This window comes from Streptococcus mitis (assembly GCF_001579045.1).
Taxonomy (GTDB): Bacteria; Bacillota; Bacilli; order Lactobacillales; family Streptococcaceae; genus Streptococcus; species Streptococcus mitis_D.
The window spans coordinates 111,059-164,871 of the sequence record NZ_KQ970264.1 but is presented as its reverse complement, the minus strand read 5'-3'; the positions used below and the strand labels follow the sequence as shown (position 1 = coordinate 164,871).

General features: G+C 41.1%; 65 protein-coding genes, 1 tRNA gene, 1 riboswitch and 1 other annotated feature (2 of these 68 running past the window's edge). Of the genes, 46 read left to right on the top strand and 20 right to left on the bottom strand.

The window, feature by feature from the left end; translation table 11 throughout:
• The 3 genes from SMIDD28_RS09270 to SMIDD28_RS09260 all read right to left on the bottom strand — a co-directional run.
• Positions 1–23: the 5' end (the start) of a xanthine phosphoribosyltransferase gene (locus SMIDD28_RS09270; RefSeq protein WP_061425714.1), read on the bottom strand. Its footprint begins 559 nt before the window's first position; 23 of the gene's 582 nt are visible here — the first part of the coding sequence; the start codon lies at positions 21–23; its stop codon lies off the left edge, out of view.
• Positions 24–152: 129 nt separating this feature from the next.
• A riboswitch (purine riboswitch) is annotated at positions 153–248 on the bottom strand.
• 232 nt (positions 249–480) lie between these two features.
• Positions 481–867 carry a bleomycin resistance protein gene (locus SMIDD28_RS09265; protein WP_061425713.1) on the bottom strand — a complete coding sequence of 129 codons (387 nt, stop codon included), beginning with the start codon at positions 865–867 and terminating at the stop codon, positions 481–483.
• Positions 868–878: 11 nt separating this feature from the next.
• Positions 879–1,706, bottom strand: a complete 828-nt coding sequence (locus SMIDD28_RS09260) for an exodeoxyribonuclease III (RefSeq protein WP_061425712.1) — start codon at positions 1,704–1,706, stop codon at positions 879–881.
• Between the two features lie 218 nt (positions 1,707–1,924).
• On the opposite strand from SMIDD28_RS09260, the gene SMIDD28_RS09255 reads away from it, so the two are divergent.
• The 16 genes from SMIDD28_RS09255 (at position 1,925) to trpA (ending at position 17,742) form a co-directional block, all read left to right on the top strand.
• Positions 1,925–2,824, top strand: a complete 900-nt coding sequence (locus SMIDD28_RS09255) for a CPBP family intramembrane glutamic endopeptidase (RefSeq protein ID WP_061425711.1) — start codon at positions 1,925–1,927, stop codon at positions 2,822–2,824.
• The gene (locus SMIDD28_RS09250) at positions 2,808–3,095 is read left to right on the top strand and encodes an autorepressor SdpR family transcription factor (protein ID WP_000006512.1); all 288 of its coding nucleotides are present in this window, start codon (positions 2,808–2,810) and stop codon (positions 3,093–3,095) included. The genes SMIDD28_RS09255 and SMIDD28_RS09250 overlap by 17 nt, the downstream gene beginning before the upstream one ends.
• A complete protein-coding gene (locus tag SMIDD28_RS09245; RefSeq protein WP_081103283.1) occupies positions 3,076–3,717 on the top strand; it encodes an SdpI family protein in 642 nt (213 codons plus the stop codon). Before SMIDD28_RS09250 ends, SMIDD28_RS09245 begins: the two co-directional genes overlap by 20 nt.
• Before the next feature lie 127 nt (positions 3,718–3,844).
• Entirely contained in the window at positions 3,845–4,300 is a 456-nt protein-coding gene (locus SMIDD28_RS09240) for a DUF3290 family protein (protein ID WP_061425710.1), read from the top strand.
• Complete coding sequence (locus SMIDD28_RS09235; RefSeq protein ID WP_000174448.1) at positions 4,297–4,932, top strand: DUF421 domain-containing protein; 636 nt, start codon at positions 4,297–4,299, stop codon at positions 4,930–4,932. Before SMIDD28_RS09240 ends, SMIDD28_RS09235 begins: the two co-directional genes overlap by 4 nt.
• 54 nt (positions 4,933–4,986) lie before the next feature.
• Positions 4,987–6,732 (top strand): ABC transporter ATP-binding protein, encoded by a 1,746-nt coding sequence (locus SMIDD28_RS09230; protein ID WP_061425709.1) that lies wholly within the window; start codon positions 4,987–4,989, stop codon positions 6,730–6,732.
• Positions 6,722–8,464 carry an ABC transporter ATP-binding protein gene (locus SMIDD28_RS09225; RefSeq protein ID WP_061425708.1) on the top strand — a complete coding sequence of 581 codons (1,743 nt, stop codon included), beginning with the start codon at positions 6,722–6,724 and terminating at the stop codon, positions 8,462–8,464. The genes SMIDD28_RS09230 and SMIDD28_RS09225 overlap by 11 nt, the downstream gene beginning before the upstream one ends.
• A 130-nt stretch (positions 8,465–8,594) precedes the next feature.
• Entirely contained in the window at positions 8,595–9,287 is a 693-nt protein-coding gene (locus SMIDD28_RS09220) for a sugar transferase (RefSeq protein WP_061425707.1), read from the top strand.
• Positions 9,288–9,329: 42 nt separating this feature from the next.
• A complete protein-coding gene (locus SMIDD28_RS09215; protein ID WP_061425706.1) occupies positions 9,330–10,559 on the top strand; it encodes a DegT/DnrJ/EryC1/StrS family aminotransferase in 1,230 nt (409 codons plus the stop codon).
• A 617-nt stretch (positions 10,560–11,176) separates the two neighbouring features.
• Positions 11,177–11,408, top strand: a binding site (T-box leader).
• Between the two features lie 71 nt (positions 11,409–11,479).
• Positions 11,480–12,841 (top strand): anthranilate synthase component I, encoded by a 1,362-nt coding sequence (gene trpE / locus SMIDD28_RS09205; RefSeq protein ID WP_061425705.1) that lies wholly within the window; start codon positions 11,480–11,482, stop codon positions 12,839–12,841.
• Complete coding sequence (locus tag SMIDD28_RS09200) at positions 12,838–13,404, top strand: aminodeoxychorismate/anthranilate synthase component II (RefSeq protein WP_061425704.1); 567 nt, start codon at positions 12,838–12,840, stop codon at positions 13,402–13,404. Before trpE ends, SMIDD28_RS09200 begins: the two co-directional genes overlap by 4 nt.
• A 10-nt stretch (positions 13,405–13,414) precedes the next feature.
• A complete protein-coding gene (gene trpD / locus SMIDD28_RS09195; RefSeq protein ID WP_061425703.1) occupies positions 13,415–14,419 on the top strand; it encodes an anthranilate phosphoribosyltransferase in 1,005 nt (334 codons plus the stop codon).
• Positions 14,416–15,186 (top strand): indole-3-glycerol phosphate synthase TrpC, encoded by a 771-nt coding sequence (gene trpC / locus SMIDD28_RS09190; protein WP_061425702.1) that lies wholly within the window; start codon positions 14,416–14,418, stop codon positions 15,184–15,186. The genes trpD and trpC overlap by 4 nt, the downstream gene beginning before the upstream one ends.
• Entirely contained in the window at positions 15,173–15,772 is a 600-nt protein-coding gene (locus SMIDD28_RS09185) for a phosphoribosylanthranilate isomerase (protein WP_061425701.1), read from the top strand. Before trpC ends, SMIDD28_RS09185 begins: the two co-directional genes overlap by 14 nt.
• Positions 15,750–16,973 carry a tryptophan synthase subunit beta gene (trpB, locus tag SMIDD28_RS09180; protein WP_000331265.1) on the top strand — a complete coding sequence of 408 codons (1,224 nt, stop codon included), beginning with the start codon at positions 15,750–15,752 and terminating at the stop codon, positions 16,971–16,973. Before SMIDD28_RS09185 ends, trpB begins: the two co-directional genes overlap by 23 nt.
• Positions 16,966–17,742 (top strand): tryptophan synthase subunit alpha, encoded by a 777-nt coding sequence (gene trpA / locus SMIDD28_RS09175; RefSeq protein WP_061425700.1) that lies wholly within the window; start codon positions 16,966–16,968, stop codon positions 17,740–17,742. The genes trpB and trpA overlap by 8 nt, the downstream gene beginning before the upstream one ends.
• A 189-nt stretch (positions 17,743–17,931) precedes the next feature.
• Here the strand turns inward: trpA and SMIDD28_RS09165 are convergent, their stop codons facing one another.
• Positions 17,932–19,110, bottom strand: coding sequence for an ROK family transcriptional regulator (locus SMIDD28_RS09165; protein ID WP_061425698.1), 1,179 nt, complete (start codon positions 19,108–19,110; stop codon positions 17,932–17,934).
• A gap of 264 nt (positions 19,111–19,374) precedes the next feature.
• Between SMIDD28_RS09165 and SMIDD28_RS09160 the strand changes: the two genes are divergently transcribed.
• Genes SMIDD28_RS09160 through SMIDD28_RS09145 form a run of 4 tightly spaced genes read left to right on the top strand, consistent with a single transcriptional unit; the run spans position 19,375 to position 22,309 of the window.
• The gene (locus SMIDD28_RS09160; RefSeq protein ID WP_061425697.1) at positions 19,375–20,271 is read left to right on the top strand and encodes a DUF7916 family protein; all 897 of its coding nucleotides are present in this window, start codon (positions 19,375–19,377) and stop codon (positions 20,269–20,271) included.
• Positions 20,272–20,292: 21 nt separating this feature from the next.
• Positions 20,293–20,610 (top strand): PTS sugar transporter subunit IIB, encoded by a 318-nt coding sequence (locus SMIDD28_RS09155; protein ID WP_061371400.1) that lies wholly within the window; start codon positions 20,293–20,295, stop codon positions 20,608–20,610.
• 16 nt (positions 20,611–20,626) lie between these two features.
• Positions 20,627–20,944 (top strand): PTS lactose/cellobiose transporter subunit IIA, encoded by a 318-nt coding sequence (locus tag SMIDD28_RS09150; RefSeq protein ID WP_061425696.1) that lies wholly within the window; start codon positions 20,627–20,629, stop codon positions 20,942–20,944.
• Positions 20,945–20,953: 9 nt separating this feature from the next.
• Complete coding sequence (locus SMIDD28_RS09145; protein ID WP_061425695.1) at positions 20,954–22,309, top strand: PTS sugar transporter subunit IIC; 1,356 nt, start codon at positions 20,954–20,956, stop codon at positions 22,307–22,309.
• A 205-nt stretch (positions 22,310–22,514) separates the two neighbouring features.
• Here the strand turns inward: SMIDD28_RS09145 and SMIDD28_RS09140 are convergent, their stop codons facing one another.
• Positions 22,515–23,177, bottom strand: coding sequence for a prepilin peptidase (locus SMIDD28_RS09140; RefSeq protein WP_061425694.1), 663 nt, complete (start codon positions 23,175–23,177; stop codon positions 22,515–22,517).
• A gap of 69 nt (positions 23,178–23,246) precedes the next feature.
• Here SMIDD28_RS09140 and SMIDD28_RS09135 point away from each other — a divergent pair, with 69 nt between their 5' ends.
• Positions 23,247–23,702 (top strand): GNAT family N-acetyltransferase, encoded by a 456-nt coding sequence (locus tag SMIDD28_RS09135; protein ID WP_061425693.1) that lies wholly within the window; start codon positions 23,247–23,249, stop codon positions 23,700–23,702.
• A 163-nt stretch (positions 23,703–23,865) separates the two neighbouring features.
• On the opposite strand, the gene SMIDD28_RS09130 is transcribed toward SMIDD28_RS09135, so the two are convergent.
• Positions 23,866–23,938, bottom strand: a tRNA-Lys gene (locus tag SMIDD28_RS09130).
• Between the two features lie 264 nt (positions 23,939–24,202).
• The gene (locus SMIDD28_RS09125) at positions 24,203–25,474 is read right to left on the bottom strand and encodes a replication-associated recombination protein A (RefSeq protein ID WP_061425692.1); all 1,272 of its coding nucleotides are present in this window, start codon (positions 25,472–25,474) and stop codon (positions 24,203–24,205) included.
• A gap of 307 nt (positions 25,475–25,781) precedes the next feature.
• Between SMIDD28_RS09125 and SMIDD28_RS09120 the strand changes: the two genes are divergently transcribed.
• The 12 genes from SMIDD28_RS09120 (at position 25,782) to SMIDD28_RS09065 (ending at position 34,477) form a co-directional block, all read left to right on the top strand.
• Positions 25,782–26,006: a hypothetical protein gene (locus tag SMIDD28_RS09120; RefSeq protein WP_061425691.1), complete on the top strand. Its 225-nt coding sequence runs from the start codon at positions 25,782–25,784 to the stop codon at positions 26,004–26,006.
• Positions 25,996–26,244 (top strand): hypothetical protein, encoded by a 249-nt coding sequence (locus SMIDD28_RS09115; RefSeq protein WP_196756375.1) that lies wholly within the window; start codon positions 25,996–25,998, stop codon positions 26,242–26,244. Before SMIDD28_RS09120 ends, SMIDD28_RS09115 begins: the two co-directional genes overlap by 11 nt.
• Before the next feature lie 137 nt (positions 26,245–26,381).
• A complete protein-coding gene (locus SMIDD28_RS09110) occupies positions 26,382–26,561 on the top strand; it encodes a type II toxin-antitoxin system HicA family toxin (protein WP_061425690.1) in 180 nt (59 codons plus the stop codon).
• A gap of 36 nt (positions 26,562–26,597) precedes the next feature.
• Positions 26,598–27,050: a type II toxin-antitoxin system HicB family antitoxin gene (locus tag SMIDD28_RS09105; protein ID WP_061425689.1), complete on the top strand. Its 453-nt coding sequence runs from the start codon at positions 26,598–26,600 to the stop codon at positions 27,048–27,050.
• 292 nt (positions 27,051–27,342) lie between these two features.
• On the top strand, positions 27,343–27,813 hold the full coding sequence (locus SMIDD28_RS09100) for a DUF3013 family protein (protein WP_061425688.1): 471 nt from the start codon (positions 27,343–27,345) through the stop codon (positions 27,811–27,813).
• Positions 27,814–27,831: 18 nt separating this feature from the next.
• Positions 27,832–28,899 (top strand): M50 family metallopeptidase, encoded by a 1,068-nt coding sequence (locus SMIDD28_RS09095; RefSeq protein WP_061425687.1) that lies wholly within the window; start codon positions 27,832–27,834, stop codon positions 28,897–28,899.
• Position 28,900: 1 nt separating this feature from the next.
• Positions 28,901–29,329 (top strand): NUDIX hydrolase, encoded by a 429-nt coding sequence (locus SMIDD28_RS09090; protein ID WP_061425686.1) that lies wholly within the window; start codon positions 28,901–28,903, stop codon positions 29,327–29,329.
• Entirely contained in the window at positions 29,326–29,799 is a 474-nt protein-coding gene (locus SMIDD28_RS09085; protein WP_061425685.1) for a GNAT family N-acetyltransferase, read from the top strand. Before SMIDD28_RS09090 ends, SMIDD28_RS09085 begins: the two co-directional genes overlap by 4 nt.
• 137 nt (positions 29,800–29,936) lie before the next feature.
• Positions 29,937–30,887 (top strand): 50S ribosomal protein L11 methyltransferase, encoded by a 951-nt coding sequence (gene prmA / locus SMIDD28_RS09080; protein ID WP_061425684.1) that lies wholly within the window; start codon positions 29,937–29,939, stop codon positions 30,885–30,887.
• Between the two features lies 1 nt (position 30,888).
• Positions 30,889–31,632, top strand: coding sequence for a 16S rRNA (uracil(1498)-N(3))-methyltransferase (locus SMIDD28_RS09075; protein WP_061425683.1), 744 nt, complete (start codon positions 30,889–30,891; stop codon positions 31,630–31,632).
• Positions 31,633–31,642: 10 nt separating this feature from the next.
• Complete coding sequence (pepF, locus tag SMIDD28_RS09070) at positions 31,643–33,439, top strand: oligoendopeptidase F (protein WP_061425682.1); 1,797 nt, start codon at positions 31,643–31,645, stop codon at positions 33,437–33,439.
• Positions 33,440–33,685: 246 nt separating this feature from the next.
• Entirely contained in the window at positions 33,686–34,477 is a 792-nt protein-coding gene (locus tag SMIDD28_RS09065; protein ID WP_061425681.1) for a DUF2785 domain-containing protein, read from the top strand.
• Positions 34,478–34,579: 102 nt separating this feature from the next.
• On the opposite strand, the gene SMIDD28_RS09060 is transcribed toward SMIDD28_RS09065, so the two are convergent.
• Complete coding sequence (locus tag SMIDD28_RS09060) at positions 34,580–35,344, bottom strand: (S)-acetoin forming diacetyl reductase (RefSeq protein WP_000048147.1); 765 nt, start codon at positions 35,342–35,344, stop codon at positions 34,580–34,582.
• Between the two features lie 254 nt (positions 35,345–35,598).
• On the opposite strand from SMIDD28_RS09060, the gene SMIDD28_RS09055 reads away from it, so the two are divergent.
• Positions 35,599–36,267: an MIP/aquaporin family protein gene (locus tag SMIDD28_RS09055; RefSeq protein ID WP_061425680.1), complete on the top strand. Its 669-nt coding sequence runs from the start codon at positions 35,599–35,601 to the stop codon at positions 36,265–36,267.
• Positions 36,268–36,333: 66 nt separating this feature from the next.
• A complete protein-coding gene (locus SMIDD28_RS12325) occupies positions 36,334–36,594 on the top strand; it encodes a hypothetical protein (RefSeq protein ID WP_081103278.1) in 261 nt (86 codons plus the stop codon).
• Here SMIDD28_RS12325 and queF read toward each other — a convergent pair.
• The 7 genes from queF to SMIDD28_RS09020 all read right to left on the bottom strand — a co-directional run bounded on the left by queF (position 36,521) and on the right by SMIDD28_RS09020 (position 40,069).
• Positions 36,521–37,012 (bottom strand): preQ(1) synthase, encoded by a 492-nt coding sequence (queF, locus tag SMIDD28_RS09050; protein ID WP_061425679.1) that lies wholly within the window; start codon positions 37,010–37,012, stop codon positions 36,521–36,523. The two genes, SMIDD28_RS12325 and queF, sit on opposite strands and share 74 nt — an antisense overlap.
• Before the next feature lie 18 nt (positions 37,013–37,030).
• On the bottom strand, positions 37,031–37,747 hold the full coding sequence (gene queE / locus SMIDD28_RS09045; protein WP_061425678.1) for a 7-carboxy-7-deazaguanine synthase QueE: 717 nt from the start codon (positions 37,745–37,747) through the stop codon (positions 37,031–37,033).
• Positions 37,740–38,183 carry a 6-carboxytetrahydropterin synthase QueD gene (queD, locus tag SMIDD28_RS09040; protein ID WP_061425677.1) on the bottom strand — a complete coding sequence of 148 codons (444 nt, stop codon included), beginning with the start codon at positions 38,181–38,183 and terminating at the stop codon, positions 37,740–37,742. The genes queE and queD overlap by 8 nt, the downstream gene beginning before the upstream one ends.
• On the bottom strand, positions 38,183–38,836 hold the full coding sequence (queC, locus tag SMIDD28_RS09035) for a 7-cyano-7-deazaguanine synthase QueC (RefSeq protein WP_061425676.1): 654 nt from the start codon (positions 38,834–38,836) through the stop codon (positions 38,183–38,185). The genes queD and queC overlap by 1 nt, the downstream gene beginning before the upstream one ends.
• Positions 38,837–39,037: 201 nt before the next feature.
• Positions 39,038–39,352: a thioredoxin gene (gene trxA, locus SMIDD28_RS09030; RefSeq protein ID WP_001029581.1), complete on the bottom strand. Its 315-nt coding sequence runs from the start codon at positions 39,350–39,352 to the stop codon at positions 39,038–39,040.
• Between the two features lie 15 nt (positions 39,353–39,367).
• The gene (locus tag SMIDD28_RS09025) at positions 39,368–39,589 is read right to left on the bottom strand and encodes a DUF4649 family protein (protein WP_061425675.1); all 222 of its coding nucleotides are present in this window, start codon (positions 39,587–39,589) and stop codon (positions 39,368–39,370) included.
• A gap of 99 nt (positions 39,590–39,688) precedes the next feature.
• Entirely contained in the window at positions 39,689–40,069 is a 381-nt protein-coding gene (locus SMIDD28_RS09020) for a MarR family winged helix-turn-helix transcriptional regulator (protein WP_061425674.1), read from the bottom strand.
• 281 nt (positions 40,070–40,350) lie between these two features.
• Between SMIDD28_RS09020 and SMIDD28_RS09015 the strand changes: the two genes are divergently transcribed.
• The 4 genes from SMIDD28_RS09015 (at position 40,351) to SMIDD28_RS09000 (ending at position 44,651) form a co-directional block, all read left to right on the top strand.
• Positions 40,351–40,725 carry a CidA/LrgA family protein gene (locus tag SMIDD28_RS09015; protein ID WP_000781325.1) on the top strand — a complete coding sequence of 125 codons (375 nt, stop codon included), beginning with the start codon at positions 40,351–40,353 and terminating at the stop codon, positions 40,723–40,725.
• Positions 40,722–41,417 (top strand): LrgB family protein, encoded by a 696-nt coding sequence (locus SMIDD28_RS09010; protein WP_061425673.1) that lies wholly within the window; start codon positions 40,722–40,724, stop codon positions 41,415–41,417. The genes SMIDD28_RS09015 and SMIDD28_RS09010 overlap by 4 nt, the downstream gene beginning before the upstream one ends.
• Before the next feature lie 628 nt (positions 41,418–42,045).
• Entirely contained in the window at positions 42,046–43,194 is a 1,149-nt protein-coding gene (locus SMIDD28_RS09005; protein ID WP_231075180.1) for a radical SAM/SPASM domain-containing protein, read from the top strand.
• A complete protein-coding gene (locus tag SMIDD28_RS09000; protein ID WP_061425672.1) occupies positions 43,191–44,651 on the top strand; it encodes an ABC transporter ATP-binding protein in 1,461 nt (486 codons plus the stop codon). The genes SMIDD28_RS09005 and SMIDD28_RS09000 overlap by 4 nt, the downstream gene beginning before the upstream one ends.
• 54 nt (positions 44,652–44,705) lie before the next feature.
• Here the strand turns inward: SMIDD28_RS09000 and SMIDD28_RS12450 are convergent, their stop codons facing one another.
• The 5 genes from SMIDD28_RS12450 to SMIDD28_RS08980 form a co-directional block, all read right to left on the bottom strand.
• Positions 44,706–44,828 carry a hypothetical protein gene (locus tag SMIDD28_RS12450; protein ID WP_269139760.1) on the bottom strand — a complete coding sequence of 41 codons (123 nt, stop codon included), beginning with the start codon at positions 44,826–44,828 and terminating at the stop codon, positions 44,706–44,708.
• Positions 44,829–44,888: 60 nt separating this feature from the next.
• Positions 44,889–46,436 carry a streptosactin export ABC transporter GggC gene (locus SMIDD28_RS08995; protein ID WP_061425671.1) on the bottom strand — a complete coding sequence of 516 codons (1,548 nt, stop codon included), beginning with the start codon at positions 46,434–46,436 and terminating at the stop codon, positions 44,889–44,891.
• 137 nt (positions 46,437–46,573) lie between these two features.
• A complete protein-coding gene (locus tag SMIDD28_RS08990) occupies positions 46,574–47,341 on the bottom strand; it encodes a hypothetical protein (protein ID WP_061425670.1) in 768 nt (255 codons plus the stop codon).
• A 16-nt stretch (positions 47,342–47,357) separates the two neighbouring features.
• Positions 47,358–48,053 (bottom strand): ABC transporter ATP-binding protein, encoded by a 696-nt coding sequence (locus SMIDD28_RS08985; protein WP_061425669.1) that lies wholly within the window; start codon positions 48,051–48,053, stop codon positions 47,358–47,360.
• Between the two features lie 4 nt (positions 48,054–48,057).
• The gene (locus SMIDD28_RS08980; RefSeq protein WP_061425668.1) at positions 48,058–48,423 is read right to left on the bottom strand and encodes a GntR family transcriptional regulator; all 366 of its coding nucleotides are present in this window, start codon (positions 48,421–48,423) and stop codon (positions 48,058–48,060) included.
• A gap of 139 nt (positions 48,424–48,562) precedes the next feature.
• On the opposite strand from SMIDD28_RS08980, the gene nrdR reads away from it, so the two are divergent.
• From nrdR to SMIDD28_RS08945, 7 genes are all read left to right on the top strand, one after another.
• Entirely contained in the window at positions 48,563–49,036 is a 474-nt protein-coding gene (gene nrdR / locus SMIDD28_RS08975; RefSeq protein ID WP_001203672.1) for a transcriptional regulator NrdR, read from the top strand.
• Positions 49,037–50,206, top strand: a complete 1,170-nt coding sequence (locus tag SMIDD28_RS08970) for a DnaD domain protein (protein ID WP_061425667.1) — start codon at positions 49,037–49,039, stop codon at positions 50,204–50,206.
• Positions 50,207–51,103, top strand: coding sequence for a primosomal protein DnaI (dnaI, locus tag SMIDD28_RS08965; RefSeq protein ID WP_061425666.1), 897 nt, complete (start codon positions 50,207–50,209; stop codon positions 51,101–51,103).
• On the top strand, positions 51,100–51,813 hold the full coding sequence (locus SMIDD28_RS08960; RefSeq protein WP_061425665.1) for an NADPH-dependent oxidoreductase: 714 nt from the start codon (positions 51,100–51,102) through the stop codon (positions 51,811–51,813). Before dnaI ends, SMIDD28_RS08960 begins: the two co-directional genes overlap by 4 nt.
• Before the next feature lie 13 nt (positions 51,814–51,826).
• Entirely contained in the window at positions 51,827–53,137 is a 1,311-nt protein-coding gene (gene der, locus SMIDD28_RS08955) for a ribosome biogenesis GTPase Der (RefSeq protein ID WP_001207696.1), read from the top strand.
• A gap of 83 nt (positions 53,138–53,220) precedes the next feature.
• A complete protein-coding gene (locus tag SMIDD28_RS08950; RefSeq protein WP_061425664.1) occupies positions 53,221–53,556 on the top strand; it encodes a hypothetical protein in 336 nt (111 codons plus the stop codon).
• Positions 53,557–53,589: 33 nt separating this feature from the next.
• Positions 53,590–53,813, top strand: the 5' portion of a protein-coding gene (locus SMIDD28_RS08945; RefSeq protein WP_061425663.1) for a hypothetical protein. Its footprint extends 64 nt past the window's final position; only the first 224 of its 288 coding nucleotides appear in the window; the start codon lies at positions 53,590–53,592; its stop codon lies beyond the right edge, outside the window.

The window sequence follows — 53,813 nt, the reverse complement described above, 5'->3', positions numbered from 1 at the left end:
ATGCGCTCTTCTAATAATTTCATAAGACCTCCTAAAGTCTAAAAGCCAATCCTTTTGCTTGTTTCAGATTTCTATCTAATAAAACTGATAGAAAAAGGACCTACTTAATCTCTAAGTAAGTCCCCAAAATAGGCATGGCAAAAACGACCATACCCCACTTCTGACTTACTTATTGTTAGGTGTTACGGCACCTTGTAGAAACATCGTGCCAATTCACGACATAAACAAGTAAAATGATATTTAATTTAAAATAGGCTTGTGCCAATGTTTTTATTTTACACTAAATAACTTTAGAAATCAACTGTTTTGTTAGTGTTTTGATTTAAAAAACGAACGAATATAATAAAAATGGGCAAAAAATCAGTTATTGGCTAACATTTAGAAGATTTTTCCATCATAAAAGGCATATCATCAAGTTTTTTCAAGACCTGACAATATGCCTTTTTCTGATTTTAAAGACTTTACCCAGTCTTTATTATTCTACTCGCTAAATCTTAAAAAATAGCCATCTGGATCCAAAACTGCAAATTCATGTGGATAGATATAGTGATCCTCAACACGAAACTTTCTTTTGGTTAAGGGACGATAAATAGGATAGTTTGCCTCCATCACTTTTTGATAGAGTTTTGGAACATCCTTTATGCCAAAGGAGAGATTGACTCCACGACCAAATGGGTAGGTCAGTTCAGCTAGTTGGTCCTTTGACCCCTCCTCTAGCATTAGCTGGCAATCTTCAAGAGAAAGGAAGAGAAAGTTTTCTTCCGGGCGCTCATATTCAATCCTAAAACCGAGTAAATCACAGTAGAAGGAACGAGACTGCTCTATATTCGATACGAGAAACTCGGGAATGACCGCATTGTAGTCCATATAGAAACTCCTTACAGGTCAATTTCCAAGACAATCGGTGTGTGGTCTTGGCGAGCACCTGAGTCAATCATATCAGATTTAGTGACCTTGTCAGCGATGCGGTTACTTGTGAGCCAGTAGTCGATTCTCCAGCCTGTATTGTTGATTTTAGAAGTCTTACTGCGTTGTGCCCACCAAGTGTAGCGTTCTGGAACATCGCCGTGAATGTGGCGGAAGGTATCCGTAAATCCAGTTGCTAAAAGGTTGGTAAATCCAGCACGTTCCTCGTCGGTAAATCCTGGTGAACGGCGGTTGCTGCCAGGATTTGCAAGGTCGATTTCATTGTGGGCTACGTTGTAGTCACCAGTTGCAAGGACTGGTTTTTCTTTGTCTAGTTCAGCCAAGTACTCAGCATATTTGACATCCCAGACTTGACGTTCTTCCAAGCGTTTGAGGCCGTCGCCAGCGTTTGGAGTGTAAACTTGGGTAACGAAAAAATCATCAAATTCTAGAGTGATGATACGACCTTCCAAGTCCATGGTAGAAGGGGCACCGATTTCTGGGAAAGTGACAGTGGGTGTGAGTTCTTTCTTATAGAGGAACATGGTTCCAGCATAGCCTTTACGGGCAGGCTCTTGGGAAGAACGCCACGTGTTTTCATAACCTGGAAAGAGTTCTTCTAAAATTTCCAAGTGTTTCTTTGTAGGCCCTTTGGCAGAAAGCTTGGTTTCTTGGATAGCAATGATATCAGCATTTTCAGCGACCAAGGTTTGTAGGACTTCTTGGGACAATTTGGCACGAGCTGAGTCACTAGTTAGGGCAGCATTGAGGGAATCAATATTCCATGAGATAAGTTTCATAAAGTTACCTTTTTCATTCAGATTATAGATTTTATTATACCAAAAAAAGGTCTATTTCCCCAACGTATGGTTTGAAAATTACTCTTTAGACTTTATCCTTAGAAAATAAAAATTCCCTAAACTATTTAGAAAAAAATCTAAATAGGTCTTGTGTTTAGAATAGAAAGGTGTATAATGTTATTTAGAAAAACATCTAAATAGAAAGTGAAGTTACATATATGTCAAATAAGAAAACAATCCTTCTTTTTGTGGTCTTGGCTTATGCCCCTGCTTGGATAATATGGTTGACACTATGGCTAAGTGGTGTTGGTCTAAATTCTCCATGGAGTCAGCTTGCTAGTATTGTAGCCATGTGGATGCCTGCGCTTGCAGTCTTTCTCTTAGGGAAAATAACGAATCAACCTAGTGGAATCAAATCTAAATTAGCCGTGAATTTCAAGAGGAACTGGCGCTTTTACTTACTAGCTATCTGGTTACCAGCAGTTATCAGTTTTTTAGGAGCAGGACTTTATTTTCTTGTATTCCCTAGCAATTTCAGCCTTGGTTTTGAATCTATTCAAACTATTTTACAAGAAAAAGGTGTCTCTCAATCAGCCATTCCCTTATCTTCCTTGGTCTTGATTCAAATCCTAGCTAGTTTGACCTACGCTCCTTTTCTTAATAGTTTCTTTACATTGGGAGAGGAAATTGGTTGGCGTGGCTATCTTTACCCAGCTCTAAGAGGACGCTTTTCAAGAGTCCAGACTCATGTCTTGCTTGGTCTCATTTGGAGTCTTTGGCATCTACCAATCAATTTGCAAGGCTATAATTATGGCCTTACTTATTTTGCTTATCCCGTTTTGGGAGTTGTTGCTATGTTTCTATTTTGTTTTAGCCTAGGAATATTGTTAAGCTGGTTGTTGGAAAAGACAGATTCTATCTGGGCTTCTGCCCTATTTCATGGGGCAATCAATGCAACTGCAGGTCTTGGTTTACTCTTTCAATTACCAGGAGAAAAAGTTTCAAGCCTCTTGATTTTAGGTCCATCACCGACAGGAATGCTATCAGTTCTACCTTGCTTATTCCTAGCCCTACTAATATTACAAAGGGAAAGGAGTCATTATGAGTTTTGCAAATAGTTTTAAAGCCTTATCTCATCCAGTTAGAAGAGAGATTTTAAATTTACTCAAAGCAGGTAGATTATCTGCAGGAGAAATTGCCAGTTATTTCGAGTTGACAGGTGCAACGATTTCACACCATCTCACGATTTTGAGAGCAGCGGATTTGATTCATGAAATGAAAGAAAAAAACTTTATTTATTATGAGTTAAATACATCGGTTTTAGAGGATATAATGGTTTGGTTAGCAGATCTGAAAGGAGATCATTTTGATGAAGATAAAAATCAATAAGAAATTGGTATTATTTACGAGCATTCTCATCCTACTACCTTCCATTGTAGGTTGTGTTTTCTGGAATCAATTACCAGAGGAGATACCCACTCATTTTAATCTACTGGGTCAAGCAGATGGCTACAATCATAAAGTGTTTGCTATCTTTGGATTGCCGGCTCTCATGCTTTTGATGCATTGGGTGCTTCTATTTTTAATGGTTAAGGATCCTAAATCTAGCAATATCAGTTCAAAAATACAAATTTTAATTTACTGGATTATTCCTTTTGTATCTTGTCTATCAATGATTTCTATATACGGAGAATCTTTGGGTTATTCCATGATGAGTGGGCTACTAGCTCAGATTTTTATGGGAGTCGTGATGATCGTAATTGGAAATTATCTACCAAAAACACACCGAAATTATATAATCGGTATTCGACTACCGTGGACCTTGGAGAATGATGGAAACTGGAGAAAAACGCATCGCCTAGCTGGAAAAATTTGGGTATTAGGAGGATTGTTATTGTTTCTAAATTCCTTTGTGCAACTATATGTTTACTGGGTATTCTTCTTGACACTTTTCTTTGTAGTGATAATTCCTAGTGTCTATTCTTATCAATTATCAAAATTAGAATCTTGAAACAGGTATTTGAGTCATTAGTTAGAGAAGTTGGTCTGATAAGTCTATTTCCCCAACGTATGGTTTGAAAAATCACCCTCTTTTGTTTATAATGTAAGAATGATTTTATGAAAGGGAGTGAAAATAAATGAAATTTTACTCATATGACTATGTGCTTAGCCAAATCAGTCAACAAAATGGAATTATGATTGGCTTTGGGATTGTGCTCCTAGCTATCACAGGATTTTTTACCTTTAAGGCCTATCGAGATAAAAAGGGGACTAAGTTTCGGGAATTGGTCATGATTTTGGCCTTGACCTTAGTGGCCATGCTTTTGGTGACAATTTCAAAATACCAGACCAATCAAGCCTCTAACAATCAATTTCAAACCTCCCTTCATTTCATAGAGGTTGTTTCCAAAGACTTGGGAGTGGATAAATCAGAAGTTTACGTCAATACTTCAGCTGCCACTGATGGAGCGCTTGTCAAGGTAGGTTCAAATGTCTATCGTGCTATGAACGGGAGCCAACCAGACAAGTATCTTTTAGAGAAAATAGAATTGCATCAAACAGACGCTATTGAATTGGTGGAGGTAAACAAATGACACTCAACTATATGGAAATTTTAATCAAACTGGCCTTGGGTCTTTTCTCGCTGGTTTTCGTGATCAATGTGACAGGAAAGGGGAACCTAGCACCTAACTCTGCGACAGATCAAATTCAGAACTATGTTCTCGGTGGTATCATCGGCGGGGTAATTTACAATAGTTCTATCAGCATTCTCCAGTATGCAGTGATTTTGATGATGTGGACGATTTTGGTTTTGACCCTCAAGTGGCTTAATAACAATGTTCGTTTTGTGAAACGCTTGATTGATGGGAAACCAACTCTCCTCATCAAAAATGGGCAGATTGACCCAGAAGCCTGTCGTTCAGTTGGCTTGTCTGCAGCGGATGTAGCCCTCAAACTTCGTAGCCAAGGGATTTTCCAGATGAAGCAAGTTAAACGAGCTGTGCAAGAACAAAATGGCCAACTCATCGTGGTCCAAATGGGAGATGAAAATCCCAAGTATCCAGTTGTGACTGACGGTGTGATCCAAGTCGATGTCTTGGAATCGATTGGTCGTAGCGAAGAGTGGCTGCTTGATAATCTCAGCAAACAAGGGCATGACAATGTAGCCAATATCTTTATCGCTGAGTATGACAAGGGTGCCGTTACAGTCGTAACCTATGAATAAGAAAAACCTGGGGTTTTGGCCTCAGGTTTCCATTTGCAATCAGAAAGGGATTTTATGTCCATTATTCAAAAACTTTGGTGGTTTTTCAAGTTAGAAAAACGCCGTTATCTAGTCGGGATTGTGGCCCTGGTCTTGGTTTCCGTCCTCAATCTTATTCCCCCTATGGTCATGGGGCGGGTCATTGATGCTATCACATCGGGGCAATTAACCCAGCAGGACCTTCTTCTTGACCTATTTTACTTGCTACTTGCGGCCTTTGGAATGTACTATCTGCGCTATGTTTGGCGTATGTATATCCTCGGTACTTCCTACCGTTTGGGACAGATTATGCGGTCTCGCTTGTTTGAGCATTTCACAAAAATGTCTCCAGCCTTTTATCAAACCTATCGGACGGGGGACCTGATGGCGCATGCCACCAACGATATCAATGCCTTGACTCGTCTAGCAGGTGGCGGTGTTATGTCTGCGGTGGATGCCTCTATCACGGCTTTAGTGACCTTGCTGACCATGCTCTTTAGCATTTCCTGGCAGATGACTCTAGTTGCAATTTTGCCCCTGCCTTTCATGGCTTATGCGACCAGTCGTCTAGGGAGAAAGACTCATAAAGCCTTTGGCGAATCCCAAGCTGCCTTTTCCGAACTTAATAACAAGGTACAGGAGTCCGTATCAGGTATCAAAGTGACCAAATCTTTCGGTTACCAGGCGGACGAGTTGAAGTCTTTCCAGGCAGTCAATGAATTGACCTTCCAAAAGAACCTCCAAACCATGAAATACGATAGCCTCTTTGACCCTATGGTTCTCTTATTTGTTGGTTCCTCCTATGTTTTAACCCTCTTGGTCGGTTCCTTGATGGTTCAGAAAGGACAAATCACGGTTGGGAATCTGGTCACCTTTATTAGCTACTTGGATATGCTGGTTTGGCCTCTTATGGCCATCGGTTTCCTCTTTAATATTACCCAGCGAGGGAAGGTTTCTTACCAGCGGATTGAGGAACTTTTGTCTCAGAAATCACCTGTACAAGACCCTGACTTTCCTTTAGATGGCATTGAAAACGGACGCTTGCAGTACGATATTGATAGCTTTGCCTTTGAAAATGAGGAAACACTGACAAATGTTCACTTTAGTTTGGGAAAAGGGCAAACACTGGGCTTAGTCGGGCAGACAGGCTCTGGTAAAACGTCCTTGCTCAAGCTCCTCTTGCGTGAATATGATGTGGATAGGGGAGCCATTTATCTAAACGGTCACGATATTCGTGACTATCGTCTGACAGACCTTCGCAGTCTTATGGGCTATGTCCCTCAGGACCAGTTCCTCTTTGCGACTTCTATCTTAGACAATATTCGCTTTGGGAATCCTGATTTAACACTTTCAGCAGTCGAGGAAGCGACGAAGCTAGCCCAAGTTTACCAAGACATTGTAGCCATGCCTCAGGGATTTGAGACGTTGATTGGTGAAAAGGGAGTCAGTCTTTCTGGTGGTCAAAAGCAGCGTCTGGCCATGAGTCGAGCTATGATTTTAGACCCTGATATCTTGATTTTAGATGATTCCTTGTCGGCCGTGGATGCCAAGACAGAGTATGCCATCATCGACAACCTTAAGGAGACGCGAAAGGACAAGACAACCATTATCACTGCCCATCGCCTGAGTGCAGTTGTCCATGCAGATTTGATTTTAGTCCTGCAAAATGGTCAAATTATCGAACGGGGTACGCACGAAGACTTGATAGCCTTGGAAGGCTGGTATGCCCAAACCTACCAGTCTCAGCAGCTGGAAATGAAGGGAGAAGAAGATGCAGAATAAGAAAGAACAATGGACTGTATTGAAGCGCTTGATGTCCTATCTCAAGTCTTATGGACTCCTGACTTTTTTGGCACTCAGTTTTCTACTAGCGACGACGGTCATCAAAAGTGTCATTCCCCTTGTGGCTTCCCACTTTATTGACCAGTATCTGAGCAATCTCAACCAACTCGCCGTGACCGTTTTGCTGGCCTACTATGGCCTTTATATCCTGCAAACTGTAGTTCAGTATGTCGGCAATCTTCTCTTTGCGCGGGTATCCTACAGCATCGTTAGAGATATTCGTCGAGATGCCTTTGCCAATATGGAAAAACTGGGCATGTCTTATTTTGACAAGACGCCAGCAGGCTCTATCGTCTCTCGTTTGACAAATGACACCGAGACTATCAGTGATATGTTTTCAGGGATTTTATCTAGCTTTATCTCAGCAGTTTTCATCTTTCTGACAACTCTTTATACCATGTTGGTGTTGGATTTTCGTTTGACAGCATTAGTATTGCTCTTTCTCCCCTTGATTTTCCTTTTGGTCAATCTCTATCGGAAAAAATCAGTGAAAATCATTGAGAAAACCAGAAGTCTCTTGTCAGATATCAATAGTAAGCTGGCAGAGAATATCGAGGGCATCAGGATTATTCAGGCCTTTAATCAAGAGAAGCGTCTACAGTCAGAGTTTGATGAAATCAACCAAGAACACTTGGTCTATGCCAACCGTTCTGTAGCCTTGGATGCCCTCTTTTTGCGACCTGCAATGAGTTTGCTGAAACTCCTAGGATATGCAGTTTTAATGGCCTATTTTGGCTATCGTGGACTTTATCTGGGAATAACGGCCGGGACCATGTATGCCTTTATCCAGTACATCAATCGTCTCTTTGATCCCTTGATTGAGGTGACGCAAAACTTTTCAACCCTACAAACGTCCATGGTTTCTGCAGGCCGTGTCTTTGCCTTAATCGATGAGAGAACCTATGAGCCCCTTCAAGAAAATGGCCAAGCTGAGGTCAAAGAAGGCAATATTCGCTTTGAACATGTGTGTTTCTCATATGATGGCAAACATCCGATTCTGGATGACATTTCTTTTTCTGTTAACAAGGGTGAAACCATTGCCTTTGTAGGTCATACAGGTTCTGGGAAATCGTCTATTATCAATGTCCTTATGCGCTTTTATGAATTCCAGTCAGGGCGAGTTCTCTTGGATGATGTGGATATCAGGAACTACAGTCAGGAAGAGCTGAGAAAGAACATCGGTCTGGTCTTGCAGGATCCCTTCCTCTATCATGGAACCATTAAGTCCAATATCGCCATGTACCAAGAAATCAGTGATGAGCAGGTCCAGGCTGCGGCAGCTTTTGTGGATGCAGATTCCTTTATTCAGGAGCTTCCGCAGGGTTATGACGCCCCTGTTTCTGAGCGTGGTTCGAGCTTATCTACTGGTCAGCGTCAGCTTCTTGCCTTTGCTAGAACAGTCGCCAGTCAGCCTAAAATTCTGATTTTGGATGAAGCGACAGCCAATATTGACTCTGAAACAGAAAGTTTGGTTCAAGCTTCTCTGGCGAAGATGAGACAGGGGAGGACAACCATTGCCATCGCCCATCGTCTTTCTACCATCCAAGACGCCAACTGTATTTATGTTTTGGATAAGGGGCGCATTATCGAGAGTGGAACCCATGAGGAACTCTTGGCCTTGGGTGGAACCTATCACAAGATGTATAGTTTGCAGGCAGGGTCCATGGCCTAATACTCGTTGATTTTCATTGAGCATAAGAATGAAATCCTTCAAATTACAGATTTCTTTCACCTCCTTTTCCATTTTGTGGTATAATGAAAAATGTTGACAAATAGTATAATAAAAACAAAGGAGAAACAGCATGCTGAAATGGGAAGACTTGCCCGTGGAAATGCAATCAAGCGAGGTTGAGTCTTACTACCAGCTTGTCTCTAAAAGGAAGGGTTCGCTGGTTTTCAAGCGTTGCCTGGATTGGTTTCTGGCTTTAATCTTGCTGATTTTGACTTCCCCAGTCTTTCTCATCTTGAGCATTTGGATCAAGTTGGATAGCAAGGGGCCCGTCATTTACAAGCAAGAGCGCGTGACCCAGTACAACCGTCCGTTCAAGATTTGGAAGTTCCGCACCATGGTGACAGATGCGGATAAAAAGGGAAGTCTGGTGACTTCAGCTAACGATAGCCGTATTACCAAAGTGGGAAATTTCATCCGCCGTGTGCGCTTGGACGAACTGCCTCAGCTGGTTAATGTCCTGAAAGGCGAGATGTCCTTTGTAGGTACAAGACCTGAAGTTCCGCGCTATACAGAGCAATATAGCCCTGAAATGATGGCGACCTTGCTCTTGCCAGCAGGGATTACCTCTCCAGCCAGCATCAACTACAAGGATGAGGACACTATCATCAGTCAAATGACGGAAAAAGGTCTGTCAGTTGACCAAGCCTATGTCGAACATGTCCTCCCTGAAAAGATGCGCTATAATCTCGCTTATCTCCGAGAATTTAGTTTCCTTGGAGACATCAAAATCATGTTTCAAACCGTGTTTGAAGTACTAAAATAAAGTAGTCATGAGAAAATGAGTACAGATAAAAGGAGCAAATCAATGCCAAATTACAATATTCCATTTTCACCGCCTGATATTACAGAAGCAGAAATTGCTGAAGTAGCGGACACTCTACGTTCTGGTTGGATCACAACAGGCCCTAAGACAAAAGAACTGGAACGTCGCTTGTCTCAATACACACAGACGCCCAAGACTGTCTGCCTCAACTCTGCGACGGCTGCTCTTGAGTTGATTTTACGCGTTTTGGAAGTGGGACCTGGTGATGAAGTCATCGTTCCAGCCATGACTTATACAGCTTCATGTAGTGTCATCACGCACGTAGGAGCGACCCCTGTCATGGTGGATATCCAAGCAGATACTTTTGAAATGGACTATGACTTGCTGGAGCAAGCCATTACTGAAAAGACTAAGGTGATTATTCCGGTTGAGCTTGCGGGGATTGTTTGCGACTATGACCGTTTGTTCCAAGTTGTGGAGAAAAAACGTGATTTCTTTACCGCTTCAAGCAAGTGGCAAAAGGCCTTTAACCGTATTGTGATTGTCTCTGATAGTGCCCACGCTTTGGGATCAACTTATAAAGGACAACCAGCTGGTTCTATCGCTGACTTTACTTCCTTCTCATTCCACGCCGTTAAGAACTTTACAACTGCTGAGGGTGGAAGCGCAACTTGGAAGGCCAATCCAGCGATTGATGATGAAGAGATGTATAAGGAATTCCAAATTCTTTCCCTTCATGGGCAAACTAAGGATGCTCTTGCCAAGATGCAACTGGGGTCATGGGAATACGATATCGTTACACCAGCCTACAAGTGCAATATGACCGATATCATGGCTTCCCTTGGTTTGGTGCAATTGGATCGTTACCCAAGTTTGCTTGGCCGTCGTAAGGACATCGTGGACCGTTATGATCGTGGTTTTGCAGGTTCTCGTATCCATCCATTGGCACACAAGACTGAAACTGTCGAATCTTCACGCCACCTCTACATCACCCATGTAGACGGAGCAAGCTTAGAAGAACGCAATCTTATTATCCAAGAATTGGCCAAAGCAGGAATTGCAAGTAACGTCCACTACAAACCGCTTCCGCTCTTGACAGCCTATAAGAATCTTGGCTTTGATATGGCGAATTATCCTAAGGCCTATGCCTTCTTTGAAAATGAAATTACGCTCCCTCTTCACACTAAATTAAGCGATGAAGAAGTGGACTATATCATTGAGACTTTCAAAACAGTTTCTGAAAAAGTACTAGCTTCATCAAAAAAATTGTAAAAAAGTCTTGACAAAGAAAAAACAAAGTATTAAAATAAGTTCAACAAATCAGAAAAGTAACTATTTTTGATCTTCAGGGAGCCTGTGGTGATTGTGAACAGGTGGTTGGAAGTAGTGAAAGTGGGCTGATTTTAAAAATGAATTTGAAACAATGAAAATTCGGTGCGCACACCTTACAGTGCAACTTGTTGTTAGACAAGGCAGAGATGTAAAGGGGGATAGTCCCTTTATAATTGAGGTGGCACCGCGTTACCAACGCCCTCACACGGAAGTATATTCTGTGTGTGGGCTTTTTTCTATCCGTCGTTTTGTTTATCTTTTATTAGGGCCTTAAGTCGCTTTGATGAACTTGAGTTCTATCTACAGCTCCTTGCCTACTACTAAAAGCAAACAAAAAGGCCGGACTAATACGAAAAAAGCTAGTAATACTCAATGAAAATCAAAGAGCAAACTAGGAAACTAGCCGCAGGCTGTACTTGAGTACGGCAAGGCGACGTTGACGCGGTTTGAAGAGATTTTCGAAGAGTATAAAAGTTGTACCGAAATGAAAATCTCATCATCAATGTCTCTGGTCGTGGAGACAAGGACGTAGCTGCAATTGCAGACTACCCAGAAGCTAAAAAATAATAGATGGAAAAATTACAGTCCTTTCTCTCGCAGAGAGCTTGTGGTTGCTGGAAACAAGCAGAGAAAGCTGTAAGGTTGGGTCCATCTGAAACGAGAGAAGAAAACATAATTCTCAAGGGAGTGCCCTTTATCGCACAGCCTGTTACAGGAGGTATCTGAGACAGGAATGAGAGATAGGAGAAATCCTATAATTGAGGTGGCACCGCGAATTTCGTCCTCACGCAAGTTATTTTGCGTGGGGATTTTTCATACAGTCGCCACGGACTAGAAGTAGAACTGAAAGGGAAATTACAATGGAACGAATCATTCATGGAGATGTCTTATCACCAATCTTGGCTTATATGCGCCTAAAGGGGCAACACAAGGTTATTTTAGAGAGTATTCCGAGAGACAAGGAAACAGCTCGTTTTTCTATCTTAGCCTATAATCCAGTTTTTGAGATTAAGTTTGAAAATGGAGTTCTTTATCAAAATGGTCAAGTGATTGATCGGGATCCCTTGGATTTCCTTTATGAAGTGACTCATAAGAGCCAGCACCATTCAGATCTCCCTTTTGGTGGGGGGGCAATTGGCTTTGTGGGTTACGATATGATTTCGCTTTATGAAGAAATTGGTCAAATTCCTGAAGATACTATTGGAACGCCAGATATGCATTTCTTCGTCTATGAGAGTTACATTGTCTTTGACCACAAGAAGGAAAAAATCCATGTCATCGAGGATGCTCTTTATAGCGAGCGCAGTCAAGAAGACTTGGAAGAAGCCTTGAATCAAGTGCTTGAGGAATTACGCATTCCTGCTCCAAATGAATTTGAAGACTTGGATCTATCTCCGCTGGACTTCAAACCCCATATCGCTCCTCAGAAGTTTGAGGAAATGGTGGAAACAGCTCGTGAATTGATTCGTAATGGGGATATGTTCCAATGTGTACTTAGTCAACGCTTCTCAGCAGAAGTTACTGGAAATCCATTTGACTTCTACAGAAATCTCCGCGTGACTAATCCTTCTAATTACCTTTATTTCTATGACTTTGGTGATTATCAAATCATCGGAGCAAGTCCAGAAAGTTTGGTTTCTGTCAAAAATGGCATCGTGACAACCAATCCGATTGCAGGGACACGACCAAGAGGCGCTACGGATGAAGAAGACAAGGCTTTGGCGACAGACCTGCTTTCGGATGAGAAGGAAACAGCAGAGCATCGGATGTTAGTAGACTTGGGACGAAATGATATTGGTCGCATCTCTGAAACGGCCAGTATCCAAGTCACCAAGTATATGGAAGTGGAGCTCTTCCGTTATGTTATGCATTTGACCAGCGTGGTCAAGGGGCATTTGCTTCCAGAACTCACTGCCATGGATGCTTTGAAAGCAACACTTCCTGCTGGAACAGTTTCAGGAGCACCAAAAATTCGCGCGATGAGACGTATCTATGAACTGGAAACAGAAAAACGAGGCGTATACGCAGGAGCAATCGGCTACTTGTCTGCGACGGGTGATATGGACTTCGCCATTGCTATCCGAACTATGATTCTCAAAAATCAAACAGCCTATGTGCAGGCTGGGGCAGGGATTGTCTACGACTCTATCGCCCAAAACGAATACCAAGAAACCATTAACAAGGCTAAATCTATGACTAGAATTGGAGAACTAAGACCATGATTTTATTGATTGACAACTATGATTCTTTTACCTATAACTTGGCCCAATACATTGGGAATTTTGCAGAAGTACAGGTCTTGAGAAATGATGATCCCAAGCTGTATGAAGAAGCTGAAAAAGCAGATGGTCTGGTCTTTTCTCCTGGTCCTGGTTGGCCAGTTGATGCTGGAAAGATGGAAGACATGATTCGTGATTTTGCAGGTAAGAAGCCGATTTTAGGGATTTGTTTGGGCCACCAAGCCATTGCAGAAGTCTTTGGTGGTAAGTTAGGTTTGGCTCCAAAAGTCATGCATGGGAAACAGAGCAATATCCGCTTTGAAGCGCCATCTGTTTTGTATCAAGGTATCGAGGATGGCCGTGCAGTCATGCGTTACCACAGTATTTTAATTGAGGAAATGCCAGAAGATTTTGAAGTGACAGCTCGTTCGATTGATGACCAAGCCATCATGGGGATTCAACATAAAAACCTACCGATTTATGGCTTCCAGTACCATCCAGAGAGCATTGGAACGCCAGATGGCTTGTCTTCTATTCGGAATTTTATCGAGAAGGTTGTAAAGTGAGGAAACTAGGATGAAAGAGATTATTGAAAAACTAGCAAAATTTGAAAATTTATCAGGTGTGGAAATGACGGATGTCATCGAGCGTATCGTAACTGGCCGTGTAACGGAGGCGCAGATTGCTTCTCTCCTCTTAGCTCTTAAGATGAAGGGGGAAACACCTGAAGAACGCACAGCCATTGCCCAAGTCATGAGAGGGCATGCCCAACATATTCCAACTGAGATTCATGATGCCATGGACAACTGTGGTACAGGTGGTGACAAGTCTTTCAGCTTTAACATCTCCACAACTGCAGCTTTTGTCTTGGCTGGTGGCGGTGTTCACATGGCAAAACATGGTAACCGCTCGATTTCTTCTAAATCTGGTTCTGCAGATGTCCTCGAAGCCTTGGGCATCAATCTTGACCTCAAACCAGCTGAACTAGGTAAGGTCTTTGATAAAACTGGAATCGTCTTTCTCTTCGCTAAAAATATGCACCCAGCAATGAAATACATCATGCCAGCTCGTTTGGAACTAGGAATTCCAACAATCATGAACTTGACTGGTCCCCTGATTCATCCAATGGCCTTGGAAACACAGCTTCTTGGAATTAGTCGTCCAGAACTTCTAGAAAGTACAGCTCAGGTTTTGAAAAATATGGGTCGCAAACGTGCCATCGTGGTTGCTGGACCAGAAGGATTGGATGAAGCTGGTTTGAATGGAACAACTAAGATTGCTCTTCTTGAAAATGGCGAAATCACCTTATCAAGCTTTACTCCAGAGGATTTAGGGATGGAGTACTACGCTATCGAAGATATCCGTGGTGGCAATGCTCAGGAAAATGCAGAAATTTTGCTCAGCGTTCTCAAGAACGAACCAAGTCCATTCTTGGAAACGACAGTCTTGAATGCTGGTCTTGGTTTCTATGCTAATGGTAAGGTAGCTAGTATCAAGGAAGGTGTTGCCTTGGCTCGTCAAGTGATTGCTAGTGGCAAGGCCCTTGAAAAACTTAGACTGTTACAGGAGTACCAAAAATGAGTCAGGAATTTTTATCACGAATCTTGGAGCAGAAGGCGCGTGAGGTCGAGCAGATGGAGTTGGAGGAAATCCAGCCCTTGCGCCAGACCTATCGTTTGGCTGACTATCTAAAACAACACCATGAACGCCGCTTGCAGGTAATCGCTGAGGTCAAGAAGGCTAGCCCTAGTCTGGGAGATATCAATCTCGATGTGGATATTGTGCAACAGGCCCAGACTTATGAAGCGAACGGAGCAGTGATGATTTCTGTTCTGACAGATGAGGTTTTCTTTAAAGGTCATTTGGATTATCTAAGGGAGATTTCCAGTCAGGTGCAGATTCCAACGCTCAACAAGGATTTTATTATCGATGAAAAGCAAATCATCCGCGCTCGCAATGCAGGTGCGACAGTCATCCTGCTCATTGTGGTTGCCTTGTCAGAAGAACGACTCAAGGAACTGTATGACTACGCGACAGAGCTTGGTCTGGAAGTTTTAGTGGAAACTCACAATCTAGCTGAACTAGAGGTAGCTCATAGACTTGGTGCTGAGATTATCGGGGTTAATAACCGCAACTTGACCACCTTTGAAGTTGACTTGCAGACCAGTGTAGATTTGGCTAAACATTTCAAAGATGATTGCTTGTATATTTCTGAATCTGCTATTTTCACAGGGCAGGATGCGGAAAGAGTAGCACCATACTTTAATGGAATTTTAGTTGGGACAGCTCTTATGCAGGCAGAAGATGTTGCCCAGAGAATCAAGGAGTTGCAGATTGACAAAGGTTAAAATTTGCGGACTATCGACCAAAGAAGCGGTGGAAACAGCCGTATCAGCAGGAGCCGACTACATCGGTTTTGTCTTCGCACCTAGTAAAAGACAGGTGACTTTGGAAGAGGCTGCTGAGCTGGCAAAGCTTATTCCTGCGGATGTCAAAAAGGTTGGTGTATTTGTTTCACCAAGTCAGGCTCAACTGCTAGAAGCGATTGAAAAAGTTGGTTTGGACTTGGTTCAAGTTCACGGTCAGGTGGCAGATGATTTATTTGAGAATTTGCCTTGTGCCAGTATTCAGGCTGTGCAGGTGGATGGAGAGGGACATGTACCCAATTCTCAGGCAAACTATCTACTCTTTGATGCCCCTGTGGCTGGGAGTGGCCAGACCTTTGACTGGGGCCAACTGGATACGACAGAACTAGCTCAGCCATTTTTCATCGCAGGTGGGCTTGACGAAGACAATGTAGTAAAAGCAATTCAACACTTTACTCCCTATGCAGTAGATGTATCGAGCGGAGTGGAGACAGACGGACAAAAAGATCATGAAAAGATTAGAAGATTTATAGAGAGGGTAAAGAATGGCATATCAAGAACCAAATAAAGATGGATTTTACGGAAAATTCGGTGGACGTTTCGTCCCAGAAACATTGATGACAGCAGTTTTGGAGTTGGAGAAGGCCTACCGTGAAAGTCAGGCAGACCCAAGTTTCCAAGAAGAATTAAACCAGCTCTTACGCCAGTATGTAGGACGTGAAACTCCCCTTTACTACGCAAAAAACTTAACCCAGCATATTGGCGGTGCCAAGATTTATCTCAAACGTGAAGACCTCAACCATACAGGTGCTCACAAGATTAACAATGCCTTGGGACAAGTTCTCCTTGCTAAACGTATGGGTAAAAAGAAAATTATCGCTGAAACGGGTGCTGGTCAGCACGGTGTGGCAACTGCAACAGCCGCAGCCCTCTTTAACATGGAATGTACTATCTATATGGGTGAAGAGGATGTTAAACGCCAAGCCCTCAATGTCTTCCGTATGGAGCTTTTAGGAGCTAAAGTCGAGGCCGTGACAGATGGTTCGCGCGTGCTCAAGGACGCAGTCAATGCGGCCCTTCGTTCATGGGTAGCTAATATCGATGATACCCACTATATCCTTGGTTCTGCCTTGGGTCCTCATCCATTCCCAGAAATCGTTCGTGACTTCCAAAGTGTCATCGGTCGAGAGGCTAAACAACAGTACCGTGATTTGACAGGACAAGATCTGCCAGATGCCCTAGTAGCCTGTGTTGGTGGTGGTTCAAATGCCATCGGTCTCTTCCATCCATTTGTGGAAGATGAGTCTGTAGCCATGTATGGAGCTGAAGCGGCTGGACTTGGTGTAGACACAGAGCACCACGCAGCTACCTTGACCAAGGGTCGTCCGGGTGTCCTTCACGGTTCCCTCATGGATGTGCTCCAAGATGCCCATGGTCAAATTCTTGAAGCCTTCTCTATCTCAGCAGGCTTGGACTATCCAGGTATCGGTCCAGAACATTCTCACTACCACGATATCAAACGTGCCAGCTATGTCCCTGTGACAGACGAGGAAGCCTTGGAAGGATTCCAACTCTTGTCTCGTGTGGAAGGGATTATCCCAGCCTTGGAATCTAGCCATGCTATCGCCTTTGCGGTGAAATTGGCCAAAGAACTTGGACCAGACAAGTCTATGATTGTCTGTCTATCAGGTCGTGGGGACAAGGATGTGGTACAAGTCAAGGACCGTTTGGAAGCTGATGCAGCAAAGAAGGGAGAAGCTCATGCCTAAGACTCTAACAGAAAAATTAAACGCTATCAAAGCAGCTGGAAAAGGAATTTTCGTTCCCTATATCATGGCTGGGGACCATGAGAAAGGTTTGTCTGGACTCGCTGAAACAATCCACTTTTTAGAAGATTTGGGTGTCTCAGCTATTGAAGTGGGCATTCCCTTTTCAGACCCTGTTGCAGATGGACCTGTTATCGAAGAAGCAGGCCTGCGCAGTTTAGCACACGGGACTTCGACACAAGCTTTGGTTGAAACCTTGAAAACCATTCAAACAGAGGTTCCACTGGTCATCATGACCTACTTCAACCCCCTATTTCAGTACGGTGTGGAGAATTTTGTCAAAGATTTGGCAGATACAGCGGTTAAGGGCTTGATTATTCCAGACCTGCCTCATGAACATGCCAACTTTGTAGAGCCTTTTTTGGTAGACACAGACATTGCTTTGATTCCTTTAGTAAGCTTGACCACAGGGATTGAGCGACAGAAAGAGTTGATTAAAGGGGCAGAAGGCTTCGTCTATGCCGTTGCCATCAATGGGGTGACAGGGAAATCGGGAAATTACCGTGCAGATTTGGACAAGCACTTGGCGCAATTGCATCAAGTAGCCGACATCCCAGTCTTGACAGGATTTGGCGTATCTAGTCAAGCCGATGTAGAACGCTTCAATGCGGTGTCAGATGGCGTTATCGTCGGTTCAAAAATTGTAAAAGCTCTCCACGAGGGAGAGCCGATTGAGGACTTTATCAAACAAGCAGTAGCTTACCAAAAATAAATCAGTAAAAAGAGATTTAGAAAAACTCAATTTTAGGAGAAAATGAAGTAAATCTTCTCACAATAAAACGCATATTATCAAGGATTTCGCTTGATAATATGCGTTTTTCTACTTTTAAATACTTTTTACGATCCTGACTTTTGTAGGATAAAAGTGGGAATACTACCCTATGTTTAAAAGAATTGCCTGTTACAAATGTAAAATAGTATGATACAGGCAAAGTCCAATGGCTGAGCGAGCTGCTGTAAAGTCATTGTAGGGTGCCACAATCACTTCAGGGAGACGGTTGTAGGGAAGTTTAGGAGTGTAGTTCAATTCCTTGTAGAGTTTTTGAATAATGGTGTCATTTGCTAGTAAGGGACTATGAAGGTAGATTTTTTGAGAGTCAATCATCATACTGATATTTAAAATCGTTTGACTAAGATAGAGCAAAGCTTGGTCGATAAGCGTGATGATTCCAGTATCTCCCAATTGATAGGCATTTAAAATAGTCTGGATATCAATCTCATTAGGATCTTTTACTAGGCTAGGAAGTATGGAATGAGGAGATACTTGGTACAGAATTTTTGCTTTTTTAATTAGCCAAGCTTCTCCAGCAAATGTCTGTAAGCATCCTTTACGACCACAGCCACAATTTTCTCCCTCAGAAGAAACAACCGTATGCCCAATCTCTCCAATCATGAGATTGCCTTTTCCGTAAATTTTTCCATTGTAGATATAGGAACAGTGCATGCCTCTAGCAAAGTGGAAGTAGGCAAAGTTAGGGTCAGTCTGTGAACGGCTGAAGAGTCGTTTTCCAATAGCCATACAGTTTACATTGTTTGAAAAAAATACAGGAAGGTCAACCTGTGACTGAAGAAGATTCAGATTAATGTTTTGCCATAATGGATTATTTGTAGTGATTTTATAATCATCTAGGTAGCGTCCAGGTAGGGCAATACCAATTGCTTCGATAAAGTAATCGCTACATTTTTCTATAAATGTCTTAAGTGACTGAATGATGAGGTCAGTTCCCTCCTCTTGAATTAGCTCTTTTGTAACCAGTTGTTTATCTTCTTTAAAGATGTTTCCTAGATTGTCACCAAGAGAAAACGTAAAGTGTTTCTCAGATAGTTCACAACCGATGTAGTAAAATCGTTTAGCTTGAATATCTAGCAGGATTTTTTTTCGTCCGACGCTGGTATCATGCTCATCTTCACCAAGTTCAAGGAGGATGTTTTCTTTTATGAGATCGTTGGTGATGCTACTTGTAGTTGCTGGAGTGATACCAGTTTTAGTCGCAATATCAATTCGCGAGATAGGTCCCCTTGTATAAATGGTATCTAATATCTTAGCTCTTAATTGTAATTGTTTTTTAGATAAAATCATCTGTACTCTCTTTCTGGTAATAGATTCTATCCTAATTATATATTGTTAATAAAAAATAATCAAATATTTTGAAAAATACTTGACAATGCTTCTAGATAGTTGTAGAATATAAATAACAAAAGATAATTAAAACGTAATGATATTTCCTGATACAGAGATAATTGATAACTTTTAGTAATGAAAGGAGTCGAGTATCAGGAAATGCTACGACAAGTTCAAGACGATGTAGCCGTAAAAAACGTTTAAAGCATTGGAGGTTTGAAGATGAAACGTTTAATTAGTGCCAATCCGTCTGAGATATTAGAGATGGATGCCAAAGAGCTAAAACAAAGTATTTTAGCAAGCGAAGGACGAGTGGTTTTATCTGAGAATGTAGTCACTCGTGAGACATTTGTTGGGGATATCACTAATTCTGAAATTGCTAGAGCTTTTGGAGCTGATATGATTCTGTTGAATTGCTTCGATGTTTTTTATCCTAAAATTTATGCTTTAGATCGAACAGGAGATCAAGTGATTGAACGCTTGCATGAATTGGTCGGTTGCCCTATCGGGGTAAACTTGGAACCTGTAGATCATTCAGCTAAGATGTTAGAGCAAATGCAAGAAATTGCTGCGGGTCGTATTGCCAGTGTTGAAACGTTCAAGCGAATAGAGGAGTTGGGATTTGACTTTGTCTGTTTGACTGGAAATCCCGGAACAGGAGTCAGCAATCGAGAAATTATCAAGGCTGTTCAAACTGCTAAGGAAAACTTTTCTGGTTTGATTATTGCGGGTAAGATGCACGGGGCAGGGGTGAATGAACCTGTGGCAGAGCTTTCTGTGGCAGAGCAATTGTTGGAAGCAGGTGCGGATGTGATACTTGTTCCAGCAGTTGGAACTATTCCAGCTTTTCATGACCAAGAATTACGTGAAGTTGTTGATCTCGTTCATAGTAGGGGTGGTCTTGTATTGAGTGCTATTGGTACCAGCCAAGAAACATCTGATACAGATACAATCAAAGAAATTGCCCTTAGAAATAAAATTTGTGGAGTCGATATTCAACATATCGGTGATGCAGGATATGGAGGTTTGGCAACGATTGATAATATTTATGCTTTGAGTAAGGCTATTAGAGGCGTGAGACATACGGTATCCCGTTTGGCTCGATCAGTAAATCGTTAGTAAAAATATAAAGGAGAAAAAATGGCTAAGTCAACAATTATGTTAGCCTGCGCAGCAGGTATGAGCACTAGCTTACTAGTGACCAAGATGCAAAATGCAGCAACTGAGAGAGGATTGGATGTAGAAATCTTTGCAGTTCCAGCTCCAGAAGTTGAAGAAATTATCGAAACAAAAGAAGTAGATGTACTACTTTTAGGACCACAGGTTCGATACCTACTAGGAGATTTTCAAGAAAGGCTAAAAGAAAAGAATATTCCCGTTTCAGTTATTCCGATGACAGATTATGGAATGATGAACGGAGCTAAGGTGTTGGATCTAGCTGAAAGCTTATTGCCATAAGATTGGAGGTTTCAGTATGGATGAGAGTAACTTAGAATCTGTTATGGGATTGATTATGTACGGTGGAGAAGCCAAAAGCAACGCAATGGAGGCTATTCGAGCAGCAAAATCAAGTGATTTTGATCTTGCTAGTCAAAAATTAGCAGATGCTCACAGAGCTTTACTACAGGCACATAAAACCCAGACCGAAATGTTGACAAAAGAGGCAAATGGAGAGAGTGCTCCGTTGAGTCTATTGATGGTACATGCGCAAGACCACTTGATGACCAGCATTACTTTTGTAGATTTAGCAAAAGAAGTGGTTGAAGTGTATGAAAAATTTGAAAATCTTTAGGAGTTTGCTATGAATAAAGCTTTAGATAAAATGCAAGAAAAACTTTCTCCAATTGCAATGAAAGTGGGGAATCAACGGTTTTTAGTTGCTTTACGTGATTCGTTTGTTGGTACGATGCCTGTCATTATGACAGGTTCAGTTGCTCTGTTATTGAATGCCTTTCTAGTAGATTTGCCACAACAATTCCACCTAGAAGGGATTACAAAAGCTTTCCAATGGTTAGTAGATATCAATAACTTGGTCTTTAAGGGAAGTATTCCAATTGTTTCCCTCTTGTTCATCTACTGTCTCGGTGTCAATATTGCTAAGATTTATAAGGTTGATACGGTTTCAGCAGGTCTTGTTTCCCTAGCATCATTTGTCGTTTCTATTGGTGGTAAAGTAACTCAAAGTTTTCCTTTAACAAATGTCGGTGATGTAAAATTAGATCAGATTATCCAAGGGATTGATAACCTAAAATTTGATGGTCAAAATCTCTTGGTAACTGTTGGAAATGTTCTCCCTGGGAACCATGTGAATGCCAGAGGCTACTTTACAGCTATGATCATTGGATTTCTAGCTTCTATCATCTTCTGTAAAGTGATGAACAAGAATTGGGTAATCAAATTGCCTGACTCAGTTCCACCAGCAATTGCTAAACCTTTTATTTCAATTATTCCTGGTTTTATGGCCATGTATGTAGTTGCCATTTTAACGTATCTCTTCCACCTATTAAGCAATGATTTGTTGATTGACTGGATTTATAAAGTATTGCAAACTCCTTTACTTGGTTTGTCTCAAAGCTTCTTTGCAGTTGTTCTAATGATCTTCTTGAATAAACTATTCTGGTTCTTTGGACTACACGGTGGTAATGTTCTTGCCCCAATCATGGAAGGCCTCTTTGGTGTCGCTATGTTGGCCAACTTGGATGCTTTTCAAAAAGGTGAAGCTATTCCTTATATTTGGACAAGTGGTTCATTTGGTGCCTTTGTATGGTTTGAAGGTTTGGGGCTCGTTATAGCTATTCTTCTCTTCTCAAGAAACAATCATTACCGTGAAGTTGCAAAACTTGGTTTGGCACCTGTTATGTTTAACATTGGTGAACCAGTCAACTATGGTTTACCAGTAGTTTTGAATCCATTGCTCTTTATCCCATTCGTAATTAGCCCAATTCTCATGGGTACAGTTGCTTACTGGGCAACAAATCTAGGTCTTGTTGCTCCAGTTACACAAAATGTAACTTGGGTTATGCCTCCAGTCTTGTATGGTTTCTTCTCTACAGCTTTTGATTGGCGTTCTATCATAGTATCAGTTATTTGTTTGTTGATTAGTATTGTTTCTTATTTCCCATTTGTTAGAATGGCAGATAAGACTGAATTGCAATAATTCTTGCAAATGACAGATTCGATAGATTCTCACTTTGCGATAGCGTGATTATTGATAATAAAGGAAAGCACAGTAAGAAATGTCATCTTGCTGTGCTTTTAAATCAGGTTGAGTATCAATGATATTGAAAGACTAGTTCATAATATGACTCGAAAATGATTAGAGTCTATTTTGACTAATGAAAGTGGGGGAAAAGTTTCTTGATTTACCTCATAAGCAGTAGCTTACCAAAAATAATCCCACAAGCAGCGAGTAAGAGGAAAGGTACAAAAGGAAGTCTTTCCTTTTTCTTTTGTAGGAGAAAGGCTAGAATCCCCGTCGCAGAAGCAAACTGAATCAAGATGAGTAATTCGGTTACGCTAAAGATAAGAGCACAAGAAGCCAGAAAGAGGAAATCCCCTGCGCCCATGTGGATATCGATAAAATGAGCCAAAATTCCAAGAGCAAGGAAGAAGACCATGACTAGATTCCAGCCAGAGGAAGCCATGAGGATTAGGTGGAAAGTCATCCAGACCAGTAAGGGATATTCCTGATGGCGAAAGTCGTAGATGCCCAAGGTCAAACCCGCAGTGATTAGGATGACTTGTCCCAAGGAGAGCCATCCCCAAGAGTAAATCAGAAAGATGAGACCTAAGCCTAGTTCCAAAAGGGCATACCAGACTGGATAAGGAGCCTTGCAGTAGCGACAGCGAAAGCGATTGAGCACCTGCGAGAAAATCGGAATCAAATCTAAGGGGCGCAAGGGAGTCTGACAGGAATCGCAGTGACTAGCAGGTCGGATAATGGATTGCTCTGGAAAACGGTCAATGACCAAACCAAGAAAGGAAGCGAGAATGCTCCCGACAAGAAAAAAATAAAAATCAATCATACTTATCTATTCGTAAAAAATAGGAGAAGTAGTATAATGGAGAAACATAGATAAGATGGGGAGGCAAAGATGATAATTCGTTTTGAAGAAAAGGTGAGCACTGAAAACGCTCAGCTCGTATGCCAATGGTCCAACTCCCTTGGCAAATCCTTTCAAGAACAATGGATGGGAACAATGATCCCTTTTCCCTTGACAATTCAAGTTTTGCAAGATTTGGAAGGAATCTTTTCAATCTTTGAAGGAGAAGAGTTTGTGGGGCTTATCCAGAAAATCAGGCTAGAAGACAGCAATCTTCATATTGGAAGATTTTTTATCAACCCCCAGAAACAGGGGCAGGGCTTAGGTAGCCAGGTTTTAAGGAAATTTGTTAGTTTGGCCTTTGAAAGTGGAGACATAGACAGTATTTCTCTAAATGTCTTCGAGGCAAATCAAGTAGCCAAGCACCTTTACCAAAAAGAAGGATTTGAAATCGTTCAAACCATTGAAGCACCTGTACGAAAATATATCATGAAAAAGGGGAGATAGGAAGGAACAAAGTCTTGTAAATTTTTAAGCCAAGCGGTTGATTTTTTTATGTAGTGAAGATTCTTTTGCACTAAAATAGTTGCTTTACTATCCATTGGTTGACCAAAAGTAGAACAGATACGAAAAAAAGCCTTTACTCAAGACTTTTCCTGTTGTATTTAGATGCCCCCTACAGGGATCGAACCTGTGACCCACGGATTAAGAGTCCGCTGCTCTGCCAGCTGAGCTAAGGAGGCAAAGAAAAAAGCTGTATTGGTGCCGAAACTTCACGGTTTGTATTGAACCCGCGCAATTAAGCAGGTGGGCAACTCGCTCTAACTGAAGCTGTTTCCGTGTGAGACGGCCTACATGCTGTTAGAAGACTTTTGTTTCCCTAATAATACAAAAAATAGTCGGTCAACACTTAAGTGTGAAGTCGTACACCACAGCGTTTCTATGTTTATATGATACCACTTTTTCAAAAAAAATCAAGAGGAAAGTGCAATTTTTTGAAAAGGATTTCAGATTTTTCGCAAACGGTCGATAGCTTCCTTTCTTTGAGCCAAAGCCCGTTCATATTTACCAGTATCTTCTGCTTGGAAATAGTGATGATTACGAATTTTTTCTGGCAGATAGTCTTGCTTGACCCAATTTCCAGGATAGTTGTGTGGATAGAGATAGTTTTGGGCATTCCCCAGTTCCTTACTTCCATTGTAGTGCCCATCACGCAGGTGTCGCGGAATAGGCAAGTGCCCTGATGTTTTGAGGTCGGCAAGAGCCTTGTCCATAGCTACATAGGCTGAGTTGGATTTTGGAGAAAGGGCCAAATCAATCACGACATTGGCAATGAGAATGCGGGCTTCTGGGAACCCAATCCTCTGGGCAGCATCCAGAGCAGTCACGGTGTGAATCTGGGCTTCAGGATTGGCTAAGCCGATATCTTCATAGGCGATAACAGTCAAGCGACGAGCGAGACTGGGCAAATCACCAGCCTCAATCAAGCGGGCAGCATAGTGGAGACTGGCATCCACATCTGAGCCACGGATAGACTTTTGCAGGGCTGAGAGAACATCATAGTGACCATCTCCATCCTTATCCATAGTGATGTAGCTCCGCTGCAGGCTATTTTCCATGATGTCTAGGGTGATATGGCGAATGCCCTTGTCATTTTCAGGGGTAGAGAGAACTGCCAAATCTAGTGAGTTAAAGGCAGAGCGCAGGTCTCCGTTTGTAGAGGTTGCGATGAAATCCAGCGCATCCTCATCTAGTTCTACTGGAAAATCAAAACCACGCTCAGGGTTACTTAGAGCTATCTGAAGAGCCTCTTTGACGTCTTGGTTAGACAGAGGTTCCAACTCAAAAATTTGAACACGACTGCGAATGGCAGGAGTGACAGAAAAGAAAGGATTTTCGGTCGTAGCCCCAATCATGATGACCAGACCACTTTCCAAGAGAGGCAAGAGGAAGTCTTGTTTGGTCTTATCCAGTCGATGAATCTCGTCTAGCAATAGGACGAGACCACCAGAGAATTTAGCCTCTTCCGCAATTTCTTGCAGTCGCTTTTTACTATCAACTGTCGCATTGAAAGTTCGAAAGGCATACTTGGTCGTCCCTGCGATGGCAGAGGCAATACTGGTCTTGCCGATTCCCGGAGGGCCATAGAGAATCATGGAGGACAGGCGGTTGGCTTCTACCATGCGGCGGATGATTTTTCCAGTTCCGACCAGATGTTCCTGACCGATGACCTGGTCGATAGTTTTAGGGCGCATACGAAGCGCGAGATTGTCTGGCATAGCAGTCCTTTCTAACATGGATTTTAGTTTCATATTTTTTGAGTAGAATGACTCATCTAATATATCTTACTATGTCCATTCTAGCCTATTAGTTGTGATATTTCAATGGTTTTGTAATATTCAGGGTGTGAGATAGAATCTTTTTGACTATTTAATTTAATGAGGAGGGGCATCAGCATGAGAGAATGGATTTCTCTTAAAGCTCAAAATATGATAGTTGAGCCTAAAGAAGTGGAATTACTGATTTGAGAAATAATATTGCTAAATGTTATTGCATGAACTATAATGAAAAGAGAGGTGATAAGAAATGGAAATGATGGAATTACCAAGTCAGGAAGTTTTGATTTTTACAAAGCAAATTCGACATTGGATTCTTAGTGATCAAGTTATCTCAGGAAAAAGACAATTTTTCTTCCAGGAAGATACTCCAAAAGAGATTTTAGATTTGTACGAAAACATTAAACCTAAACTTGATTTTGCTTACCAAGAAGTTCATTCTAATAATTATGAATTAGAAAAATATGAAAAATAGAATAATTGATGTTTTTAAAGTAGTAAATTGCCTCCTTGTAATAACTGTTGAAAATCCTGATTTCGAAGACTTGAGAGTTAATCAATTTGTAAAAATTGGAGATAAAAAGTATAGAGTACGCAGTGTTCCTATGATTCATTCAACTCCGCCTCAGTCTGTCTTAAATCGAGATACTTTTACAATTGACTATACAGATGATGAATGGCTCGATAAAGAAGCAGTTTTTACTACTAATTAGAAAAATAGGTATGAATAAATTAGAAGCTCTTAGAACTGAATCTAGGATCTTTGATGGTATAAGAGAATAATAAGTATTACTCCTTTACAATACGTGTAGCACGTGTTATAATGGTGTTGTCAGGAGGTAAAAGCGCTATGCCTATGACACAAAAAGAGATGGTTAAACTCCTTACGGCTCATGGTTGGATAAAGACCAAAGGCGGTAAAGGCTCCCATATTAAAATGGCGAAGCAAGGGGAAAGACCTATCACAATCCCTCATGGTGAGCTGAATAAGTACACTGAAAGAGGGATAAGAAAGCAAGCTGGGTTGTAAAATTCAGCCCCTGCTTTTTGATATGGAGGTAGTGAGATGTTAGTTACGTATCCAGCTTTATTTTATTATGACGATACAGACGGAGCAGAAGCGACTTATTTTGTCCATTTCCCAGATTTTGAATACTCAGCTACACAAGGCGCGGGGATTTCTGAAGCTTTTGCTATGGGTTCGGAGTGGTTAGGAATTACTGTCGCAGATTTAATAGAGAGTGATGGAGATTTGCCCCAGCCATCAGATATCAATAGCTTGTCTTTAATTGATAATGATCCTTTTAAAGATGATGAAGATTTCGTGTCAACCTATGACCTTGATAAATCTTTTATTTCTATGGTATCTGTTGATGTATCAGAATACCTAGGAAGTCAGGAACCAATTAAAAAGACCTTGACCATACCAAGATGGGCAGATAAGTTGGGACGAGAAATGGGACTTAACTTTTCTCAGACTTTGACAGACGCTATTGCAGATAAGAAAATACAAGCATAAGATTAAGTGTGACATCGTGGGAATAGTCAATAAAAAAAGCACTCCTAATTGTGCTGGTTACTTGTCTATTGTTCCTATAGATTTGCTAGCCCTTTCTAGGGCTTTTTGTGTTGACTTTTTGGAAAAAATAAGGAAATCAACCGTTTAAGAAAATCACTGATACCAAGGGACTAAATGAGGTAATATGGTATAATTAGGACATAAAATAATTTTGTGGTAAGATGGTAGTATCTATTTTAGCATATTTCCGAGCAATCGGGGCGATTAAAGAGTCGCATAGAAAGAGGACAAAATGGCAACATACGGATTTTTAGATGTTTTAGAGGAAGAGTTGGAGAAGAACTTTCCCTTTGACTTTGAGATTAGTTGGGACAAGCGTAACCACGCGGTTGAAGTGAGTTTTCTATTGGAAGCGCAAAACGCTGCAGGTGTGGAGATGGTGGATGAAGACGGAGAGGTTTCGTCAGATGATATTCTCTTTGAAGAAGCGGTGCTTTTTTACAATCCTGCCAAGTCAACAGTCAATGAAGAAGATTATCTGACTGTCATCCCTTACTTGCCTAAAAAAGGATTTTCTCGTGAGTTTTTATCTTATTTTGCCCTTTTCCTCAAAGATACTGCCGAGGTTGGGCTAGATGCTCTCATGGACTTTTTGGAAGACCCAGAAGCAGAAGAATTCGTCATGGAATGGAACCAAGCAGTCTTTGAAGAAGGAAAAGTTGGCTTGGAAGAGGGAGAGTTTTACCCTTATCCGAGATACTAGGAGTTGGATGGAGATTTTATGAAGAAAATTGGGATTTATTTGGTTTATGTGCTAGCTGTTGTCTTTATTATGCTGGCTTGTGCTTGTGGAACAATCGCATTTGCAGAGTTGGGGTATTCTGCAGTTTTAGTCTTTACTTTTGGTTATGCCTTCGCTCTTCTAAGTATGTATTTAATCTTGATTCTTCATGAGCTGGGACATGCTTTTTGTGGCTACTTGACAGGCTATCGGCTGGTGGCTTTTGGGTTAGGACATTTTATTTTGACCAAAAAGTCAGGCAGGTTTCATCTTAGTAGAACAGCCATTCTGAAAAGTGTTGGTGCTCAATACATTGGTTTAAAAGAGGATGAAAGCGATCAAAGAATCATCCTGATGCTTTCAGGAGGCTTGATGGTTCATCTCAGCTTGATATTATTGGCGATAGTGTTTGGTTTTTTGACAAGAAGCTGGTATTTTGCAGGCACTTGGATTTTTCTTAATTTGTCTTTCTTCCTAAATAACATTTTGCCAGTCGGCATCACCGATGGAGCAAAAATTCGGGAATTACTACAACACCCTGAAAATACCAAATACGCCTACCTGATGTTGAGGCATTCTGCCCAGACCTTGCTAGCTCCTCAAGAATATGATTTAAAAGACTTTATCATGTCTGTTGATGAGGATGTGAGAGGAAGTTTTGCAGAAAGTGTTCGGACTCTTCAGGGATTGGTATTCATATTGGATGATAATATAGAGCTTGCAAAGCAACAGTTTCAGTCTGTATTAGAGAAAACAGATAATCCAATGTCTAAAACTAGTTCTCAATTATACCTTCTTCAAATTGCTCTGATAGAAGGAGATAATAAGAAAGCGGAAGAATATGCAAGTATTCGAGGGGTCAAATCCTTTTTATCTCTAAAAACAGCAGATATGCAGGTCATTCAAGCTTGGTATCAATTTAAGGTAAAGAAAGATGTAGTTCAAACTCACAAGGCTATGAAGATTGCTAAGCAGAAAATGGATAGTAGTCGAATGTTGAGGGACGAGAAACGCTATTATGAAAACTGGTTAGCCGAGCTGGAAAAGGAATTAACTGAAGGAGTCTAGTATGGAAATAGAGATTTCTGATTTCACAGGCTGTAAGATTGCTTTGTTTTGTGGGGATAAGCTCTTGACTATCTTACGCGATGATAAGGCAAGTATTCCCTGGTCCAATATGTGGGAACTACCAGGTGGTGGACGAGAGGGTGATGAAACTCCTTTCAAGTGCGTGGCGCGTGAAGTTTATGAAGAACTGGGCATTCATCTGACTGAGGATTGCCTGCTCTGGAGCAAGGTTTATCCAAGTATGCTTTTTGCGGGGAAGGAATCCGTCTTTCTAGTTGGCAAGTTAAGGCCGGAACAGTTTGATAGTATCGTCTTTGGCGATGAAGGACAGGGCTATCAGCTGATGAATGTTGAGGAGTTTTTGACATCCAGTCAAGTAGTTCCGCAGTTGCAGGGTAGATTGAGGGATTATTTGGAGGACAGTTTATGATAAGACTTGAACGAGCAGGAACAGAGGGTTTGGAGACCATCATTGCGATTCAAAGAGCTAGCTTTAAGGCTGTCTATGACAAATACCAAGATGAATATGATCCCTATCTGGAGGATCGCGAACGAATCAAGTGGAAACTAGTCGAGCGTCCTAATAGCTATTACTACTTTGTGAAAGAAAACGAAGATAAAATCGGATTTCTTCGAATTCAGACCAATGACGAGTTAACGAAAGCTTGGTTAGGAACGGCAGCGATTTTGCCCCAGTATCAAGGAAAAGGTTATGGCTCTGAGGGATTGCGCTTGCTAGAAGAGGAATTTCCAACCGTTAGACAGTGGAATTTGTGTACGGTATTACAGGATGAAGGTATGGTTGCTTTCTATGAGAAGAACGGCTACCATCAAACTCATATCGAGCCTGAAAAAGAAGGTATGGATATGGTTTACATGAAAAAATTGATTGACAAATAGAAAGGATGGTTCGGTTACATTTCTAAACTGAACCCGCCCTAAACACTGTGCCAAAAAGATAAACTTCTCTTAGACACAAGCGTCTTCAGAGAATTTCCTATTTTGGATTTGTGTTTTACGGGCTTGGTATCTTAAATATGGAAACATGGCAAGAGTTAAAAGTTACAGTTAAGCGTGAGGGAGAGGAGTTGGTTTCCAATCTCTTGATCGAGCTGGGAGCGCAAGGCGTTGCGATTGAAGACAGCATGGACTATGTGGGAAATGTTGACCGCTTCGGTGAGATTTTCCCAGAGGTGGAGCAGCAAGAAGAAATCGTAGTGACCGCCTACTACCCTGAAACGGTGGATGTTGCAGAGGTTGAGGCGGACTTACAGGCTCGCTTAGCAGAATTGACAGATTTTATGGATTTGGGTGAGGTCAAGATGGGGACGACAGCCTTGGCTGAGGAAGACTGGGCGGACAATTGGAAGAAATACTATGAACCAGCTCGCATCACTCATGATTTGACCATCGTGCCGTCTTGGACGGACTATGAGGCGACTGCGGGAGAAAAGATTATCAAGCTGGATCCTGGCATGGCTTTCGGGACAGGGACGCATCCAACAACTAAGATGAGCCTTTTTGCCTTGGAACAGGTTCTTCGTGGTGGCGAGACAGTGCTGGATGTGGGGACTGGTTCAGGAGTCCTTGCTATTGCCAGCTCGCTTCTTGGTGCCAAGGAAATTTTCGCCTATGATCTGGATGATGTAGCAGTTCGTGTCGCTCAGGAAAATATTGAGCTCAATCCTGGCATGGAAAACATCCATGTGGCACCAGGAGATTTGCTCAAGGGTGTTGAGATTGAGGCAGATGTCATCGTGGCTAATATCTTGGCGGATATTCTCATTCATCTAACAGAGGATGCCTATCGCTTGGTCAAGGACGAAGGCTACCTCATCATGAGTGGCATTATCAAGGACAAGTGGGACATGGTGCGCGAGTCAGCTGAGTCAGCTGGATTTTTCCTTGAAACCCACATGATTCAAGGGGAATGGAATGCCTGTGTCTTTAAGAAGACCAAGGATATTTCAGGGGTGATTGGAGGCTAGCATGCAGCAGTATTTTGTAAAAGGCAGTGCTATCTCTCCTGTCACCATTGATGACAAGGAAACCAGCAAGCATATGTTTCAGGTTATGCGCCTGAAAGAAGATGATGAAGTGACCTTGGTCTTTGATGATGGCATAAAACGTTTGGCGCGCGTGCTGGATGTGGAAGCTCGTCAGTTTGAGTTGGTAGAAGAACTAGCTGACAATGTGGAACTACCAGTCCAAGTGACCATCGCATATGGATTTCCCAAGGGGGACAAGCTGGAGTTTATCACTCAAAAAGTAACCGAACTGGGTGCCAGCCAGATTTGGGCCTTTCCTGCCGATTGGTCGGTAGCCAAGTGGGATGGCAAGAAATTGGGTAAAAAGGTTGAAAAACTAGAAAAAATTGCCCTTGGAGCAGCAGAACAAAGCAAGCGTAATGTTGTCCCAAGTATTCAGCTTTTTGAGAAGAAAGCAGACTTTCTAGCCCAACTGGACCAGTTTGACCGCGTCGTAGTGGCTTATGAAGAGTCGGCCAAAGAAGGAGAAAGCGCTGCGCTTTTACAAGCAGTTAGTGGCCTTGAAAAAGGAGCCAAATTGCTCTTTATATTTGGACCAGAAGGTGGCTTGTCACCTGCAGAAATTGAGAGTTTTGAAGCTAAGGGATCAGTCTTAGCAGGACTTGGTCCTCGTATTTTGCGAGCAGAAACAGCACCGCTTTACGCCTTATCAGCCCTTAGTGTTTTATTAGAATTAGAGAAATAAGAGGAAGAAAATGGAACAAAAACACCGTTCAGAATTTCCAGAGAAGGAACTTTGGGATTTAACAGCCCTATACCAAGACCGTGAGGATTTCTTGCGTGCAATCGAGAAAGCTCGCGAAGACATCAACCAATTTAGCCGTGACTACAAGGGCAATCTTCATACTTTTGAGGATTTTGAAAAGGCCTTTGCAGAATTGGAACAAATCTACATTCAGATGAGCCATATTGGAAACTATGGTTTTATGCCTCAGACGACAGATTATAGCAATGACGAATTTGCTAATATCGCCCAAGCTGGGATGGAATTTGAAACAGATGCCAGTGTGGCTCTGACCTTCTTTGACGATGCCTTGGTAGCAGCAGAAGAGGAAGTCTTAGACCGTTTGGGTAAATTGCCACATTTAACAGCTGCCATTCGTCAGGCCAAAATCAAAAAAGCCCACTATCTAGGGGCTGATGTGGAAAAAGCCTTGACCAATCTTGGTGAAGTTTTCTACAGTCCGCAGGATATTTACACTAAGATGCGAGCTGGGGATTTCGAAATGGCTGACTTTGAAGCCCATGGCAAGACCTACAAAAACAGCTTTGTGACTTATGAGAATTTCTACCAAAATCATGAGGATGCTGAGGTTCGTGAGAAATCTTTCCGTTCCTTCTCAGAGGGACTTCGTAAGCACCAAAATACGGCTGCAGCAGCCTATCTAGCTCAGGTTAAGTCGGAGAAACTCTTGGCAGATATGAAGGGCTACGAATCAGTTTTTGATTATCTTCTAGCTGAGCAAGAAGTGGACCGTGCCATGTTTGACCGCCAGATTGACCTCATCATGAAGGATTTTGCGCCAGTTGCTCAGAGATACCTCAAGCATGTTGCCAAGGTCAATGGTCTTGAAAAGATGACCTTTGCAGACTGGAAATTGGACTTGGATAGCGCCCTCAATCCTCAAGTGACTATTGACGATGCCTATGATTTGGTCATGAAGTCGGTAGAACCTTTGGGGCAAGAATATTGTCAGGAAGTTGCTCGCTATCAAGAAGAGCGCTGGGTGGACTTTGCTGCTAACAGTGGCAAGGATTCTGGTGGATATGCGGCGGATCCATATCGCGTGCACCCATATGTCCTCATGAGCTGGACAGGTCGTTTGAGCGATGTCTATACTTTGATTCATGAAATCGGGCATTCTGGTCAATTTATCTTTTCTGACAACCACCAAAGCTACTTTAATGCCCACATGTCGACCTACTATGTCGAAGCACCGTCAACCTTCAATGAATTGCTCCTCAGTGACTACTTAGAGCACCAGTCTGACGACCCACGTCAAAAACGCTTCGCTCTGGCTCACCGCTTGACAGACACCTACTTTCATAACTTTATCACTCACCTTTTGGAAGCAGCCTTCCAGCGCAAGGTGTATACATTGATTGAAGAAGGAGAAACTTTCGGAGCAAGCAAACTCAACAGCATTATGAAGGAAGTTTTGACCGATTTCTGGGGAGATGCCATTGAAATCGATGATGATGCGGCTTTGACTTGGATGCGTCAAGCTCACTATTACATGGGCTTGTATAGTTACACCTACTCAGCTGGACTTGTGATTTCGACTGCTGGTTACCTTCATCTAAAAAATTCAGAAACTGGAGCTGAAGACTGGCTCAAACTTCTCAAATCAGGTGGTAGCAAGACACCACTTGAGTCAGCTATGATTATTGGTGCTGATATTTCAACAGATAAACCACTCCGTGATACAATCCAATTCTTGTCTGACACAGTTGACCAGATTATCGCCTACAGTGCCCAGTTGGGAGAGTAGGGGAATAGAGAGCTTGTTCTAGAATGATGTTTATGAGCTTGTTAAGCGTCATTCTATTTGTTTTAGCTGTAGCTATTTTCAAACACGCCGTTGAAGGTCGTGATGTTAAATTTAAACTTGCTCTAGAGTTGATATTGATAGTTATTTACTTCATTGTATATCAGATTGTGTTTAATTGAGAATTCAATATTAAGTCATTTAAGGCTGGTTTTTTGAACAGCTGCTAGAAATATAGAGGTATTGACCATGTATCAAAAGTTACTTAGAAAAATAGCAGAAGAAAAACCAAGTTATCATGAGGAAGAAATCCAGTGGTTGCTTGATCATTTGGGAGATCCTTCTCCAGGAATTCGCGATGATCTTGTTTTTACAAGCTTTGCTAGAGGGATTCAGGAAGAACTATTTACACAGGAGCAATTTCATTTCATTGCTGAAGGGGTTTCATCTGATGGAGGACTAGATAAAGAAATTGATAAGGTAGGTCTGCCAACCCTTGAACGTTCTTTTAGGGCGCTTATTTATGCAAATCTCTTATCTGCAGATGCCAACCAGCAATCGATTTTTTATCAGGGATTAAAAGCAGAAATTCGTAATGTTCTTTTAAATCAAGGTTTGCACTATCTTTCAAAAGAAAAGGACACGACAGGTTTTTCAAGTCAGTATGGTTGGGTTCATGCTTTTGCACATGGAGCCGATTTACTGACAAAGGTGGTTTGTCATCCAGACTTTCCTAAAAACAGAGTTCATGAAGTATTTGATATACTTGGCCAACTATTTAAAAGAATTTCGATTCGTTTTACAGATGATGAGGATTGGCGTTTAGCCAGAGTACTTTATGAACCGATTTTAAAAGGGAAGTTAGCGCAAGAACAAGTAGCTTCTTGGATAAAAACTGTTGACTTTCCGATAGAAGAAAGGGAAGATTTTTATAAATTTTCCAACTTCAGATCCTGTCTGTTGGAAGTCTATGTCCAACTTGACCAGAGAAATAGTTTACAAGATGACTTGAAAGAATCTATCCAGTCTTTTCAATACTAGGGATAAGCTAATATTACTTATTGAAAGAGTTTCTATTGTATCCTCCTATAATGAAAACTAATAAAAGAGGTTGAATCATTTTCCAACCTCTTTTTGTGTATCTTAATGGAATTGCATACCACCATCAACGATAATGGTTTGTCCTGTAATGTAGTTTGAATCTGGTCCTGCAAGGAAGCTGACGGCTGCAGCCACATCTTCTGGTTCAGATAGACGTTTTAGGGTAATATCTTTTGCAAATGTCTGCATACCCCACTCGTCATCTTTTCCTGCATTTTTACCAACTTCATGAGCGATGTCATACATCATTGGTGTTTTCACAATACCTGGTGCGTAGGCGTTAACAGTGATGCCTGAGTCTGCTAAATCACGTGCTAATGTTTGCGTAATTCCTCGAACAGCAAATTTGGTTCCACCATAAACAGTTAGATTTGGGTTACCGACTACACCAGCTTGAGAGGTTGCGTTGATAATTTTACCTCCGTGGCCAAGTGCTTTAAATTGCGCTTGTGCAGCTTGTGAACCCCAAATGACACCACCAACGTTGATACCGAAAGTGCGTGTAAATTGTTCCTCAGTAATTGTATCAAGAGGAGTAGTTGGAGCAACACCAGCGTTATTTACGACAACATTCAAATCACCAAAATGGTCAACAACTTTTTGAAATGCTTGTGCAACTTCGGCCTGTTTCGAAACATCGGCCACGACAGCGAAGGCATTTTCAGCTGATAATTCGGCAACAGCCTTTTCAGCTGTTTCAGGATTGTAGTCTAAGACTCCTACCTTAAAGCCATCTTGAACCAATCGTTTTGCGATTGCAAAACCGATTCCTTGACCTGCACCTGTGACAATAGCAACTTTAGACATATGATTCCTCCTCGGTATCCACGATACCATTCAAACGTTCATAAAAGAACAGCAAAGTTGTAAAATTAGTTCAAATTAGGGAATGAATAACTAATTAGAACTATATTGACATTATATAACTTTAGAAAAAATGTTTCAAATAAATGCTACCGTTTTTATAGAATTCTATCCTGAAAATTTCCAATCAATTTTCTTGAAACCCTTTCCCTCTTTTGATAGACTAGTATCTAGTTTTTGAAAAAAGGAGAAAGAAAATGAAAAAATTTGTTGCTGAGTTAATCGGTACGTTCATGCTTGTGTTCATCGGAACAGGAGCTGTTGTTTTTGGAAATGGTCTTGAAGGTCTTGGACACCTTGGAATTGCCTTTGCCTTTGGTTTGGCCATCGTGGTTGCAGCTTACTCAATCGGAACTGTTTCAGGTGCTCACTTGAACCCAGCTGTTTCGATCGCTATGTTTGTAAACAAACGTTTGTCATCTTCAGAGCTTGTAAACTATATCCTTGGACAAGTAGTTGGAGCTTTCTTAGCATCTGCTTCTGTCTTCTTCCTCTTGGCTAACTCAGGTATGTTAACTGCTAGTCTTGGTGAAAATGCCTTGGCAAACGGTGTCACTGTCTTTGGTGGTTTCTTGTTTGAAGTCATCGCAACTTTCTTGTTTGTCTTGGTTATCATGACCGTGACTTCAGAAAGCAAGGGAAATGGCGCGATTGCTGGTTTGGTAATTGGTTTGTCCTTGATGGCGATGATTCTTGTGGGGTTGAACATTACTGGACTTTCAGTAAACCCAGCTCGTAGCTTGGCACCAGCTGTCTTGGTAGGTGGCGCAGCCCTTCAACAAGTTTGGATTTTCATCCTTGCCCCAATCGTTGGTGGAGTTCTTGCAGCCCTTGTTGCGAAAAACTTCCTTGGGACAGAAGAATAATTGAAACTCAAAAAGCCTTGCTCCTCATTTTGAGGAACAGGGCTTTTTCGTATCTGTTTATACTCAATGAAAATCAAAGAGCAAACTAAGAAACTAACCGCAGGTTGCTTAAAGCACTGTTTTGAAGCTGTAGATGAAACTGACGAAGTCAGCTCAAAACATGGTTTTGAGGTTGTAGATGAAACTGACGAAGTCAGTAACTATACATACGGCAAGGCGACGTTGACGCGGTTTGAAGAGATTTTCGAAGAGTTTAACGATTGTCAATTTTCTCTGGATAGAGGTCGTGTTGAAAGAGGCGTTGTTCTGCCAATCCTTCATACTTAGTTCCTGGCTTACCGTAGTTGTAGTAGGGGTCGATTGAGATGCCGCCGCGTGGAGTGAATTTTCCCCAAACCTCTAAATAGCGAGGGTCTAGCAAGTTGACCAAGTCTTTCCCGATAGTGTTGATACAGTTTTCGTGAAAATCCCCATGATTTCGGTAACTAAAGAGGTAGAGTTTGAGGGATTTTGACTCAACACAGAGCTTGTCAGGGATGTAGGAAATATAGATAGTTGCAAAGTCTGGCTGAGCAGTGATTGGGCAAAGTGAGGTAAATTCAGGACAGTTAAATTTGATAAAATAGTCATTTTCTACATGACGATTATCAAAGGATTCGAGGGCTTCTGGTTGATATTCGAAAATGTAGTTGGTTTCTTTGTTGCCTAGTAGGCTTAGGTTTTTCATTTCTTCTTGTTTTGACATGATTTTTTCTTTCTAATCTTAAACCCCACGTTGGTTGTCGTAGAGGAGGGTATGGAGTTGAGGAAGGACGCGGACATTGCCCCAGCTATCGTCAGTAGCGACGCGTTCCCAGAGTTCTTTGAGGCGGTCCAGTTGGTCTTGGACAATATTGCCTCTAGCCTTGGGCTCAGGATTTCCAGCCGATAAGAAAAGGACATCTGGTTGGTAGCGTTCTTGTATTCCTTTAGCAAAGGCCAAATCTGCATCGTCAAAGACAGGGATTTTAAAGGTGACCTTGTCTGGATCAAGTTGGGAGACGATAAAGTCCAAGGTCTCAAAATTGACTTCCATCTTGGATGAAGGCGGTTTGGGACTCAGGGTGACTTGGTCAATATCTTTTAACCAATTTTGCCAGCGAGAACCTTGAGTCTCGACAGCCAGAGTGACACCACGTTCTTTGAGCTTTTTGACGAGTTCAGCCATGTTGGCTGCTAGGATAGCAGGATTTCCCCCAGATAGGGTTACATAGTCGTAGCTCCCCAATTTATCCAAGGCAGCAATGACTTCGTCAGCTGTCATACGAGTTGGTTTTTCAGAACCATCCCAAGTAAAGGCAGAATCGCACCAGTCGCAGTGGTAGTCGCAACCAGCAGTGCGGACAAACATGGTTTTCTGCCCGATTGCACGGCCTTCGCCTTGAAAGGTTGGGCCAAAAATTTCCAAAACTGGTAGTTTAAGGACACGTTCCCTAGTCATCTAACCACTCCCGTCTAAACTCTGCAAAGGCAGTCGGAGTCTCATAGAGGCGAACGTATTCCAAACGGAGACCGCGCTCGTCTGGCAACTCTTGGTTCATGGTTTGGAAAATCCAGTAAACCATATTTTCAGCAGTCGTGTTCATATAGGGAAGAGTTTCGTTTAGATAGCGATGATCCAAGTGGGGCTCTAAGTAGTTCTTGTAGATTGCTTTGATGTCTCCGAAATCGTAGGCCATGCCACGTTCATCTAAAAATCCACTGACAGCAATCTGCAGACGATAGGTGTGGCCATGAAGGGATTTGCATTTTCCCTCATAGTGAAAGAGGTGGTGGGCAGCATCGAAGGTAAACTCTTTTGATACCAAGGTTCTGTGAGGATTGTAGACAAGAGACTCCCCAGTTTCCTGTTTGATTTCTTTGGGTGCAAAAAACATTAGTCCTCTCCTTTCTGTGAGAGATAAACATCTAGACCATGTTGACGTAGGTGGCAGGCTGGGCAATCTCCACAGCCACTTCCGATAATCCCGTTGTAGCAGGTTAAGGTCTTTTCACGAACATAGTCAAAGGCACCGAGTTGGTCGGCTAATTCCCAAGTTTCAGCCTTGTCTAGCCACATGAGAGGTGTTTGGATAACAAAGTCGTAATCCATGGCCAGGTTGAGGGTAACATTAAGGGATTTGACAAAGACATCTCGACAATCGGGGTAGCCTGAGAAGTCTGTCTCGCAGACACCTGTCACGATATCTTTCATGCCTCGTTGCTTAGCAAGGACTGCCGCAAAGGACAGAAAGAGGTGGTTGCGACCATCAACGAAGGTATTGGGAACCTCTCCCTCTTTTTGCTCAATCTCCAGATCAGAAGTCAAGGCATTTTCAGTGATTTGCCCCAGCAGAGACATATCTAGGATATGATGACGAATCCCCTGTTCCTTGGCGATTTCTCTAGCAACTTGAATTTCGAGATGATGGCGTTGGCCGTAGGCAAAGGTAATGGCTTCGACCGTTTCATAGTGTTCTTTAGCCCAAAAGAGGCAGGTTGTAGAATCTTGACCGCCACTAAAGACGACCAAGGCTGATTGACGTTTCATAGTACTCCTTCCAAAATGGGAAATGTTCAGAGCACGCAAAAAGCTCCCATGAGGGAGCTAAAAAATACCAAGTCAAGGTTTTTTTTAGCGATGGCGTGTCCCAAACATCGTAATATTCTACTTACAGTCTAGCATATTTTTTGAAAAATGGCAAAGGACAAGAAAAAAGAGACCAAAGAAAGTACTTGGTCTCTCGTTTGATTAGCTCAATTCAGCAACAATGGCCTTGATTTGTTCTGCTGTGTGAACACCAGCAACTTGTTTTACTACTTGGCCGTCTTTTTTGAAGAGAAGGGTTGGGATAGACATGATTCCAAAAGCACGAGCTGTGTTTGGATTTTCATCAACGTCCATTTTAACAATTTTCAAAACATCTTCTGAAAGTTCTTCAGACAATTTATCCAAGATTGGACCTTGCATACGACATGGACCACACCAAGTTGCCCAGAAGTCTACTAAGACCAAACCGTCTTTTGTTTCTTGTTCGAATGTTGCATCTGTAATTGCTTTTGCCATTGTATTTCTCCTTTTTTAGTTATATTGGCTTAAATCTTGTTTCTTGAGATAGAAGAAGATATCTCCATAAGTCCCATGGTAGTCCAAATCATGACCGTTGTAGGTTAATTTTTGGACAGGGTAGTAGTCTGCGATGCCGATAAGGCAAGCTTGTTGTGAACGATCAAAATCTTCATAAGACTCGAAAGTCACAGTTCTTTCATTCTTGCTGGCATCTAGATAGGTAATTTCAATCATGTTTCAAACTCCTTTATTTAATGATGACTTTATTTTACTCCTTGTAAAAGAGAATGTCAAGAAAAATGATTGCGCACGCAACTTTTTTCTAAAATCATCTTAAATCAAGAAATCCAAACCAGTTTCCAGGCTCTCTTCAACAGCCTTTTGTAGAGTGGCCAGTGTCTTTTGCCCATCACTCGTCAGGCAGATAAAGCTAGAGCGTCGATCTTGATGGCAACACCTGCGACTAAGCAGACCGCAATTTTTAGCTTCCAAGCGAGCCACCATCCGAGAAACAGCGCTCGGGCTCAGATGAAGCTTATCTGGCAGGTCAATCTGGCGTAGAGATTTTTCTTGAGCCAAGTCCAGATAGTAGAGCAGGTAGAATTCTTTCAAGGTCAGACTTTGCTCGCTCTGCTGAGCAATTATCTCTTCCAAGAGACTTTCAATTTCTTTCTGACGACGATTGAAGTCAAACCATTTTTCCAAATAGGTCATAGTATCTCCTTTCTTCTTAGAGTTATACATAGAAGAATGTCCATTCACGGACAGTCTCTGCATCACAAGATGATTGCGCATGCAATAATTATACTACTTTTCAAGAATGCTGGCAAGAAAGACGCTGGCATCTCTTATCCTAAATTACACTGTTTTCACAAGTCAAGAATTGTTTGTATCCCCTTTCCTCTCTAATTTTTAATGACTCTTGTGCATTTCCTTGAAATTTTCTGAAAAAAGAGTAAACTGGTATGCAAGAAGTCTATTTCGTGGAGTTTAGAATGAAATTATATGTTCAATTAATGATTCTCTTTGTGATTTCTCTAATCGGAGAGGGGATTTCCAGTTTCTTTCATTTGCCCATTCCAGGCAGTATTATCGGTTTGATTATTCTCTTTCTAGCCCTACAATTCAAGTGGCTGAGAACTAGGCATGTCAACATGGTGGGGAATTTCTTGCTGGCCAATATGACCATTCTCTTTTTGCCGCCAGCAGTGGGAATCATGGAGAAGTTTGATGTGATTGCTCCCTATCTTTTGCCCATTGTTTTGATTGTCTTTTTTGCAGCAGTCATCAATATTATCCTCATAGCCTTGGTAGTTCAGTTTATCAAGAGACGATTTGAGGGAGATTATGAGAAAGGAGATGCCAAATGAGTGAATTTGTTTCCAATCCCCTGTTTGGGCTGGCCCTGTCTATCCTAGCTTATTTAGTAGGAATGCTGATTTATAGACGTTTTCCCCATCCTTTGACAACGCCCTTGCTTTTGTCAGCTGTTTTCATTATCATCTTTCTAAAGGTAACAGGTATTTCTTACCAAGATTACTACCAAGGTGGAGTTTATCTGAACAACTTGATTGTCCCGTCAACAGTGGCTTTGGGGATTCCGCTTTACAAGAGTTTTCATTTGATGAAGCACCATGCTCGGAGTATTCTCTTAGGTAGTCTGTTAGCAGTAGTTGTCAACACCTCTTTCACCGCCCTTGTAGCCAAAATCTTTGGAATGGACTTTTTCCTAGCCATTTCTCTCTTTCCTAAGTCAGTAACAACCGCCATGGCAGTAGGAATTACAGAAAAATTGCAAGGTCTGACGACCGTGACCTTGGTCGTTGTAGTCGCAACTGGGATTTTAACCAGTGTGATTGGCCCAACACTTTTGAAGTGGTTGAAAATAGATGATCCAGTAGCTATTGGTCTTTCCCTTGGAGGAACAGGCCACGCAGTTGGAACAGGAACAGCCTTCCGATACGGCTCTGTAGCAGGAGCCATGGGTGGCTTGGCTATCGGTGTTACTGGTATTCTCTATGTCTTTGTCAGCCCTATCGTAGCCAGTTTGATATTGAGTTAAAAAATTAACGGCAAAATTTCGAAATTTCGAAATTTTAAAAATTTTTCAAAAAAATACTTGACAATCTACATGAGAAGATATACAATGAAATCAGAGAAAACGGATACAAAATAATTTTTACTTAACAGTATATGAGATTTTTCTTTTCTATAGAGACTGGGCAAAAAGTCTTTTAAATTAGAGAATGCATAGTATCAGGTGTTAAAAATCCTTGATATTATGTGTTTTATTGTTAGAAAATTTGCTTTATTTTCTCCTCAAATTGAGTTTTTGCCCAGTCTCTTTTAAAAAGGAGGGAAAGCGATGCTTAATTTGACTGATGTTATCAAAGTTGTTAAAAAAGGTCACCTAGCCTCAGTACAGCAGCATCCAGATAAATGCCCAGGGCGTTATCGTTAGATTGCCTTGAGTTGCTTATGTAAAAGCGATAATTTATCACTTTACTATTATAATGATGAGGCTGAGGGGGATTCCCTCAGCCTTTTTAGAGTGGGAGATAAGTTATGGAAACAATTTATTCTTTTTCTACAGATGATGTAGTCTATTTAAAAAATTTATAGACAGGATCTATTTGTGAGATTGATGAGGAACTATTCAAGAAAAGTTATCTTTAAAAGAATTTCCTTACTTGATAAGTGAGATTGATAAACAAGTGCCCTTTATTCACTCTAAACGAATAGTAGAGGGAGATGAATTATCACTATATATAGTTACAACTATGTCGTGTAACTTGACTTGCTCTTATTGTTTTGAGAATGATAAGGATAGGAAACCGTTCTTAAGTAGTGAATATGACGGTAAAAAGATTGTGAATTTTATATTAGATGAACTCAATTTTAAGAAGTATAAATCTCTGGATATCTGTTTTACTGGTGGTGAACCATTATATAACTTTCAGTTTATACGAAATTTATGTGAAACTTTAGATGAGAAACTAGCTATTCCTATTTCGTATACTTTGATTACAAATGGAATGATATTCACAAATAAAATAATGTCTTTTCTTGACTGTCATAATTTCGCTATTCAAGTTTCTTTTGATGGTGATGAGCACTATCATAACCTAGAAAGATGCAATCGATTAGGGAAAGGAACTTATCATAGAATCATAAATAACTTGTCAGTTATGTTGGAAAAGTATAAAAATTTATCCATTCAGGCTAGAGTTAACATATTTAAAAGAAATTATATATCTATCCAGAAATTATTTTTAGATTTAAAAAAGTATACAGAATTTGAAAATTTTAATCTTTATTTTGATTTTGTAGCTGTACCTAACGATTCAATTCTATATATTGATAGTGAAACTAAAAAGAAGATTTGTCTAGATTTATTGCTGCTTTTATCAAAGGAAAATATACCGTATTATCATGATTTAAAAATAGGAGGGTACTGTATGTTCAAAAATCAAGATTCTCTTACAATTCATGCCAACGGTAACTTATATAAATGTTATTCATTAGTAGGGAATGAAAACTATCAGTTGGGAAGTATTGGTCAAGTTACTAATGAATTAACAGGTCTGGGAAGCATGTGCCCTTATAAAGATTGTGCTTATTATGAATTTTGTTATGGAGGTTGCCCATTTAATACATTTGTAAATAATGGGAAGATGGAACGCGATTGTCAGTTTGACTATTTAGAGTGGTTTCACAAGATTGTATTTTTAGATGAATTAGGATTATTGACAAAGGAGGATGTTGAAGGGACTATCCAACATATATCTGTTCATAAAATATATGTTGATAAAAATTTAACTATGGAGGCATGCAGATGAAAAGATTGTTATCCTATAACAATAAAGTGCTATTTCTAAAAAGCTTTATTTTGAATACCCTTGTTACTATACTAACTGTAGCTATTCCTTATATTAGTAAGTTATTTATTGACCATATTCTATCTCAGAAAGTTCATGCTATGATTGTTTACGGGGTGCTTTATGTAGGAATTTCTCTGTTTATTCAAGTTTTATATTATTTTTGTGATGTGCTTCAAGGAGAATCAGAATCGCATGTTTGGCAGAATATTTGCCAAAAAACTGCTGAAAATATCCAGCTCTATGATATGGTAGAGACAGAATTGTCTGAAGCTACCATTACACAAGAATTAGGGCAGACCTATGAGCTGTTAAAACGATTTTTTAACGAATATCCTGTTGCTCTTCTCCTGTACTTGATACGAGCACTTGTGATTATAGGGATTTTATGGAGTATTTCTCCTACTATTGCTGTGATGATAGGTATTTTGATACCTGTATTTATCTTTATTTCGCGGAAATATAGTGGACGACTATCTAAGCTTGGTTCCGATACAGTGAATTGTATGAAGGATATACGCGATTATCTAGTGGATAGCTATAAACTCATGCCTAGTATGCGATTTTCAGCTCATTCTAGCTTGATTGATTTCTCTCCCTTGGTGAAAAAATATATTTCATGTAAAAATAAGGAAGTGAGAATGACTTCTTTATTTGAAAATTTTCTTTCCTATGCATTTTTGAATTTTATGATTATGATGACGACGATTATATCAGGTTATCAGACTTATAAAGGTTGGATTACGATTGGTGACCTAATGGCTATCCAACTATATATTTCACAATTTTGGACGCCTATTGAATACTTCCTTGATGTTTATAAGGAGTACTCGGGAAGTAAGAAAATTATCGAAAATTTTATCAATTTTTTGGAACCTGTTCAGATTTCGTATGAGTCTATTCCAATTTTAGAGATAGTATTAGAAAAGTATGTTAGCTTGGGGAGAGATGGTGAAGAACTGCATGAGCCACTAACAACTCGTTTAGAAAAAGGCCATATTTATCGTATTGTTGGAGAAAATGGTGTTGGTAAGACGCGACTGATTTTAGCGATAGTAGGTTACAGCATGAATTATCATGGTGAGATTTACTTACCTAATTATAGAAAGAATTCGAATTTTTCATACTGCCCTGCAGAACCTATTGCGAGTCGATTTTATAAAAATGAATTGAGTCAAGGTGCATCCATGGGACAACTAAAATTGTTGCAGTTGCAAGAAGCAGTAGCGGTGGAGAAAGATGTTTATATTTTTGATGAGCCAAGTAATTTTTTAGATTCACAAAACAAGAAAAAAGTCGTGCAAATCCTGTCAGACTTATTAGCAAAAGAAAAGTTAGTGATTTTGATTAGTCATGATGATGATTTAGTCGATTTTCCAACAGAAGTTATCACTCTTCAATCATGTGACAGTGAGTAAGGGAAAGTATAACTTTATTGAGTTAATACTCTTCGAAAATCTCTTCAAACCGCGTCAACTTCCATCTGCAACCTCAAAACAGTATTTTGAGCTGACTTCGTCAGTCTTATCCACAACCTCAAAACAGTGTTTTGAGCAGCCTGCGGCTAGTTTTCTAGTTTGCTCTTTGGTTTTCATTGAGTATAAAAAGCAAGGAATTTGAGTTCCTTGCTTTTTAAAATCGTATGTTATAGACTATTACTTTCCTTTTCGTAGGTGAATGACTTGATCGTAGTGGTTTAAGTCTTCTTCTGTGTAGTGGTGAATGACTTCAATAACCGTTTGAGGTAGGGAGAAGAGCAAGTCGCTAATTTTTCTGCTATTTTCCGAGTCAAGATTGGCCTTAATCTCATCTGCTAAGATGAGTTGGCTATCATGGTAGAGGGCGCGAGCGATTTCTAAGCGTTGTTTCTCGCCACCAGACAGACTATCATTGCTGAGCGTTCGATTTTTCAAATGTTCTAATCCTGTTTTTTTGAGGATATGATTTAAAGTCTCTGGATTTTTATCCAGTCCTAGAAGGATATTGTCTTCCAGAGAGAGCGTGTCAAAGTAATGGCTATCTTGGAGGATATAGGAACTAAAGCTTGTGATTTCTTGACGTGACAGGTTCTGGCCAGCAAAGCTAATCTGTCCACTTGTTGGTGTCTCTTCTCCATGAATGATATTGAGCAGGGTTGTTTTACCAGAGCCACTTTCCCCGATAATGGCGATTTTTTCTCCTTGCTTGATGTGTATGGAAATCGGAGATAAGAGGCTATTTCCATCTTTTTCAAGGGAGATGGTGTCAAGTTGGATAGGGAAAATATTTCCTATGCTTCTAGGCGAGATGGAGTCAGACTGGTCCAAAAGTTTTTGGTATTTGTTGAGAAGAGTTCGAGTTGCTTTTCGGGTATTGGTAAAATAAGCCAACTCTTGGAATTGATAGCCAATATTATGGGAAACTAGATAGATGGCCACAAAACTCGCCGCATCTAAATAATTATAGTAGGTCATAAAGCCACCGATGACGATTGGTGTGACAGAACAAAAGGCATCGATGCTATTGATCAAGAGACTGTTTAAAGTGCGTTGTTTTTCATAGTTAATTTCGGTATCTAGACTGGTTTGTAATTGCTTTTGATAGCGAGCAAAAAAGTAGTCTTGCCCCTGATAATGGCGAATTTGTTGGCTACCACCAATAAAATTTGTCAAGCTTGCTAAGTAGCTCTGGTTAACAGTGGACCGCTTTTCAGAAAGTGAATCCAAACGCTTTGATCCGATAGCACTGCAGAGGACAGGAAAGGAGTAGAAGAGGATGAAAATCAAGCCCAAGTAAAAATTGGTCCATAGGGCATAGAGAATGGACACAGTTGTGAAGCCAAGAGAAGAAATGATGATGACCGTTGGCTCAATATAGTTTTCTTCTAGTTGCTTGACGTCGTTTTCTAGGTCAGACAAAATATCCTTTTCATCAATCTCATAACTGTTTAAAAATCGCTTGAAAATAGCACTCTTGATTCCATATTTGAAGTCAGTAATCAAACGAGCGTAGTAATAGCGTTTTCCAGCTAAGCCTAGTAAGAGGATGAGGTTTCCAAGGATTCCCAAAATCAAAACTTTCCAAAGAAGGCCTAGTTCTTGATTGGTAAAACTAGCAACAATATTCTGAACAAGGGCTGGCGTGATAATCGCTTCCAGCCAAGTAATGGCAATAGAAAAGAAGTAAAGTACGAGGTGCTTCTTAGTAACAAATCTTCTCAGCATAAAGAGTTGACCTCCCTATCGATATACATGTAATTAGTTTTAAAGTCATTATACTCCTTTTTATTAAATACTTCATATAAAAATGTAAGTCCTGAGAACGAAAAAGTCTAGCGAGTTATTGTCGCTAGACTTTAAAACTATTGCAAATTAACCTTGTTTCTCAAAATATAGTAGGTTCCGAGGTAAAAGATAGCTATGAATATGAGTTCTTCAACAATACTTATACTTGCTCCCATATAGAAATGGTCATTAAGTCCTACAAGTGAATTGACATAGAAGTTAGCACTGGTATTGAAGAAAAGTTCAATAAATCCAATGACGATTTTGATACCAATGTAGGCTACAACAGCAAGTGCAGTACAGTATTCGTTGAAAAGTTGTCCAATGGAAATGGCTAAGTAGATGCAGAGGATTTCTGAAATGGTATTTAGTAGGAAGGATACCCCCATAAGAGAGAGTTGAGGAAGGTATGTTCCTGCAAGTGGAATCAAGTCAGAAGTTGCAAACCAATTTGGAGCTGTTAAGGTCAAAATAACAAAAGCACTTAGAGCCAGTATAGCCGAACTAAGTATAGACCAGATGAAGGCTCCGACTAATTTGGCTGTGATGATATAGTGCTCAGAAACTGGCAAGGTCAAAGTCAGATAGCCTTGTCGGTCATAGACACTACCTTTAAAGCGTTTAATGATTAAGAAAAGAGTTGAAATCCCAAGTGTAATCATTAAGCCACCAAAGACGAGGGCTAGAAAAAGTAGCATAGTAGGTTGACTTTCTTTGACAGGTAGATTGTTATAGGTCTGTGCTTGTATCCCGATAAGGGTAGAAAGGACTAGCACGGCAGCGTAGAGGGCTAAATACCACTTGTTAACATTTTTAAATTCATAGCGAACTAAATTCCAAAACATAAATAATCTCCTTTGTTTAGGCCTTAAATTCCTGACGGAAGAGTTGGTCAATGGATTCACCTGACTCATAGCGAATATCATCTACATTTCCTTGACGAACGACTTTTCCATCCTTAAGGAAGACAATTTCATCCAAGATTGGCTCGATATCAGAAATCAAGTGGGTAGAAATCAAAACGGTAGAAGTTGGTGAGTAGTTATTGATAATGGTATTGAGGATATAATCACGAGCTGCTGGGTCCACCCCACCAATGGGTTCATCCAAAACGTAGAGGCGAGCATCACGGCTCATAACCAAAATCAGTTGGACTTTTTCTTTGTTTCCTTTTGATAGTTTCTTGAGACGACTATTTTCATCAATTCCTAGGTCTGTAAGTAGATGATGGGCGCGTTCCAGATTGAAATCTTTATAGAAGGTCTTGAAGTAGGTTAGGGCTTCTTTGACCTTCATTTGTTCATTGAGATAGGTCGTATCCGGCAAATAAGCTACGATAGCCTTGGTTGCTGGGCTTGGGTCCATGTCGTTGATAAGGACGCGTCCTTGATCTGGTTGTAAGAGGCCATTGATTAGTTTAATCAGGGTTGTTTTTCCTGAACCATTTGGGCCGAGGAGACCAACAATTTTTCCAGCTGGGATGTCAAGGGAAACATTTTCGAGGGCTGGTGTTGCTCCATAAGATTTGGATACATTTTCAAATGCTAGTAATGACATAGGCTTAAACTCCTTTAATATAATCGCCGACTACGCCTGGTAGTTCTTCTTTTTCATAGCCAAAATGGGTCATGGAGGAAACAAAGTGTTCCAATTCTTCTTCTGATAATTGTTTGCGCGATTGGGCGATTAGCTCCTTATCCTCAGTCACAAATCGTCCAGTTGTGCGCTTACTGTAGACAAATCCTTCTCGTTCGAGGTCTGACAAGGCTCTTTGGATGGTGTTGGGATTGACACCGGCCTCGCTAGCTAACTCTCGCACGGTTGGAAGTTGTTGATTGGGTTCCAGTGTATGGGAAACAATCTGAAGCTTGATTTTCTCCATAATCTGTAAATAGATGGTTTTTTTGTTGTCAAATGTCCAGGACATCTTGGTCTCCTTTCTTTTATCTATTTGTCTTAATTAAATAATACAACAAAACAAAAAACTTGTCAAGCAAAAAGAAGAATTGTTTTGGGAATCGTTTAAAAAATGGTATAATGAAAAGAAAACGATAAGGAGGGAAAGGATGCGTTGTCCAAAATGTGGGGCTACCAAGTCAAGTGTTATTGATAGTCGCCAAGCAGAAGAAGGGAACACTATTCGTAGAAGACGTGAGTGCGATGAATGCCAACACCGTTTTACAACCTACGAACGAGTAGAAGAAAGAACCTTAGTGGTTGTTAAAAAAGATGGCACACGGGAACAATTCTCCAGAGATAAAATCTTTAATGGGATTATCCGCTCAGCCCAGAAACGTCCTGTGTCAAGTGATGAAATCAACATGGTAGTCAATCGTATCGAACAGAAACTCCGTGGTCGAAATGAAAATGAAATTCAAAGTGAGGATATTGGTTCACTCGTCATGGAGGAGTTGGCTGAGTTAGATGAGATTACCTATGTACGTTTTGCCAGTGTCTATCGTAGTTTTAAGGATGTGAGTGAGTTAGAGAGCTTGCTCCAACAAATCACCCAGTCCTCTAAAAAGAAAAAGGAAAGATAAATGAAGCCAATTGACCGTTTTTCTTATCTAAAGAATAATCGGGTGTCGCAAGATACCTCATCTCTGGTACAGTGCTACCTCCCGATTATCGGTCAGGAGGCACTGAGCCTTTATCTTTATACAATCAGTTTTTGGGATAATGGCAAAAAGGAATACCTCTTTTCAAGTATTCTCAACCATCTCAACTTTGGGATGGATAGACTTTTAAAATCTTTGAAAATCCTATCTGCTTTTAATCTCTTGACCCTCTATCAAAATGGGGAGGTTTATCAGCTAGCCCTCCATGCTCCTCTTTCAAGTCAGGATTTCTTGGAACATCCTGTTTATCGTAGACTCTTGGAGAAAAAAATTGGCGATGCCGCTGTGGAGGATTTGAGAGTTGAGAGTGCTGAAGGAGAAGAAATACCTGTCTCACTCAATCAAGTCTTTCCAGACTTGGCAGAACTGGGAAGTCAAGAAGACCTTGGTCTCAAGAAGAAAGTGGCCAACGATTTTGACTTGGACCATTTTCGTCAGCTGATGGCTCGAGATGGGCTTCGCTTTGCGGATGAGCAGTCCGATGTCTTAAACCTCTTTGCCATCGCCGAGGAGAAGAAATGGACTTGGTTTGAAACTTATCAATTGGCCAAGTCAACATCTGTTTCCCAGGTTATTTCAACCAAACGCATGCGGGAAAAAATTGCTCAAAAACCTGTTTCCTCTGATTTTAGTCCTAAGGAAGCAACCATTATCAAGGAAGCCAAAAGTAAAACGGCCTTGCAGTTCTTGGCAGAAATCAAGCAAACACGCAAGGGGACCATTACCCAAACAGAAAGAGAACTCTTGCAACAGATGGCTGGCTTGGGCTTGCTGGACGAAGTCATCAATATTATTCTCTTATTGACTTTTAATAAGGTGGATTCGGCAAATATCAATGAGAAATATGCCATGAAGGTAGCCAATGATTACGCCTATCAAAAGATTCATTCGGCAGAAGAGGCAGTCTTGCGCATCCGTGAGAGAGGACAGAAGAGTCAGGCTCAAAAAAGCAGTAACTCTAGTCCTACCAAGTCCAATGTACCCAAGTGGAGCAATCCAGATTATAAGAATGAAACCAGCGAGGAAACTCGTCTGGAACTAGAACGTAAGAAACAAGAACTATTAGCTCGATTAGAAAAAGGAGGAGATTAGATGGAAAGTGTCGGAGACGTACTCAAACGTCAACCTAGCCGTTTTCATTATCAAGATTTGGTTCAGAAAATCATGAAGGACCCTGATGTTGCGGCCTTTATCCAGCAAGAATCCCTCAGCCCAGAGGAATTGAATCGCAGTATCTCCAAGTTTAATCAGTACATTACCGAGCGTGACAAATTTCTCCGTGGTGATACGGATTATATTGCCAAAGGCTACAAGCCGATTTTGGTTATGAATCATGGCTATGCGGATGTTTCTTACGAAGAAACTCCTGAACTAATCGCGGCGGAAAAAGAAGCGGCTATTAAGAATCGTCTCAAGTTAATCAATCTGCCAGCCAGTCTCAAGAAAGCGAGTTTGGCTCAAGTAGACTTGGATGATTTGGGGCGCTTACCAGTTTTTGAAACGCTATTAGCCTTCGTGGAACAATATCCAGCTATTCGAAAAGGTCTTTACTTGTATGGAGACTTTGGTGTGGGCAAAAGTTTCATGGTGGCTGCCTTGGCTCATGATTTATCAGAAAAACGTGGTGTTTCATCCACTCTCCTCCACTATCCTAGCTTTGTCATTGATGTCAAAAATGCTATCGGTGATGGTAATGTCAAGACCTTGGTAGATGAGATTAAATTGTCTGAAGTCCTGATTTTAGATGATATTGGTGCTGAGCAATCAACAGCTTGGGTGCGTGATGAAATCCTGCAGGTCATTCTCCAATATCGGATGCAGGAAAATTTACCGACCTTTTTCACATCCAACTTCAACTTTGAAGATTTGGAGCTGCATTTCGCTAAAGGAAAGCATGGAAATGACGAAATCTGGGAAGCCAGACGCGTCATGGAACGCATCCGTTATTTGGCTGAGGAGACTCGTTTAGAAGGAGTGAACCGTCGATGACAGAAACGATTAAACTGATGAAAGCTCATAAGTCTGTTCGAAGATTTAAGGAGCAAGCCCTTCCTCAGGAAGACTTGACTGAAATCCTGACTGCAGCCCAGATGGCCTCGTCTTGGAAGAATTTTCAATCCTACTCTGTTGTTGTGGTACGAAGTCAAGAGAAGAAAGATGCCTTGTATGAATTGGTGCCTCAAGAAGCCATTCGCCAGTCAGCTGTTTTCCTTCTCTTTGTCGGAGATTTGAACCGAGCAGAAAAGGGAGCCCAGCTTCATACTGACTCATTACTACCACAAGGTGTAGAAAGTCTCTTGATTAGTTCGGTCGATGCGGCTCTTGCTGGTCAAAATGCCCTGCTGGCAGCTGAAAGTTTGGGCTATGGTGGTGTCATTATTGGCTTGGTTCGATACAAGTCAGAAGAAGTGGCAGAGCTCTTTAACCTGCCTGACTACACCTATCCTGTCTTTGGGATGGCACTGGGGCTTCCAAATGAAGAACATGAAGTCAAACCTCGCTTGCCATTGAATCAAGTGGTGTTTGAGGAAGAATACCGAGAACAGTCAACTGATGCAATCCAAGCCTATGACCGTGTACAGGCGGACTATGCTGGGGCGCGTGCGACTACAAGCTGGAGTCAGCGTCTAGCAGAACAGTTTGGTCAAGCAGAACCAAGCTCAACTAGAAAAAATCTTGAACAGAAGAAGTTATTGTAGAAAGTGAGAAATTATGGCCCTACCAACTATTGCCATTGTAGGACGTCCCAATGTTGGGAAATCAACCCTATTTAATCGGATCGCTGGTGAGCGAATCTCCATTGTAGAAGATGTCGAAGGAGTGACACGTGACCGTATCTATGCAACGGGTGAGTGGCTCAATCGTTCGTTTAGCATGATTGATACAGGAGGAATCGACGACGTCGATGCTCCTTTCATGGAACAAATCAAGCATCAGGCAGAAATTGCCATGGAAGAAGCAGATGTTATCGTCTTTGTCGTGTCTGGTAAGGAAGGAATTACCGATGCAGACGAATACGTAGCCCGTAAGCTTTATAAGACCCATAAACCAGTTATTCTCGCAGTTAACAAGGTGGACAATCCTGAGATGCGAAATGATATCTATGATTTCTATGCTCTTGGTTTGGGTGAACCATTGCCTATCTCATCTGTCCATGGTATCGGTACAGGAGATGTGCTAGATGCTATCGTAGAAAATCTTCCAAATGAATATGAAGAAGAAAACCCAGATGTGATTAAGTTTAGCCTGATTGGTCGTCCTAACGTCGGAAAATCAAGCTTGATCAATGCTATCTTGGGAGAAGACCGTGTCATTGCTAGTCCTGTTGCTGGAACAACTCGTGACGCCATTGATACCCACTTTACAGATACAGATGGCCAAGAGTTTACCATGATTGATACGGCTGGTATGCGTAAGTCTGGTAAGGTTTATGAAAATACCGAGAAATACTCTGTCATGCGTGCCATGCGTGCTATTGACCGCTCAGATGTGGTCTTGATGGTTATCAATGCGGAAGAAGGAATCCGTGAATACGACAAGCGTATTGCAGGATTTGCCCATGAAGCTGGTAAAGGGATGATTATCGTGGTCAACAAGTGGGATACACTTGAAAAAGATAACCACACTATGAAAAACTGGGAAGAAGATATCCGTGAGCAGTTCCAATACCTGCCTTACGCACCGATTATCTTTGTATCAGCTTTGACCAAGCAACGTCTCCACAAACTCCCTGAGATGATCAAACAAATCAGCGAAAGTCAAAACACACGTATTCCATCAGCTGTCTTGAACGATGTGATTATGGATGCTATTGCCATCAACCCAACACCAACAGACAAAGGGAAACGTCTAAAGATTTTCTATGCGACCCAAGTGGCAACCAAACCACCAACCTTTGTCATCTTTGTCAATGAAGAAGAACTTATGCACTTTTCTTACCTGCGTTTCTTGGAAAATCAAATCCGCAAGGCCTTTGTCTTTGAAGGAACACCAATCCATCTCATCGCAAGAAAACGTAAATAAAAAAGTAGAATCTGGAATGACATTTCCAGATTTTTTTGATAGAATGAAGTTAAAGAAAACGTTATCAAAAAGAGGTGTCGCTGATGGAACATTTGTTTAAATTCTTATTTTTAGCACCGTACTTTTATTTTGATAACTGGATTGAAAAGGCCAACAGAAATAGTAAATTTTTCCCAATTTTTTACTATTTTTACTGGATTTACATCCCCCTCTATGCTCTTTTTAGCCTTGCTTGGACAGTTATTTCAGTTCTGTTTTTCAATATCGTCTTGAGAAATGTGACAGATATCAAGTTATGGGGCATTTGGTTTCTTTTTATTCTGCTAGCTATTTGTCTGAATAGGTTAACTTATTTCTGTTTCAAAAAAATGCTTCGCTTGAGACGAGAACTAGGGAAGTCTAAAGGCGGAAGGCATTGATTTATATTGGTTTTTATTTTTAGGAGGTGGCTTATGGAACATCTAAAATCATTTATTACACGCTATTCCAAGGTTTATATTGGTTTAGTTCTGCTGATCTGGCTGGCTTTCTTCTTTGTTCCTTGGGATAAACCAGTTCTGGGAATATCTATCAATCTCTTAATCATGCAGAAAGTTTTACTAGTTTTTGGAATTCTGTCGATTTTGATGGCCTTGCTGTCCAAGAAAGTCAGTCTCTTTGTTTTTGGACTTATCTG

What these genes read in the sequence shown, in the direction of transcription:
- SMIDD28_RS09265 (WP_061425713.1), bottom strand. Translation starts at nt 867, where the DNA reads ATGGACTACAATGCGGTCATTCCCGAGTTTCTCGTATCGAATATAGAG.
- SMIDD28_RS09260 (WP_061425712.1), bottom strand. Translation starts at nt 1,706, where the DNA reads ATGAAACTTATCTCATGGAATATTGATTCCCTCAATGCTGCCCTAACT.
- SMIDD28_RS09255 (WP_061425711.1), top strand. Translation starts at nt 1,925, where the DNA reads ATGTCAAATAAGAAAACAATCCTTCTTTTTGTGGTCTTGGCTTATGCC.
- SMIDD28_RS09250 (WP_000006512.1), top strand. Translation starts at nt 2,808, where the DNA reads ATGAGTTTTGCAAATAGTTTTAAAGCCTTATCTCATCCAGTTAGAAGA.
- SMIDD28_RS09245 (WP_081103283.1), top strand. Translation starts at nt 3,076, where the DNA reads ATGAAGATAAAAATCAATAAGAAATTGGTATTATTTACGAGCATTCTC.
- SMIDD28_RS09240 (WP_061425710.1), top strand. Translation starts at nt 3,845, where the DNA reads ATGAAATTTTACTCATATGACTATGTGCTTAGCCAAATCAGTCAACAA.
- SMIDD28_RS09235 (WP_000174448.1), top strand. Translation starts at nt 4,297, where the DNA reads ATGACACTCAACTATATGGAAATTTTAATCAAACTGGCCTTGGGTCTT.
- SMIDD28_RS09230 (WP_061425709.1), top strand. Translation starts at nt 4,987, where the DNA reads ATGTCCATTATTCAAAAACTTTGGTGGTTTTTCAAGTTAGAAAAACGC.
- SMIDD28_RS09225 (WP_061425708.1), top strand. Translation starts at nt 6,722, where the DNA reads ATGCAGAATAAGAAAGAACAATGGACTGTATTGAAGCGCTTGATGTCC.
- SMIDD28_RS09220 (WP_061425707.1), top strand. Translation starts at nt 8,595, where the DNA reads ATGCTGAAATGGGAAGACTTGCCCGTGGAAATGCAATCAAGCGAGGTT.
- SMIDD28_RS09215 (WP_061425706.1), top strand. Translation starts at nt 9,330, where the DNA reads ATGCCAAATTACAATATTCCATTTTCACCGCCTGATATTACAGAAGCA.
- trpE (WP_061425705.1), top strand. Translation starts at nt 11,480, where the DNA reads ATGGAACGAATCATTCATGGAGATGTCTTATCACCAATCTTGGCTTAT.
- SMIDD28_RS09200 (WP_061425704.1), top strand. Translation starts at nt 12,838, where the DNA reads ATGATTTTATTGATTGACAACTATGATTCTTTTACCTATAACTTGGCC.
- trpD (WP_061425703.1), top strand. Translation starts at nt 13,415, where the DNA reads ATGAAAGAGATTATTGAAAAACTAGCAAAATTTGAAAATTTATCAGGT.
- trpC (WP_061425702.1), top strand. Translation starts at nt 14,416, where the DNA reads ATGAGTCAGGAATTTTTATCACGAATCTTGGAGCAGAAGGCGCGTGAG.
- trpB (WP_000331265.1), top strand. Translation starts at nt 15,750, where the DNA reads ATGGCATATCAAGAACCAAATAAAGATGGATTTTACGGAAAATTCGGT.
- trpA (WP_061425700.1), top strand. Translation starts at nt 16,966, where the DNA reads ATGCCTAAGACTCTAACAGAAAAATTAAACGCTATCAAAGCAGCTGGA.
- SMIDD28_RS09165 (WP_061425698.1), bottom strand. Translation starts at nt 19,110, where the DNA reads ATGATTTTATCTAAAAAACAATTACAATTAAGAGCTAAGATATTAGAT.
- SMIDD28_RS09160 (WP_061425697.1), top strand. Translation starts at nt 19,375, where the DNA reads ATGAAACGTTTAATTAGTGCCAATCCGTCTGAGATATTAGAGATGGAT.
- SMIDD28_RS09155 (WP_061371400.1), top strand. Translation starts at nt 20,293, where the DNA reads ATGGCTAAGTCAACAATTATGTTAGCCTGCGCAGCAGGTATGAGCACT.
- SMIDD28_RS09150 (WP_061425696.1), top strand. Translation starts at nt 20,627, where the DNA reads ATGGATGAGAGTAACTTAGAATCTGTTATGGGATTGATTATGTACGGT.
- SMIDD28_RS09145 (WP_061425695.1), top strand. Translation starts at nt 20,954, where the DNA reads ATGAATAAAGCTTTAGATAAAATGCAAGAAAAACTTTCTCCAATTGCA.
- SMIDD28_RS09140 (WP_061425694.1), bottom strand. Translation starts at nt 23,177, where the DNA reads ATGATTGATTTTTATTTTTTTCTTGTCGGGAGCATTCTCGCTTCCTTT.
- SMIDD28_RS09135 (WP_061425693.1), top strand. Translation starts at nt 23,247, where the DNA reads ATGATAATTCGTTTTGAAGAAAAGGTGAGCACTGAAAACGCTCAGCTC.
- SMIDD28_RS09125 (WP_061425692.1), bottom strand. Translation starts at nt 25,474, where the DNA reads ATGCCAGACAATCTCGCGCTTCGTATGCGCCCTAAAACTATCGACCAG.
- SMIDD28_RS09120 (WP_061425691.1), top strand. Translation starts at nt 25,782, where the DNA reads ATGGAAATGATGGAATTACCAAGTCAGGAAGTTTTGATTTTTACAAAG.
- SMIDD28_RS09115 (WP_196756375.1), top strand. Translation starts at nt 25,996, where the DNA reads ATGAAAAATAGAATAATTGATGTTTTTAAAGTAGTAAATTGCCTCCTT.
- SMIDD28_RS09110 (WP_061425690.1), top strand. Translation starts at nt 26,382, where the DNA reads ATGCCTATGACACAAAAAGAGATGGTTAAACTCCTTACGGCTCATGGT.
- SMIDD28_RS09105 (WP_061425689.1), top strand. Translation starts at nt 26,598, where the DNA reads ATGTTAGTTACGTATCCAGCTTTATTTTATTATGACGATACAGACGGA.
- SMIDD28_RS09100 (WP_061425688.1), top strand. Translation starts at nt 27,343, where the DNA reads ATGGCAACATACGGATTTTTAGATGTTTTAGAGGAAGAGTTGGAGAAG.
- SMIDD28_RS09095 (WP_061425687.1), top strand. Translation starts at nt 27,832, where the DNA reads ATGAAGAAAATTGGGATTTATTTGGTTTATGTGCTAGCTGTTGTCTTT.
- SMIDD28_RS09090 (WP_061425686.1), top strand. Translation starts at nt 28,901, where the DNA reads ATGGAAATAGAGATTTCTGATTTCACAGGCTGTAAGATTGCTTTGTTT.
- SMIDD28_RS09085 (WP_061425685.1), top strand. Translation starts at nt 29,326, where the DNA reads ATGATAAGACTTGAACGAGCAGGAACAGAGGGTTTGGAGACCATCATT.
- prmA (WP_061425684.1), top strand. Translation starts at nt 29,937, where the DNA reads ATGGAAACATGGCAAGAGTTAAAAGTTACAGTTAAGCGTGAGGGAGAG.
- SMIDD28_RS09075 (WP_061425683.1), top strand. Translation starts at nt 30,889, where the DNA reads ATGCAGCAGTATTTTGTAAAAGGCAGTGCTATCTCTCCTGTCACCATT.
- pepF (WP_061425682.1), top strand. Translation starts at nt 31,643, where the DNA reads ATGGAACAAAAACACCGTTCAGAATTTCCAGAGAAGGAACTTTGGGAT.
- SMIDD28_RS09065 (WP_061425681.1), top strand. Translation starts at nt 33,686, where the DNA reads ATGTATCAAAAGTTACTTAGAAAAATAGCAGAAGAAAAACCAAGTTAT.
- SMIDD28_RS09060 (WP_000048147.1), bottom strand. Translation starts at nt 35,344, where the DNA reads ATGTCTAAAGTTGCTATTGTCACAGGTGCAGGTCAAGGAATCGGTTTT.
- SMIDD28_RS09055 (WP_061425680.1), top strand. Translation starts at nt 35,599, where the DNA reads ATGAAAAAATTTGTTGCTGAGTTAATCGGTACGTTCATGCTTGTGTTC.
- SMIDD28_RS12325 (WP_081103278.1), top strand. Translation starts at nt 36,334, where the DNA reads ATGAAAATCAAAGAGCAAACTAAGAAACTAACCGCAGGTTGCTTAAAG.
- queF (WP_061425679.1), bottom strand. Translation starts at nt 37,012, where the DNA reads ATGTCAAAACAAGAAGAAATGAAAAACCTAAGCCTACTAGGCAACAAA.
- queE (WP_061425678.1), bottom strand. Translation starts at nt 37,747, where the DNA reads ATGACTAGGGAACGTGTCCTTAAACTACCAGTTTTGGAAATTTTTGGC.
- queD (WP_061425677.1), bottom strand. Translation starts at nt 38,183, where the DNA reads ATGTTTTTTGCACCCAAAGAAATCAAACAGGAAACTGGGGAGTCTCTT.
- queC (WP_061425676.1), bottom strand. Translation starts at nt 38,836, where the DNA reads ATGAAACGTCAATCAGCCTTGGTCGTCTTTAGTGGCGGTCAAGATTCT.
- trxA (WP_001029581.1), bottom strand. Translation starts at nt 39,352, where the DNA reads ATGGCAAAAGCAATTACAGATGCAACATTCGAACAAGAAACAAAAGAC.
- SMIDD28_RS09025 (WP_061425675.1), bottom strand. Translation starts at nt 39,589, where the DNA reads ATGATTGAAATTACCTATCTAGATGCCAGCAAGAATGAAAGAACTGTG.
- SMIDD28_RS09020 (WP_061425674.1), bottom strand. Translation starts at nt 40,069, where the DNA reads ATGACCTATTTGGAAAAATGGTTTGACTTCAATCGTCGTCAGAAAGAA.
- SMIDD28_RS09015 (WP_000781325.1), top strand. Translation starts at nt 40,351, where the DNA reads ATGAAATTATATGTTCAATTAATGATTCTCTTTGTGATTTCTCTAATC.
- SMIDD28_RS09010 (WP_061425673.1), top strand. Translation starts at nt 40,722, where the DNA reads ATGAGTGAATTTGTTTCCAATCCCCTGTTTGGGCTGGCCCTGTCTATC.
- SMIDD28_RS09000 (WP_061425672.1), top strand. Translation starts at nt 43,191, where the DNA reads ATGAAAAGATTGTTATCCTATAACAATAAAGTGCTATTTCTAAAAAGC.
- SMIDD28_RS12450 (WP_269139760.1), bottom strand. Translation starts at nt 44,828, where the DNA reads ATGAAAACCAAAGAGCAAACTAGAAAACTAGCCGCAGGCTGCTCAAAA.
- SMIDD28_RS08995 (WP_061425671.1), bottom strand. Translation starts at nt 46,436, where the DNA reads ATGCTGAGAAGATTTGTTACTAAGAAGCACCTCGTACTTTACTTCTTT.
- SMIDD28_RS08990 (WP_061425670.1), bottom strand. Translation starts at nt 47,341, where the DNA reads ATGTTTTGGAATTTAGTTCGCTATGAATTTAAAAATGTTAACAAGTGG.
- SMIDD28_RS08985 (WP_061425669.1), bottom strand. Translation starts at nt 48,053, where the DNA reads ATGTCATTACTAGCATTTGAAAATGTATCCAAATCTTATGGAGCAACA.
- SMIDD28_RS08980 (WP_061425668.1), bottom strand. Translation starts at nt 48,423, where the DNA reads ATGTCCTGGACATTTGACAACAAAAAAACCATCTATTTACAGATTATG.
- nrdR (WP_001203672.1), top strand. Translation starts at nt 48,563, where the DNA reads ATGCGTTGTCCAAAATGTGGGGCTACCAAGTCAAGTGTTATTGATAGT.
- SMIDD28_RS08970 (WP_061425667.1), top strand. Translation starts at nt 49,037, where the DNA reads ATGAAGCCAATTGACCGTTTTTCTTATCTAAAGAATAATCGGGTGTCG.
- dnaI (WP_061425666.1), top strand. Translation starts at nt 50,207, where the DNA reads ATGGAAAGTGTCGGAGACGTACTCAAACGTCAACCTAGCCGTTTTCAT.
- SMIDD28_RS08960 (WP_061425665.1), top strand. Translation starts at nt 51,100, where the DNA reads ATGACAGAAACGATTAAACTGATGAAAGCTCATAAGTCTGTTCGAAGA.
- der (WP_001207696.1), top strand. Translation starts at nt 51,827, where the DNA reads ATGGCCCTACCAACTATTGCCATTGTAGGACGTCCCAATGTTGGGAAA.
- SMIDD28_RS08950 (WP_061425664.1), top strand. Translation starts at nt 53,221, where the DNA reads ATGGAACATTTGTTTAAATTCTTATTTTTAGCACCGTACTTTTATTTT.